The sequence below is a fragment of the Streptococcus sp. E17BB genome (assembly GCF_041807725.1).
Taxonomy (GTDB): domain Bacteria; phylum Bacillota; class Bacilli; order Lactobacillales; family Streptococcaceae; genus Streptococcus; species Streptococcus entericus.
The window spans coordinates 1-45,719 of the sequence record NZ_JBGTZC010000019.1; the positions used below are offsets into that span (position 1 = coordinate 1).

The 45,719-nt window shown below is 46.5% G+C and carries 40 protein-coding genes and 2 pseudogenes; 10 read left to right on the top strand and 32 right to left on the bottom strand.

Features of this window, described 5'->3' with window-relative positions:
- Positions 1–151 precede the first annotated feature (151 nt).
- From ACERC7_RS05950 to ACERC7_RS06025, 16 genes are all read right to left on the bottom strand, one after another.
- Positions 152–700: an Asp23/Gls24 family envelope stress response protein gene (locus ACERC7_RS05950; protein ID WP_373658884.1), complete on the bottom strand. Its 549-nt coding sequence runs from the start codon at positions 698–700 to the stop codon at positions 152–154.
- Positions 701–721: 21 nt separating this feature from the next.
- Complete coding sequence (locus ACERC7_RS05955; protein WP_018367743.1) at positions 722–913, bottom strand: CsbD family protein; 192 nt, start codon at positions 911–913, stop codon at positions 722–724.
- 23 nt (positions 914–936) lie between these two features.
- Positions 937–1,461: an Asp23/Gls24 family envelope stress response protein gene (locus tag ACERC7_RS05960; protein ID WP_373658883.1), complete on the bottom strand. Its 525-nt coding sequence runs from the start codon at positions 1,459–1,461 to the stop codon at positions 937–939.
- A gap of 14 nt (positions 1,462–1,475) precedes the next feature.
- Entirely contained in the window at positions 1,476–1,676 is a 201-nt protein-coding gene (locus tag ACERC7_RS05965; protein ID WP_373658882.1) for a DUF2273 domain-containing protein, read from the bottom strand.
- A 9-nt stretch (positions 1,677–1,685) separates the two neighbouring features.
- Positions 1,686–2,258 (bottom strand): alkaline shock response membrane anchor protein AmaP, encoded by a 573-nt coding sequence (gene amaP, locus ACERC7_RS05970; RefSeq protein WP_373666403.1) that lies wholly within the window; start codon positions 2,256–2,258, stop codon positions 1,686–1,688.
- A 350-nt stretch (positions 2,259–2,608) separates the two neighbouring features.
- Positions 2,609–3,235 carry a GntR family transcriptional regulator gene (locus ACERC7_RS05975; protein ID WP_373660298.1) on the bottom strand — a complete coding sequence of 209 codons (627 nt, stop codon included), beginning with the start codon at positions 3,233–3,235 and terminating at the stop codon, positions 2,609–2,611.
- Positions 3,236–3,402: 167 nt separating this feature from the next.
- Positions 3,403–3,636: a GlsB/YeaQ/YmgE family stress response membrane protein gene (locus tag ACERC7_RS05980; RefSeq protein ID WP_373666404.1), complete on the bottom strand. Its 234-nt coding sequence runs from the start codon at positions 3,634–3,636 to the stop codon at positions 3,403–3,405.
- Positions 3,637–3,648: 12 nt separating this feature from the next.
- The gene (gene aguB / locus ACERC7_RS05985; RefSeq protein WP_373660299.1) at positions 3,649–4,524 is read right to left on the bottom strand and encodes an N-carbamoylputrescine amidase; all 876 of its coding nucleotides are present in this window, start codon (positions 4,522–4,524) and stop codon (positions 3,649–3,651) included.
- 18 nt (positions 4,525–4,542) lie between these two features.
- The gene (locus ACERC7_RS05990; protein ID WP_373666405.1) at positions 4,543–4,908 is read right to left on the bottom strand and encodes a GNAT family N-acetyltransferase; all 366 of its coding nucleotides are present in this window, start codon (positions 4,906–4,908) and stop codon (positions 4,543–4,545) included.
- Positions 4,901–6,001, bottom strand: coding sequence for an agmatine deiminase (aguA, locus tag ACERC7_RS05995; protein ID WP_373666406.1), 1,101 nt, complete (start codon positions 5,999–6,001; stop codon positions 4,901–4,903). The genes ACERC7_RS05990 and aguA overlap by 8 nt, the downstream gene beginning before the upstream one ends.
- Positions 6,002–6,015: 14 nt before the next feature.
- Positions 6,016–6,228: a DUF6572 domain-containing protein gene (locus ACERC7_RS06000; protein WP_373666407.1), complete on the bottom strand. Its 213-nt coding sequence runs from the start codon at positions 6,226–6,228 to the stop codon at positions 6,016–6,018.
- A gap of 40 nt (positions 6,229–6,268) precedes the next feature.
- Complete coding sequence (gene nspC / locus ACERC7_RS06005; protein ID WP_373666408.1) at positions 6,269–7,396, bottom strand: carboxynorspermidine decarboxylase; 1,128 nt, start codon at positions 7,394–7,396, stop codon at positions 6,269–6,271.
- Complete coding sequence (locus ACERC7_RS06010) at positions 7,396–8,655, bottom strand: saccharopine dehydrogenase family protein (protein ID WP_373666409.1); 1,260 nt, start codon at positions 8,653–8,655, stop codon at positions 7,396–7,398. Before ACERC7_RS06010 ends, nspC begins: the two co-directional genes overlap by 1 nt.
- Complete coding sequence (gene speE / locus ACERC7_RS06015) at positions 8,652–9,512, bottom strand: polyamine aminopropyltransferase (RefSeq protein WP_373658871.1); 861 nt, start codon at positions 9,510–9,512, stop codon at positions 8,652–8,654. The genes ACERC7_RS06010 and speE overlap by 4 nt, the downstream gene beginning before the upstream one ends.
- A 213-nt stretch (positions 9,513–9,725) precedes the next feature.
- Complete coding sequence (locus tag ACERC7_RS06020; protein WP_373658870.1) at positions 9,726–10,145, bottom strand: T6SS immunity protein Tdi1 domain-containing protein; 420 nt, start codon at positions 10,143–10,145, stop codon at positions 9,726–9,728.
- Between the two features lie 122 nt (positions 10,146–10,267).
- The gene (locus tag ACERC7_RS06025) at positions 10,268–11,722 is read right to left on the bottom strand and encodes an aminotransferase class I/II-fold pyridoxal phosphate-dependent enzyme (protein WP_373660303.1); all 1,455 of its coding nucleotides are present in this window, start codon (positions 11,720–11,722) and stop codon (positions 10,268–10,270) included.
- A gap of 663 nt (positions 11,723–12,385) precedes the next feature.
- Between ACERC7_RS06025 and rnhC the strand changes: the two genes are divergently transcribed.
- From rnhC to ACERC7_RS06040, 3 genes are all read left to right on the top strand, one after another.
- Entirely contained in the window at positions 12,386–13,333 is a 948-nt protein-coding gene (gene rnhC, locus ACERC7_RS06030; RefSeq protein ID WP_373666410.1) for a ribonuclease HIII, read from the top strand.
- A 7-nt stretch (positions 13,334–13,340) separates the two neighbouring features.
- Positions 13,341–13,934, top strand: coding sequence for a signal peptidase I (gene lepB / locus ACERC7_RS06035; protein ID WP_373658867.1), 594 nt, complete (start codon positions 13,341–13,343; stop codon positions 13,932–13,934).
- 83 nt (positions 13,935–14,017) lie between these two features.
- Positions 14,018–16,495, top strand: a complete 2,478-nt coding sequence (locus ACERC7_RS06040) for an ATP-dependent RecD-like DNA helicase (protein WP_373666411.1) — start codon at positions 14,018–14,020, stop codon at positions 16,493–16,495.
- Positions 16,496–16,832: 337 nt separating this feature from the next.
- Here the strand turns inward: ACERC7_RS06040 and dinB are convergent, their stop codons facing one another.
- Complete coding sequence (gene dinB / locus ACERC7_RS06045) at positions 16,833–17,936, bottom strand: DNA polymerase IV (protein WP_373658865.1); 1,104 nt, start codon at positions 17,934–17,936, stop codon at positions 16,833–16,835.
- Between the two features lie 207 nt (positions 17,937–18,143).
- Between dinB and pflB the strand changes: the two genes are divergently transcribed.
- From pflB to ACERC7_RS06065, 4 genes are all read left to right on the top strand, one after another.
- The gene (gene pflB, locus ACERC7_RS06050) at positions 18,144–20,474 is read left to right on the top strand and encodes a formate C-acetyltransferase (protein WP_373666412.1); all 2,331 of its coding nucleotides are present in this window, start codon (positions 18,144–18,146) and stop codon (positions 20,472–20,474) included.
- Between the two features lie 175 nt (positions 20,475–20,649).
- Positions 20,650–21,015 carry a hypothetical protein gene (locus ACERC7_RS06055; RefSeq protein ID WP_373658863.1) on the top strand — a complete coding sequence of 122 codons (366 nt, stop codon included), beginning with the start codon at positions 20,650–20,652 and terminating at the stop codon, positions 21,013–21,015.
- A 408-nt stretch (positions 21,016–21,423) separates the two neighbouring features.
- Positions 21,424–21,672 carry a CsbD family protein gene (locus ACERC7_RS06060; protein ID WP_373658854.1) on the top strand — a complete coding sequence of 83 codons (249 nt, stop codon included), beginning with the start codon at positions 21,424–21,426 and terminating at the stop codon, positions 21,670–21,672.
- A 45-nt stretch (positions 21,673–21,717) separates the two neighbouring features.
- Positions 21,718–22,482, top strand: coding sequence for an alpha/beta fold hydrolase (locus ACERC7_RS06065; RefSeq protein ID WP_373658853.1), 765 nt, complete (start codon positions 21,718–21,720; stop codon positions 22,480–22,482).
- A 79-nt stretch (positions 22,483–22,561) separates the two neighbouring features.
- Here ACERC7_RS06065 and ACERC7_RS06070 read toward each other — a convergent pair whose 3' ends face one another.
- The 4 genes from ACERC7_RS06070 to ACERC7_RS06085 all read right to left on the bottom strand — a co-directional run bounded on the left by ACERC7_RS06070 (position 22,562) and on the right by ACERC7_RS06085 (position 26,427).
- Positions 22,562–23,185: a DUF6287 domain-containing protein gene (locus ACERC7_RS06070; RefSeq protein WP_373666413.1), complete on the bottom strand. Its 624-nt coding sequence runs from the start codon at positions 23,183–23,185 to the stop codon at positions 22,562–22,564.
- 25 nt (positions 23,186–23,210) lie between these two features.
- Positions 23,211–25,040 carry an SH3 domain-containing protein gene (locus ACERC7_RS06075; protein ID WP_373666414.1) on the bottom strand — a complete coding sequence of 610 codons (1,830 nt, stop codon included), beginning with the start codon at positions 25,038–25,040 and terminating at the stop codon, positions 23,211–23,213.
- A gap of 100 nt (positions 25,041–25,140) precedes the next feature.
- Positions 25,141–25,440 carry a hypothetical protein gene (locus ACERC7_RS06080; protein ID WP_373666415.1) on the bottom strand — a complete coding sequence of 100 codons (300 nt, stop codon included), beginning with the start codon at positions 25,438–25,440 and terminating at the stop codon, positions 25,141–25,143.
- Between the two features lie 96 nt (positions 25,441–25,536).
- Positions 25,537–26,427 (bottom strand): SPFH domain-containing protein, encoded by an 891-nt coding sequence (locus tag ACERC7_RS06085; RefSeq protein ID WP_373658847.1) that lies wholly within the window; start codon positions 26,425–26,427, stop codon positions 25,537–25,539.
- A gap of 144 nt (positions 26,428–26,571) precedes the next feature.
- Here ACERC7_RS06085 and hslO point away from each other — a divergent pair, with 144 nt between their 5' ends.
- Both hslO and dusB read left to right on the top strand, forming a co-directional pair.
- Positions 26,572–27,444: an Hsp33 family molecular chaperone HslO gene (hslO, locus tag ACERC7_RS06090; RefSeq protein WP_373666416.1), complete on the top strand. Its 873-nt coding sequence runs from the start codon at positions 26,572–26,574 to the stop codon at positions 27,442–27,444.
- Complete coding sequence (dusB, locus tag ACERC7_RS06095) at positions 27,431–28,423, top strand: tRNA dihydrouridine synthase DusB (RefSeq protein ID WP_373666417.1); 993 nt, start codon at positions 27,431–27,433, stop codon at positions 28,421–28,423. Before hslO ends, dusB begins: the two co-directional genes overlap by 14 nt.
- Positions 28,424–28,517: 94 nt before the next feature.
- On the opposite strand, the gene ACERC7_RS06100 is transcribed toward dusB, so the two are convergent.
- The 6 genes and pseudogenes from ACERC7_RS06100 to ACERC7_RS06125 form a co-directional block, all read right to left on the bottom strand.
- A complete protein-coding gene (locus tag ACERC7_RS06100; RefSeq protein ID WP_373666418.1) occupies positions 28,518–29,354 on the bottom strand; it encodes a PrsW family glutamic-type intramembrane protease in 837 nt (278 codons plus the stop codon).
- Positions 29,355–29,496: 142 nt separating this feature from the next.
- Positions 29,497–31,941, bottom strand: a complete 2,445-nt coding sequence (locus ACERC7_RS06105) for an ATP-dependent Clp protease ATP-binding subunit (RefSeq protein WP_373666419.1) — start codon at positions 31,939–31,941, stop codon at positions 29,497–29,499.
- 3 nt (positions 31,942–31,944) lie between these two features.
- Positions 31,945–32,400: a CtsR family transcriptional regulator gene (locus ACERC7_RS06110; RefSeq protein WP_373666420.1), complete on the bottom strand. Its 456-nt coding sequence runs from the start codon at positions 32,398–32,400 to the stop codon at positions 31,945–31,947.
- Between the two features lie 443 nt (positions 32,401–32,843).
- Positions 32,844–33,482 (bottom strand): hemolysin III family protein, encoded by a 639-nt coding sequence (locus tag ACERC7_RS06115; RefSeq protein ID WP_373666421.1) that lies wholly within the window; start codon positions 33,480–33,482, stop codon positions 32,844–32,846.
- 128 nt (positions 33,483–33,610) lie between these two features.
- Positions 33,611–35,002: pseudogene (locus ACERC7_RS06120) on the bottom strand (SLC13 family permease).
- Positions 34,995–35,981 (bottom strand): hydroxyacid dehydrogenase, encoded by a 987-nt coding sequence (locus ACERC7_RS06125; protein ID WP_373658839.1) that lies wholly within the window; start codon positions 35,979–35,981, stop codon positions 34,995–34,997. Before ACERC7_RS06125 ends, ACERC7_RS06120 begins: the two are co-directional and overlap by 8 nt.
- 220 nt (positions 35,982–36,201) lie before the next feature.
- Between ACERC7_RS06125 and ACERC7_RS06130 the strand changes: the two genes are divergently transcribed.
- Complete coding sequence (locus tag ACERC7_RS06130; protein WP_373666422.1) at positions 36,202–37,029, top strand: exodeoxyribonuclease III; 828 nt, start codon at positions 36,202–36,204, stop codon at positions 37,027–37,029.
- A 101-nt stretch (positions 37,030–37,130) separates the two neighbouring features.
- On the opposite strand, the gene ACERC7_RS06135 is transcribed toward ACERC7_RS06130, so the two are convergent.
- From ACERC7_RS06135 to ACERC7_RS06155, 5 genes and pseudogenes are all read right to left on the bottom strand, one after another.
- Positions 37,131–42,482: a discoidin domain-containing protein gene (locus tag ACERC7_RS06135; protein ID WP_373666423.1), complete on the bottom strand. Its 5,352-nt coding sequence runs from the start codon at positions 42,480–42,482 to the stop codon at positions 37,131–37,133.
- Between the two features lie 158 nt (positions 42,483–42,640).
- A complete protein-coding gene (locus tag ACERC7_RS06140) occupies positions 42,641–43,186 on the bottom strand; it encodes a class I SAM-dependent methyltransferase (RefSeq protein WP_373658836.1) in 546 nt (181 codons plus the stop codon).
- Between the two features lie 103 nt (positions 43,187–43,289).
- Positions 43,290–44,228: a polysaccharide deacetylase family protein gene (locus tag ACERC7_RS06145; RefSeq protein WP_373666424.1), complete on the bottom strand. Its 939-nt coding sequence runs from the start codon at positions 44,226–44,228 to the stop codon at positions 43,290–43,292.
- Between the two features lie 18 nt (positions 44,229–44,246).
- Positions 44,247–44,684, bottom strand: a complete 438-nt coding sequence (locus ACERC7_RS06150; protein WP_373660314.1) for a hypothetical protein — start codon at positions 44,682–44,684, stop codon at positions 44,247–44,249.
- Positions 44,626–45,529 (bottom strand): annotated as a pseudogene (locus ACERC7_RS06155) (alpha/beta hydrolase). The gene ACERC7_RS06150 and the pseudogene ACERC7_RS06155 overlap by 59 nt, the downstream one beginning before the upstream one ends.
- Between the last annotated feature and the right edge of the window lie 190 nt (positions 45,530–45,719).

The following is a 45,719-nucleotide window of genomic DNA, read 5'->3' on the forward strand; positions in this document are numbered from 1 at the left end:
TCAACAATTTGTTGCTTAAAGTCATCACTAAATTGACGACGGATTTTTCTAGACATAGAGTTCTCCTGTTTTCTTTAGTGTAGAACACTTTATAAATTCTGTCTAGTTTAGTGTAACCGATTCATCTTTTCTCTTTCTTAACTCTTAAACATTAGTTTACACGAGCTTCTGTCGCGTCACTGATTGTTTCTTTGGCGGTATCAATACCATTTGAGAAGGCCACACGAGCTTTCTCTGCTTGTTCAGATGCAAAGTCACTTGCTGACTGTGCCGCATATTCAACCCTGTCTTGTGCGGTGATTGAATCGGCAACATGTTCAGCACGTGTCTTAACATCAACAACGTTAACATTAAGCTCAACCAAGACTAACTTGGTCATCCGTTCCACTTCACGGCTAACAACTTCCTTGATTTGTTCCGCGATGGCAGGAATATCTTTTTGGTATTCAACAATAATGTCAAGGTCAACCGCAACTTCTTTTGTACCAACTTCAACATTGACACCATCAGTGACCTTTTCAGCGTTGAAGGTCTTGTTTTTTAAGTCAGTGAAGAAGCCTCCACTAACAGCCAACAAGCCATCAACGGTTTCTAAAGCATGACCAACAATCTTCTCAATCACCTTGTTTTCATAGGTCAAACTTGTTTTAATTGGTTTTACTACAGTAGTTTCTGCTGGTTTATTTGCTTGATTTGTCATCTATTTCTCCTTTGTTTGCCTTTATTTTAGGAGGCTATCAATAGCCCCTTTAACAGTTGCTTTGGCATCTTCAATGCCTTCCTTGATTTTTCCACCAAGTTTTTCAGCCGTTCCTTCAGCCTCTAACTGTTTGTCTCCTGTGACTTTACCAGCAGCCTCTTTAATACCGCCTGCAACTTGGTCTAGTTTTGCGTCAAATTTTTCTTGTGTCATGATGATAAACCTCTCTATTTTTATTAAACCACACGTGGTTCTGTGTTCTCTTTAATTGTAGTTACTGTGCCAGATACAGCTGACTTGACATAATCAGCTTGCTTGCTCGCAAATTCTCCGGTCGTACTTGCGGCGTTTTCTAGACGATCCTGAACAGTAATGGAATCAGCTTCGTGCTGGGCTCTTGTCTTAATGTCAACAACGGTTACATTGACTTCAACCACTTCAAGGTCTGTCATTTTGCCAACTTCTTCGACAATAACGCGCTTGATGTTTTCAAAAATTGTCCCAACGTGTTTTTGGTATTCAACAATCACCTTCAAATCAACAGCGACTTGCTTGGTACCAACCTCAACATTGATGCCGTCTGTGACATTGTCAGTTGAAACAACCTTGTTTTTCAAATTGGCAAAGAAGCCACCGTCAATGGCTAAGAGACCATCAATATGTTCCAAGGCATAACCAACGATTTTTTCGATAACTTTATTTTCATAAGTTAACTCACCAGCTAAAGCAACTGGGGTTACAGGGGTTACGGTAGTTGTCATCCGTCCATCTCCTTTTATAATTTATTTCTTAATTTGATGAGGTATTTCTCTAAAATACCAGTGTCCTTAAACTGGTGACCGATAATCGCACCTAGTGCTACAATCATCACCAACAAGAGGGTTTTGAAAAATCCGAAGCTGAGGATAATCAGCATCAGCAGGAGCGCGATGATAGCTCCAGTGATAGCATATTTGTACTCACGAATAAAATCCATAAAACCTCCTTAAATCACACGACTCTGCTTGCTTGATCCTGTTTTATCAACTTGTTTGACAACAACAGTTAGGTCAATCGGCTGTTCCACACCGATAAAATCACGCAAGGTTCGTTCAATAGCTGATTTTAAGCGATTAGTGCGGTTGACGACGTCATATTTGGGAACGACATCACCTGTAACCTTAACCTTAAAACGACGTTTGTAAAGCTTGGTCTTAACCACAAAGTCTTTCATCAAGCCATGCTCCTGCACAACAGATTTGACCAGACCGTCGATGGCTGACCTGCTCAGCACTAATTGACCATCTTTTTTAGCGAGTGGTAACTCTGTTTGCAAACGCGGGAAGATAATAATCACTAAAATACCGATTAAAATCACGATAATGAGGGATAAAGCAGCCCAAAACGTATAGGTCGCAATGAGTTGTCTAAAAGGGAATTGAATGCCCGACAAGTCTCTCAAAGCTAGCAGCTGTGGTGGCACATTTGCATCGAGGGCACTCGTTACCAACAGTGGCAACAAGAGCGTCAACAACACAATACCAAGTACAACGCTTATCAGTTTGGTAAGTTTTGACATCTTTCCTCCTATTTTTTGTGTAACGACTGCTATATAAGGGATAGGCAGAACGTTTGATAGATGGCTAGAACGCGAGGTAATGAACACACCCCAAGGAATTCCCCGTTTTCTTAGAAACATCTTAATTAAGGTCTTTTTTGCTTGTCCGTTCATTTTGACAAAGCAAAGTGACCACACAAAGTTGTATACCTCTATACATCTTTATATTGTCAGTTTACCATAAATGAAACTAAATTGCAAGCGTTTTTTATCGCTTTTTCACAAAAAAATTTCCCTTGCTTGAAAACAAGGGAAAATAGACGTGTTATTCACTGTAAATTTTTCAACACTTAACAAGCACTTTCCCCTGTCTAATCTTGGTTGAAAAAGGTATCAACTCTAGCTAAAACCTGGTCATCACCAACCACATAGAGAATATCCTCAGCCTGAATCGTTTCATAAGGCCCAGGCGATAAGATGAGGTTCTCCTCATGCTGAATCGCAATAATGGTCGCTCCTGTCTGATGCCAAAGATTAAGATCTGCCAGACTTTGCCCAAGCTTACTCGTTCCTGTAACTGTTAGTTCATAAGGACGAAACGGGTAGTGTTTTTTTGCCAAAGAAGTCTGATTCATAAAGGCATGAATCATCTGTTTCATACTATCCATGGCCTTTTTCTGGTAATTGATGGTCGCAATAATGTCCTTGGACAGGGTCTTAATATTATTTTCAGAATCAAACTGAGTGATGAACTCTTCTGCCTTTTCCTGAGAAATAACCGTTGACCCACTGCCCTGACGGACCTCCAAAATGCCGAGGTCGACTAAAACATTGATGGCTTTTCTAGCCGTTTCAGGAGAGACGCCAAAGTTGCTCGCAATGGTCGAACGTGACTTGAGTTTATCACCGACTTGATACTTGCCATCGGCGATGCGCCCTGCGATTTCAAGGGCAACCTTTTGGTATTTTGAGGTCACAATGTTTTCAACTTTAGGCATAACTCCACGTCCTCCTCTTTATCTTTATAACCATTATAGCATACTTTCGATAAAAATGGTATCGCTTTACTTTACAAGGTTATTCTTTCTAACATAGCAGAGCTGCCTCTCAGCTATCTGACTAGACCCAAAGTGACCACTTCCTATCCTAATCACTAGGCAAATTTTTAATCGCGACCAAGAAAATGCGCCACAACAATAGTGACTAAAGCCGCTCCGATAATAGAAGGCACCAGTGCCATTCCAGCCAAAGATGGCCCCCAGTCACCCAGCAAAGCATGACCAACATAAGACCCTGCGATACCAGCTAAGATATTAGCAAGACAACCCTGTCCTCCTTTTTTCGTCAAAGCGCCACCAATAAAGCCAATCAAAGCCCCAACAAGCAGTTTCCAAATCATATCTTATTTCTCCTATTCTGCAATGCGTGTGTACATGTGTGGTCTGCGGTCACGGAAAAGCCCCCAGTCCAGACGCTCACGGCGCCCCTTGTCCAAGTCATAGGTCGCTAAGAGAACCATCTCGCTAGTCTTATCGGCTTCTTGGAGCAGGTCGCCTGTCTCATCAGTCAAAAAGGAAGTGCCGTAGAAATTAAGCTGGGAACTCTGTCCGCCGTTGGCCTCCTGAGGGAGGACTTCCTCCAGACCGACGCGGTTGGCAGCGATGACTGGCAGGATATTGGCTGCAGCGTGTCCCTGCATGGCGCGCTTCCAGTGCCCTGTGCTATCTGTTCCTAAAATAGGTTCAGAGCCAATAGCCGTCGGGTAAAAGAGGAGCTCCGCCCCATTCAAGGCCAAGCAACGAGCCGTTTCTGGGAACCACTGATCCCAACAAATGCCGATGCCAATCTTGGCGTATTTGGTCTCCCAGACCTTGAAGCCTGTGTTACCTGGCGTGAAGTAAAATTTCTCCTGGTAGTAGTGGTCATCTGGGATATGGGTCTTGCGGTAAACCCCCAGAACCTCTCCGTCTGCATCAATCACGGCGACAGAGTTGTAAAGGGAATTGCCATCTTTTTCATAGAAACTGATGGGCAAAACCACACCCAACTCACGAGCAATAGGCTTGAAATGCTGAATGGCATCGTTGTCCTCAACGGACTTGGCATAATCATAAAAATCATACTGACGCTCTTGACAGAAATACGGGCGCTCAAAGAGCTCTGGCAAGAGGATAATCTGGGCGCCTTGGCTGGCAGCCTGACGCACCAGACGCTCGGCAGTGGCTAGGTTAGCTGCTACCGCTTCTTGGCACTGCATCTGAATAGCAGCAACGGTTACGTTTCTCATGGGGGTCCTTCTCTCTAATCACGGTCGGCGAAAACCTGTGCCAACCGCTCTAAATCTATTATTGTCATAAAAGCTGTCTGCTTGGGAAATTAGCTCTAATCTTGTTGTTAGATAAGCTGCTTGCAACTCATCAAGTAAAAGACTGCCGTAACCCTTACCCCGATAAGTTTCAGACACGAGGCATTCACAAACAAAGGTTGTGACCAGCTGATCGGTCAAATAACGAACAAAACCAATCACGGTCTCATCGGCAACAAGCACCAGATAGGCGGAATGAGCCATCAGTTGATTGACCTTATCCTTAAAGGTCAACCAACCCTCTTGCTGGTACAACGCTGAAAGAGCTACTGCATCAGCAGGTTCTCCACGTCTCACCCTAATCATCGACACTTCCACCAGCAGGAATCTGCTGGGTCAGGCAGTGGATGTTGCCACCACCGAGGAGCAGGCTTCTGGCAGGGATCGGTCGGATGGTTCGTGTGGGAAATAGCTGAGCCAATAAGTCGATCGCCAACTGGTCATGAGGGTCATCAAAAACGGGCAGAAAAATGGACTGGTTGCTGATATAGAAATTAACATAGCTGGCAGCCAGTCGCTCCCCTGCCAGTCGCTCCTGCTCGCCTTCCTCGTAGACATAGCCTGCTAGGTCATCTTCTTTGACACAGACCGCTTCCTTGGGGATAAGGAGCTTGTGCACGGTGAATGGTCTGCCCTTGGCATCGGTCACGGTTTGAAGGTAGTCCCAGTTGGCTTTGGACAAAGCGTACTGAGGGTCAGTCTCATCATCTGTCCAGGCCAGCACCAGCTCTGCTGATCCGACAAAGGCACAGATGTTGTCAACATGCTCATTGGTCTCGTCTTGGTAAATGCCGTTTGGCAACCAGATGACCTTGTCCGCACCTAGATAAGTCAGAAGCTGTTGTTCGATTTGCTCTTTTGTCAGGTGAGGGTTTCGTCCTGGGCTGAGTAAGCAACTCTCGGTGACGAGAATCGTTCCCTCACCGTCGCTGTGAATCGCACCGCCTTCAAGGACGAAGGGCTTGGCGAAGTAGACAGGCAGACCCAAGGCGTCCGCAAAACGACTGGTCAGCAAGTCATCGTCCGCATAGTCCTGATAAAGCCCGTCAACAGCCCCTCCCCAAGCATTAAAGCTCCAGTCGACAGCCAGCAAATCTGCTCGGCCATTGACCAAAACCGTCGGACCTGTGTCCCGCGCCCAAGCGTCGTTGGTCGGCAGATCCAAATAGGTCACGGCATCGCCCAAGGCAGCTCTGGCCTCAGACAGATGCTGGGCGTCCACAAGTAGGTAGACGGTCTCCTCGGTCGCCAGCTGGCGGATAATCTGGGTAAAGGTCGCCTTGGCAGCCTGACCATTGTAAGGCCAGGAGCCAGGGCGGATGGGCCAAATCATGAGCGTCCCTTGGTGGGTCTCATACTCGGCAGGCATGCGATAGCCTAGGGTTTTAGGTGTGCTCATGGGGTCTCCCTTAGTTAAGAATATAATTGAATACTGAATTGGTAGTCAGGGAAGGCTTGCAGTTGTTGATTAACCCTGCCTAAAAAGTCCAGTCCTTCTTGTGGCACCGTTTCTTTGGCATAAACCAACAAGCTAATCGCCTGAATAGCATGATCAGGGTAAGTTTCTTTGAATTGACCTGATGCGATGAAAGACAGGGTTATCGTCAGCAATGCCCATGCCGTCAATTTTATCGTGTTCGTCGAGTGTCATGGTTGGCTCCTATTTCTACCCCAACCGCATCTTAAAGTCTTCGTAGCCAAAGGCTTTGACCAGCTGGCAGTCACCGTCCTTGTCCATAGTGTAGAGGCTAGGTAGACCGATGCCGTTGAAGGTGTTGTTCTTGACAAAGGAATAGATGGCCATATCCTCAAAGTAGAGGCGGTCGCCGATGGCGACAGGCGCATCAAAGGAGTAATCCCCAATGATGTCCCCTGTCAAGCAGGTGTTGGAAGACAAGCGGTAGGTGTGGGCCTTGACGTTGGGCTGCTCACCGCCACGCAGGGGTGGGCGATAAGGCATTTCCAACACGTCAGGCATATGGCAGGTGGCAGAGGCGTCCAGCACCAAGGTCTCGATGCCGTTTTCCACAATGTCCAACACCTCTGTCGCCAAATAGCCTGCCTGAAGCGCCACCGCTTCACCAGGCTCTAAATACACCTCGACACCATAGGTCTCCTGAATATGGCGAATGCAGGACTTGAGCAGGTCAAGATCGTAGTCTTCACGGGTGATGTGGTGACCACCGCCAAAGTTCACCCATTTGACCTGATGGAGATAAGCACCGAACTTAGCCTCCACCGCCTGCAAGGTCGTTGCCAGATCGTCCGAATTTTGCTCGCAAAGGGTGTGGAAATGTAGCCCATCCACCAACTCAATCAGGTCAGGGCTGAACTTGTCCAGCGTCACCCCAAAGCGAGAGCCAAAGGCACAGGGGTCGTAGAGGGCCTGATCATCTTGGGTCGAACACTCTGGGTTAATCCGAAGCCCGATGGAAACCCCAGCCGCACGCGCCTTAGCGTAGTGCTTACGCAGCTGCCGCTCCGAGTTAAAGACGATATGGTCAGATACCGACAGCAGCTCATCAATCTCGCTGTCCTTAAAGGCAGGGGCAAAAACATGCGCCTCGCCCGCGAACTCCTCGCGCCCCAAGCGTGCCTCATAGAGCCCACTAGCCGTCGTCCCCGCCAGATACTGAGCCAGCAGGGGGTAGGTAGCATAGAGCGAGTAGGCCTTCTGCGCCAGCAGGATTTTACAGCCCGTCTCCTCTTGGATTTGGGACAATAGCAGAGCATTGGCTTTGAGTTTTTTCAGGTCAACAATATAGGCAGGGGTGGGAATTTGCTCAATTTTCATTAGTCAACCACTTTCGGATTTTCAACAACCACCCACGGCAGACCATACTGGTTGAGCAAGTCCATAAACGGATCTGGATCCAACTGTTCTAGGTTGAAGACCCCAGGCTGCTGCCAAGTCCCGTCCATGACCAATTTGGTTCCAATCATGGCAGGCACCCCAGTCGTGTAAGAAATGGCCTGAGAACCAACTTCCTTGTAGCACTCTTGGTGGTCACAGACATTGTAGATGTAGATGGTCTTCTCCACCCCGTCCTTGATGCCTGTAAAGATACAACCGATGTTGGTCTTCCCAACTGTCCGAGGACCAAGGCTGGCTGGGTCAGGCAAGAGAGCCTTGAGGAACTGGATAGGCACAATCTCCTGACCGTTAAAATTGATGGTGTCGGTGCGAAGCAGGCCAACATTTTCCAAACATTTCATGTGGGTCAGGTAAGACTGCCCAAAGGTCATAAAGAAGCGAATGCGTTTGACATTTGGGATAAAGCGCGCCAGTGACTCGATTTCCTCGTGGTGGAGCAGGTACATGTCCTTGAGCCCAACTTCTGGGAAGTCGTATTCGCGTTTGATGGACATGGCTTCCACTTCCACCCACTTGCCGTTTTCCCAGTAGGAGCCTGGAGCTGACACTTCACGCAGGTTGATTTCAGGGTTAAAGTTGGTAGCAAAGGGATAACCATGGTCACCGCCATTGCAGTCCAAGATGTCGATGTAATGAATTTCATCAAAATAGTGCTTGAGGGCGTAAGCGGTGAACACGCTGGTCACCCCAGGATCAAAGCCAGAACCAAGAAGTGCCGTCAAGCCAGCTTCCTTGAATTTGTCCTGATAAGCCCACTGCCACGAGTAGTCAAAGTAGGCCGTGAAGCCCTCTTCCTCGCAACGCTTTTCATAAATCGCCCGCCACTCAGGGTCTTCGGTGTTCTCCGCCTCGTAGTTAGCGGTGTCGATGTAGTGAACCCCCGTCGCCAAGCAGGCATCCATAATGGTCAAATCCTGATAAGGCAGGGCAACGTTGAGGACAGCCTTAGGCTGGTAACTCTCAATCAGGGCAATCACTTCGTCCACCTTGTCCGCATCCAGACTGGCGGTTTCAATTTTAACGTTGGTCTTACCTGCCAGTTTCTCCTTGAGGTCATCACACTTGGATTTGGTGCGACTGGCAATCGTAATCTCGGTAAAGGTGTCCTCAGCTTGACAGATTTTATTGATGGCCACTTGGGCAACACCCCCACAACCAATAACTAACAAACGACTCATTTTTTATTCTCCTCTTCTTCTAAAATATCTTCCACATAGCGGGGCAACATAAAGGCACCCACGTGCAGATTAGCCGCATAATATTCGGTAAAAAGCTGGCGCGATTTCCAGCGCTCCTTGTCAAAATCATGGACAGGGTGATAGACCTTGGACGCAAAGCCAAAGAGCCAGTAACCCGCTGGACTGGTCGGGATATGGGCTTGATAAACCCGACTGATGGGGAAGGACTGAGTCGCCTTACGGTGCATGCTGCGGCAGGCCGATTCATCCTCGTCAAAAAATGGGCTCCCATGCTGGTAAATCATAATCCCGTCATCCTTGAGGGCGCGGAAGCTATTGCCATAAAACTCCTTGGTAAAGAGCCCTTCCGTGTGCCCAAAGGGATCGGTCGCGTCGTTGATGATGATGTCGTACTCATTCTCGCAGTTGCGTAAGAACCGTAGTCCATCCTGCAAGTAGACCGACACCCGTGGGTCATCCAGCCCCTTGGCATAGTCAGGAAAATACTCCCGACACACCTCAACCAACATCTCGTCAGGTTCAACCACATCAATGGCTTCAATATCAGGATAGAGGCTAAGTACCTGAGCCACACCACCATCACCCCCACCCAAAATCAAGATTTTCTTAGGATTGGGATGGACAGCCATGGGCACATGGGCCACCATTTCATTGTAAACAAAATCATCTGCATCCGAAAACAAAATCTTACCATTCAAGGTCAAAATCCGCCCGAAAGCAGGAGAATCCAACACCGCAATGTCCTGAAACTCGCTCTGACCAGCATAAAGCTGCTGACTCGTACGAATGGATAACTTCGCATCCGGCGTATGGATTTCAGAAAACCACATTTCCATATAAGATACAAAGGGACGGTTCGGCTCGCCGAAACTTTTCGTAGAAAAATAGGAAATCTGACGCTGATGCTTGGCATCAAGGAAAGATTTATCATTTTTCCTAGAAAAGTAGTCCCGTGTTCAGTTCCTTTCTAAAACTTTTTCTATTTGTAACAGCAAGTATCTTCGCTTGATATTTTTCAAGCTCAGACCTTAGCATCTGCCTACTCAGAGTTAGAACACGCCCCCCACAAGTTCAACAATGAGATGCAGGTGTTCTCTAATTTTCACCTTATCCAGATTATCGACATGTTTTTTGCCACCCAATCCTAATAAGGGGACAAAACCAAAACACTGGTCATAGCTCAGAGAACCAAATCGAGTAATCGCTTCTTCATACAGAGGAATTTCGAAATAATCTTCTAAAAGTTCTTCATCCTCTAAATCCTCTAAAAAGTAATACATATTTTCCGGAATAGATACAAAATCACCCTCTTTATATCGAATTAGTCTCAAATATTTATTTTCTTCTAGAATAATGATGTCTCCAAACGCAGTTATAAAAATTGGGAGTGACGACTCACCTCGACAATACGTTTCCTTGACAAATTCTTTATAGTCATCTGGGTTGATAATTTTGAGGTAATCATTCAAAAAAGTTCCTAATCTATGCCCTCTCCACATTTAAACGAGTTCTTCGGGTACTTGAGGACCATATTTTTCAATCACCTCTGTGGGCATATCTGATATTTTTCTAAAATCTTTGAGCATTTATTTCACCCTTCCCCAATCACATTAATCATCTCCACATCAGGGTCTTCGGTTCCCTGGAGCGAGCAACCGCGCTCCTTGGCAAACTGGATGTAGTCCACGATGTCCTGGGTCACCCGCTCACCTGGGGCAAGGAGGGGAATGCCTGGCGGGTAGCACATGACAAACTCACCACAGACCTGGCCGACAGCAGCCGCTAGTGGAAGACGCTTGCGCTTGGCGTAGAAGGCTTCTTGGGGAGATAGCACGAGCTGGGGCTGGATGTATTCCCCAGCGATCAGGTCGCTCCCATCCCGCGCATACAGCCGCTTGATGTCGGCTAACGCCCCTACCAGACGCTCGATGTCTTGCAGGCGATCACCAATGGAAATGTAAGCCAGAATATTGCCAATATCCCCAAACTCAATCTGAATGTCATACTCATCTCGGAGCAGGTCATAAACCTCAATCCCTGTCAGACCGATACCTTGTGTATAAACGGACAGCTTGGTCACGTCAAAATCATGAACAGTCACCCCATCAATCAACTCCTTGCCATAGGCATAGTAGCCACCGATAGCGTTAATCTCCCGTCTGGCATACTCCGCCATCTCAATCACACGCTCAAAGGAAGCCTGCCCACGCAAGGCGAGATTACGACGGGAAATATCCAAACTGGACAGGAGCAAGTAGGAAGCTGAGGTCGACTGGGTTAGGTTGATGATTTGGCGGACGTATTCCGCATTAACACCCTCACCGACCAAAAGGAGCGACGATTGGGTCAGGCTGCCGCCAGATTTGTGCATGGACACAGCCGCCATATCAGCCCCTGCTTCCATAGCAGACAAGGGCAGGTGATCTGTAAAGCCCAGATGAGCACCGTGAGCTTCATCAACCAAGACGGTCATGCCATGCGCATGCGCCAGCTCCGTCAAAGCTCTCAAATCTGAACAAATGCCGTAGTAGGTCGGGTTGTTGACGAGCACGGCAACCGCATCAGGATGCTCTGCTATGGCCGCCGCCAAGCGGTCGGTCTCCAAAGCTAAGGCAATGCCAATCTGAGGTTGGACGCTCATCTCTACATAGATGGGAATGGCGCCACAGAGCACCAGAGCGTTGATGGCAGACTTATGGACGTTGCGCGGCAAGATAATCTTGTCGCCAGCCTTGCAGGTGGCAAGAATCATGCTCTGCACCGATGAGGTCGTGCCGCCAATCATGAGAAAGGCATGCGCCGCACCAAAGGCCTCGGCAGCCAACTCCTCAGCCTCACGGATGATGGAAACAGGGTGACCCAGATTATCCAAGGGCTTCATGGAGTTGACATCAATGCCAACACACTTCTCCCCCAAGAGCTCCACCAGTTCTGGGTTACCGCGACCACGCTTGTGTCCTGGCACGTCAAAAGGAACGATACGCTTCTTGCGCAAATTAACCAGCCCCTGATAAATGGGGGCTTGGTTCTGATTTAATGGGGTCATGACAACTCCTTTCCAAGGTTAAGCGAATAGCGTGAAACAAAAAAAGAACAGGATACACTCATCCTGTCCATTGGGTTTATGACGTTGGTTTTTATCTTGAGTTTATGTGCCTAGTGTTTCCTACTCTCAATGCAAATATCACGTACTTTATTGACCGTTTCACAAGATGATTGTGGGCTTACCCCCACAGCTGCTTATAGTGACTGAAGCAAGGTCAGTCATCAACTTATAAAATCGAGCTTTAGAACGGATGGTCACATCGGCGAGTTTGTCAGATGAGCTGCTCATGTGATATCAATCTAGGTAAACTTTTTTGCCATACTGAGCGTATGGCAAAAAAGTTTAACGACGAGTGACACTCAAATGAGGAGCTCAAGCACTAGCTCGACAGTGAACAGACGTTCGACCTCAATCAATAATGTGGTCACATCGACCACGCTTCGGCTACTGCCCCGCCTGTCCGTCGGCTTATAAAGGGCATTATTTGCTAGAAAACATTTCTGCTAAACTTCTAGTCTTGATTAGTGTAACATGTTTCGAGTGAAAAAACAAGAATCTGTCACTAAAAAAATTATAAATCAGCAATTCCCGAACGCTAAAAAAAGTTTTAAAATCATCATTTTCAAGCCAGCAAGCTAGGCAACTTTATGATACAATAGAAACATGACACATCTGGTTTTTGAGCTTGCACCGACGGCTCTAATAACAGCACAGCACATCCTTACCCCCTACGCGGTGGCTCATCAAAACGCCCACGCCCTGACAGTTGCTAAACTCAAGGGCTGCACTCTAACCCTCTACGCCTCAGGAAAACTCCTTATTCAAGGTAGTCAGGCACAGGCAGTGGCAGCGGATTTGGGCTTTGTGGAAATGGCTGAGCAGGCCTCAAGCAAACACTCAGCCAGTAGCAGCTCAACCAGACCGACCGCTACTGGTCAACCCAGCAATCAGCTCAGTTTGATTGGGTCTGACGAGGTGGGGAACGGGTCTTACTTTGGCGGTCTAGCAGTTGTGGCTAGCTACGTCACTCCTAGTAATCATGCTTGGCTAAAGCAACTGGGTGTTGGGGACTCAAAGACCCTGACCGACCAAAAAATCAGGCAAATCGCTCCCTTGTTGGAAGAAAAAATCCCCCACAAAGCTCTGCTATTGACCCCGAAAAAATACAACCAAGTGGTCGGTGAAGGGCTCAGGCATAACGCCGTCTCCGTCAAGGTCGCCCTCCACAATCAGGCAATTTTCCTGCTCTTGCAGGAAGTGAGTGAGCCAGAAGCTATCGTCATTGATGCTTTTACCAGCGAGAACAACTACCGCAAGTACCTGCAGCAGGAGGTTAACCAGTTCCACCAGCCCATCAGCCTCATTCAAAAAGCAGAAAGTCAATATCTGGCTGTGGCAGTGAGTTCAATCATCGCCCGCAAACTGTTTCTGGATAATCTGGACAGCTTGAGTCAACAAATTGGCTTAACGTTGCCCAGTGGCGCAGGCACAGCTTCCGACAAGATTGCCAGCCAGATTTTAGCTCGGTTTGGTCAGGAAGGCTTGACACAAGTAGCCAAATGGCATTTCAAAAATACACAAAAAGCATACGATTTGTTAAAGAAAAGGTGAACTATCAATGAAAAACTTTATAAAAGAATGGGGAAGCTTTATCCTCACCATGACCCTGATGCTCTTGGCTTGGCTCTTTATTTTTGTCAACGTCCAAGTTGATGGGCATTCCATGGATCCAACCCTTGCCCACGGTGATCGCCTTTTCGTCCTAAAGGTCACACCGATTGATCGCTTTGATATTGTTGTTGCTCAAGAAGAAGCAAATGGCGAAACCAAGCGAATCGTCAAACGCGTTGTTGGCATGCCTGGAGACACTATTAGCTACCATAACGACGTCTTAACCATCAACGGGATTGAGACGAACGAGCCCTATCTGGCTGAATTCATGGCAAAATTCCAAGGAGACAAGCTACAGAGTACCTATGCCTACAGCAAACTCTTTCAAGAGTTAGCCCTCGCATCACCGAGTTTCACTGCTGATGCTACAGGCAATGCCGATTTTACGGTAACTGTACCTGAAGGCGAGTATTTCCTTATCGGTGACGATCGGATCGTTTCAAAAGACAGTCGCCATGTCGGCACTTTTAAGCGGGAGAATATCATCGGTGAAGTGATGTTCCGATTCTGGCCATTTAACAGTTTAGGGACAATTGATTAGAGTAAGTAGAATGTCAGATGATGAGCCCCATCATCTGATTTTCTTTTGTGCTATAATAGAAAAAAAGCAAAACAAGGACAAGTATGGAAACTTATTTTTCAGGTACTATTGAACGGGTGATTTTTGAAAATGCCAGTAATTTTTTCAAGATTATTCTACTGACTATTGAGGAGACCGATAGCTATTTTGATGATGTCGAGATTATCGTGACCGGCACTATCGCTGAAGTTGTAGAGGGAGAGCAGTATACTTTCTGGGGTAATCTCACCCAGCACCCCCGTTACGGAGAACAGTTGGCGGTGACCCGCTACGAGCGCGCCAAACCATCGGCATCTGGACTAGTCAAGTACTTCTCCTCTGACCAATTCAAGGGTATCGGTAAGAAAATTGCCGAAAAAATCGTAGCCACTTACGGTGATGAAGACACCATCGACCGGATTTTAGAGGCCCCCGAGCACCTAACGACCATCACAGGTCTGTCCAAGGTCAAACGCGAAGGATTTCTAGCCACCCTGAAAGTCAATTATGGAACGGAGCAGATCCTTTCCAAACTGGCTGAATATGGTCTCTCCATCCGCTTTGCCCTTCAAATTATCGACAAATACAAGGACAAGAGCCTGAGCCTCGTTCAGGAAAATCCCTATCAACTGGTCGAGGACATTCAGGGCATCGGTTTTAAGACAGCTGACCAGCTGGCAGAACAGCTGGGGATTGATAGCCAGTCGCCGCAACGGTTTCGGGCGGCACTCTTTCACAGCCTCTTGGAGGGCTGTCTGGAGACAGGAGACACCTACATGGAGGACAAGCAGTTACTGGAGCGCGCCCTCTACCTACTCGAAGACGCGCGTCAGGTGGAAATTGACCCTGCTCAAGTCGCCCAAGAGTTATCGAACCTCATCATTGAGGACAAGGTTCAGCAAATTGAGACTAAGATTTTTGACAACAGCCTCTACTTTGCGGAACAGGGCATCCACCGCCATCTGACACGACTCTTGGACAATCATCTCGGTGAGCCGATTGCCGATGAGGAGCTAGATGATACTATCGTTAGGGTTCAAGACGAGCTAGGTATCAGCTACGATCAGACGCAAAAAGACGCCATCGCCCAAGCCCTCAACAGCAAGGTCTTTATCCTAACCGGTGGCCCTGGAACAGGTAAGACGACCGTCATCAACGGCATCTTATCCGCCTATGGCAAACTTCACGGGCTAAATATGGAGACCCGAGATCTGCCGATTGTGCTGGCAGCACCGACTGGCCGAGCCGCTAGACGGATGACCGAGTTAACAGGGTTGCCAGCTGCGACCATTCATCGGCATCTGGGTTTGACCACTGAAGGGGACTACCAGACCTTAGATGATTATTTGGACGCTGACTTGGTCATCGTGGATGAGTTTTCGATGGTGGATACTTGGTTAGCCAACCAACTCTTTGCAGCCATCTCTTCCAATACCCAGCTGATTATCGTGGGCGACAGTGACCAGCTGCCATCGGTCGGTCCTGGTCAGGTACTGGCTGACCTCCTCAAGGTCGATAACCTCTCCCAAGTCGCTCTGACCAAAATCTTCCGCCAGTCTGATGACTCAACCATCGTCACCCTAGCCAGTCAGATGAAGGCTGGCAGCTTGCCTGCAGACTTTACACAGAAAAAGGCTGACCGTTCCTACTTTGAAGCCCAAGCCCAGTTTATCCCAGATATGGTGACCAAGATTGTCAGCTCTGCCATGAGGAGCGGCCTCGCTCCCCAAGACATCCAAGTACTAGCTCCCATGTATCGAGGACCAGCTGGTATCACCGTGCTCAATCAACTACTTCAGAACCTGATCAATCCTAAAGATGACCAGCTGGAGTTTGCCTTTAACGAGACCCTCTTTCGGGAGGGCGACAAGGTCTTGCACCTGGTCAATGACCCTGAAAGCAATGTGTTCAATGGCGACATCGGTGTTATCTCTCAGCTGGAGTTGGACAAATACACCGATAGCAAGCAGGACGAGCTGACCATCGCCTTTGAGGGCAACGAGGTCACCTACCCCCGCAAGGACTGGGGCAAAATCACCCTGGCCTACGCCATGAGCATCCACAGGTCTCAGGGCAGTGAATTTCCTGTTGTGATCCTGCCGATTACCCGAGGAGCCAGCCGCATGCTCCAGCGCAACCTGCTCTACACGGCCATCACACGCGCCAAGAGCAAGCTGGTCATGTTGGGTGAGGTGGCAGCCTTCAATCAGGCTGTGCGCACTCAAGGGAGCCTGCGAGCCACCTACTTGGTTGAGCGCTTTTTAGGGGAAAATAGCCGAGCAGAACAAGCAGAGACAGACAAGACCACCGACAAGCTGACCGACACCCTAAACCAGACAACTGCTGGTACTGAAACGCTGCAATCAGTACCAAGCCCTGTGACAGACCCTCAGACCACTCATCCAGCGAAAAAAAGCACTACACTTGAAACAAGCCCACCCAGCACACTAGAAACCTATACCCTGAATCGGCAAAACCTCCTGACCATAGACCCTATGATTGGGGTGACGGAAGCAGATATTGAGCATTTCTTTGGAAAGTAACTAAAGAGGCGTTACCAACTATGAGCCATCAAAAGAGACCTGAACCAGTATGAAAAAAAGTGATTAAATCACCTCTGTCACAAGTCTTCACAGGCTGTCCTATCCAGAAAAGAACAAGGTGACCAAGCCTATGTCATCTCAGAAACCCGAGCAACATATCTCGCTCTGCGATTGCCCACGAAATCTACAACACTTATCTCTACAACCAACACGTTCCTTCATTCTATTATCATCGGTTAGCAGATTTCTGTTCTGTCGCATGCCCTTAAGAGCTTCACATTTCTAACCATACTAATCTTGTTCTATCACACCAAATCCCACGGCAAGCGCTGTGGGATTAGTCTTTATCGTCTAATAGTTCCAAAGCTTGGGTTCCTATTTCCAAGCCTGTTACAGTCACTCCCAGGAGCCTTATCCCTGAGGTATTTTCCGCCAATTCATCAAAAATGTCATAAGCGATTTTTTCAATCACCTCAAAATGAGCCGTCGCCTCATCTAGGGTGCGGCGTTTGGTTAACGTGGAAAAGTCTGCGTAACGCACCTTGAGGACGATGGTTCTGCCTTGTTTGCCATGTTTGGCTAGAGTAGCCGCCACACGCTTAGCATTTTTGCTGATTTCAACTTTGATATCCTCGTCAGCGTAAAGGAGCTTGGCATAGGTCCGCTCACTGCCGATGGACTTGCGAACACGGTCGGTTCTGACCGGACTGTTGGAAATGCCTCTGGCCTTGCGATAGAGGTCATAGCCAAACCGCCCAAACTGATCAATGAGAACCATCTCTGACAACCCTTGTAAATCCTTGCCTGTAAAGACTCCCATCTCATGCAGACGTTCAACCGTTTTCTTGCCAACCCCATGAAATTTTTCAATGGGCAAATCAGCTAGAAACCCTTCTGCCTCCTCAGGCAAAATCAAGGTCAAGCCAGCTGGCTTTTGAAAATCACTGGCTAATTTGGCCAGAAATTTATTGTAAGACACGCCAGCCGAGCAGGTGAGCTGCAACTCCTGCCAAACGTCGTACTGAATCATCTTGGCAATCTTAACAGCCGATGCGATGCCCAGCTTATTAGCCGTCACATCCAGATAAGCCTCATCGATGCTCATGGGCTCAATCTTGTCCGTGTAACGGGCAAAAATCTCCCGCACCTGACGCCCAACCTCCTGATACTTGCTGTAATTACCAGAGATGAAGACCGCTTGAGGGCAACGGTCATAGGCTTCTTTACTGGACATAGCAGAGCGGACACCAAAGGTCCTAGCCTCGTAGGAGCAGGTCGAGACCACCCCACGTCCACCTGTTTCTCGAGGGTCAGCACCGATGATCACAGGCTTGCCACGCAGGCTAGGGTTGTCCCGCACTTCCACCGCCGCAAAAAAAGCATCCATATCAATGTGGATAATCTTGCGTGAGGTGTCATTGATGAGTGGAAAAATCAACATGGCTGCTCCTTTCTAGGCACGTTCGTTCTCTTTACTATTATACGATTTCTAGGATTTTCTGCAAATAAAACAATTTTATAGTACAGTTAGACTTCTGATTGGAACTGTATTATTAAAGAACTTCTTCACAATCCTTGTTTTCTCTTGCTGATAACGCTTGCGTTGTGATATAATAAACTTGTCAATATAACACAAAAGGAGACCGACATGGCAAAAGTAACAACAAACACTGATGTTTTTGAAAAAGCCTGGGAAGGCTTTAAGGGAACTGACTGGCGTGACAAAGCAAGCGTTACTCGTTTTGTTCAAGCTAACTACAACCCTTACGATGGTGACGAGAGCTTCCTTGCTCCTGTGACTGAGCGTTCTTTGAAAATCAAAAAAATCATCGAAGAAACCAAAGCACACTACGAAGATACTCGTTTCCCAATGGATATCGACCGTGCTACTTCCATCGCAGGTATTCCTGCAGGTTTCATCGATAAAGATAACGAGTTGATTTTCGGTATCCAAAACGATGAACTCTTCAAACTTAACTTCATGCCACGCGGTGGTATCCGCATGGCTGAAACCACTCTGATTGAGAATGGTTACACGCCTGACCCACTTCTTCATGAGATTTACACCAAGCATGCGACAACAGTAAACGACGGTATCTTCCGCGCTTACACTGCTGACATTCGTCGTGCCCGTCACAGCCACCACGTATCAGGTCTGCCAGATGCTTACTCTCGTGGTCGTATCATCGGTATGTATGCTCGTCTTGCCCTCTACGGTGCAGACTACCTCATGCAAGAAAAAGTTAACGACTGGAACGCCATCACAGAAATCTATGAAGAATCAACTCGTCTTCGTGAAGAAATTAACCTCCAGTACCAAGCCTTGCAAGACGTGGTGAAACTCGGTGACCTTTACGGTCTTGACGTGCGTCGCCCTGCTTTTGACACCAAAGAAGCTATCCAATGGGTCAACATCGCCTTCATGGCTGTCTGCCGTGTCATTAACGGTGCAGCAACTTCTCTCGGTCGTGTGCCAATCGTTCTTGACATTTATTCTGAGCGTGACTTGGCTCGCGGTACTTACACCGAAAGCGAAATTCAAGAATTCGTTGACGATTTCGTTCTTAAACTTCGTACGGTAAAATTTGCTCGTACCAAAGCCTTCGACGAAATCTACTCAGGTGACCCAACCTTCTTGACCACTTCTATGGCTGGTATGGGTAACGACGGTCGTCACCGTGTCACTAAGATGGATTACCGCTTCTTGCACACTCTCGACAACATCGGTAACTCACCAGAGCCAAACTTGACCGTTCTCTGGTCAGACCAGTTGCCATACGCCTTCCGTCGCTACTGTATGGCCATGAGCCACAAACACTCTTCTATCCAGTATGAGGGTGTGACCACCATGGCTAAAGACGGTTACGGTGAAATGAGCTGTATCTCTTGCTGTGTGTCACCACTTGACCCAGAAAGTGAAGAAAAACGCCACAACATCCAGTACTTCGGTGCCCGTGTAAACGTGTTGAAAGCTCTGCTCTCATCTTGGAACAACGGTTACGACGATGTGCATAAAGACTACAAGGTCTTTGATGTGGTTGAGCCAAACAACTCAGAAATCTTTGAGTACGATGAAGTTATCGCTAACTTTGAAAAAGCTCTTGACTGGTTGACAGACACTTACGTGGATGCCATGAACATCATCCACTACATGACTGACAAGTACAACTACGAAGCCGTGCAAATGGCCTTCTTGCCAACTCACCTGCGCGCTAACATGGGCTTCGGTATCTGTGGCTTTGCCAACACTGTTGATTCCCTGTCTGCTATCAAATATGCTGAAGTAAAACCAATCCGTGATGAAACTGGCTTCATCTATGACTACGAAGTGAACGGCGACTTCCCACGCTACGGTGAGGACGATGACCGTGTAGATGACATCGCAAAATGGTTGATGGAAGCCTTCTACACTCGCTTGGCTCGTCACAAACTCTACAAAAATGCTGAGGCAGCTGTGTCAATCTTGACCATCACCTCAAACGTGGCTTACTCTAAACAAACTGGTAACTCACCAGTTCACCGTGGTGTATTCCTCAACGAAGATGGCTCAGTGAACACATCTAAAGTAGAATTCTTCCCACCAGGTGCTAACCCAACATCTAAATCTCGTGGTGGCTGGTTGCAAAACCTCAACTCCCTCAAGAAACTTGACTTCTCACACGCTAACGATGGTATCTCACTAACTACTCAGGTATCTCCAAAAGCGCTTGGTAAGACCTTTGATGAGCAAGTTGGTAACCTGGTGACTATCCTTGACGCCTACTTTGAAGAGGGTGGTCAGCACGTTAACTTGAACGTTATGGACTTACAAGATGTCTACGACAGCATCATGCGTGGTGAAGACGTTATCGTTCGTATCTCAGGCTACTGTGTTAACACCAAGTACCTGACCAAAGAGCAAAAAACTGAGCTCACCCAACGTGTCTTCCACGAAGTCTTGTCAATGGATGACCATGCTAAAGAACTCTTAGGGTTGTAATCAACTAAAAAATCTCAGCTCAAGCTGGGATTTTTTGATGTTTTAGGAAAATGGCAGAGCAAAGACAAAATTTCCTCCTCCATTTACGAATATTCTATTAGGAGGACAAACAAATGAAAAAATACTACTACTCTTTATTAGTTTACTTGGGTTAGCTGGCTGGTTCAGCTCAGCTATGGCTCAAACCATTGACACCTCACCAAGCCATCAGCCCATCCAAGAGGTCAACCTAGACACTGTGAAGGCTAAGATACGAGCTAGAGAAACCTTTTACCTTTTTATCGGTCGTGATGATAATGTTGATGCTCAGTTGGCAATGGCTCAACTTCATGAAGCAGAGACTGCTTCTGCTCCCATCTTGTACCTTAACGTCAAAGGTGTCAATGCGCGATCCTACAAGGCTTTTTCCAAAAAGTACGCTATCCGATCTCATGCCTACATCGCTAAATTCAGCAATCGGAAACAAATTGCTGTCTATCATAATGACTGGCGAGCTGACATCACCCAATTACTAGAATTTCTGACCGCCAATTTAAACTAATGGCTGTACACCTCAATGAGGCTGGGATAAAAGTCCTAGCCTCTTGCTTTTTTGATTGTTACCAAATAAAATATCGTTTTTGAAAGGCATAGAATTGCCCTACATGTTCAGTAACGCCTTAATGCCAATCAAAACTCATAGGTCTCGCCTTAAGTCATGACTTGCACAGCAGGTTGACCAACAAATAGCTCAGTGGAGCGACACACATAACGATGACGAGCTTTCTTCTCGCAACCTGCCATATCAACCGACCTACAGCTATCTATCTGAGCTGTCTGGAAGTCAGACAATAACCAGAGGTTAATCACCTGTTAAATTAGGCGAGCATTAGTTTGTTATTAAACAAAACGTTTTCATAATTTACGAAGCTGTGGTATAATAGACCTATCAACTAAAGGAGGTTATCAAATGTTTGATAAATTAGATGCAAAATTAGACCAAGTGACTGGCTCAGCCAAAGAATTAGCTGGTAAGGTTCTTGGCGATAAAAAATTAGAAACAGAAGGCATTGTTGACAACCTTGTCGGCAAGGCTAAAGAAGTTGCAGCAGATGCTAAAAAAGGCTTAGAAGATGCTGTTGAGAAGTCTAAAGACTTGGCCAACGATGCCAAAGAGGCTGTCGAAGGTGCTGTTGAAAGCTTGAAAAACAAGCTTTAATCATAAAAAGAGCCGATAAAGGCTCTTTTTAATGGGGAATAGGATATGCAAGACATTGTTTTAATTCATGGCACATGGTGCTCTGGGAAGGTCTGGGGACGTTTTGCCACTCAACTAGAGCGGTTTGGATGTCGCGTCCACACGCCAAGCCTACGTTATCACGACCTACCTTATGACGAGGTTGCTGAAAAAGTTGGTGCTCTCAGTCTCCAAGATTATACAGATGATTTGGTTGACCTTGTCAACAGTTTAGAACAGCCACCCCTTTTACTGGGGCACTCCTTAGGTTGCTTACTCGCTCAGATGGTTGCCGAACGCACGCCTGTCGCTGGGATGATCCTGATGGGACCTGCTCCAACTGCAGATATTTTTTCGCTTTACCCGACGATGATTCGCTGTTTTATCAAGCATTTTCTGCGTTGGGGCTTTTGGAAAAAGGCCATGCCACCTTATAAGGATGAGTTCTTCCGCTACTGCCTCAATGCCCAAGACGACGCCATCAAGGAGGACTTGTTCAAGGATTTGGTACCGGAATCTGGTAAGGTCTATACTCAAATAGCCTTTCCTTTTCTGGATAATAGCCGAGCTGGTCGGGTAGACTTTCATAAAATCTCTTGTCCTGTACTTGTCATCACAGGTAGTGAGGACAAGATGACCGTCTCTGCTATTGCCCGAAAAACTGCTAAAAATCATAAAGACTCTGTACTCGTCTCCATCACGGGAGCTGACCACATGTACGAGTCCGGGAAATTCCAAAATCAGACACTTCGGGTAATCAAGCATTGGCTAACAGATAAAAACTTTATCTAAAATATCTAAAAAGCAGTTGGATACGATGTCCCACTGCTTTTATGTCGATGTCGTGATGATAGCATCTCAGGTCAAATCTTTATTGACGGAAAAAATGTTCCCCAGAATCAGCAGTCGTCGGCATGTGTCCCATTTCAAGATGGTCTTGGTCACTTACTTCACCAAGAATATTAGGAACACCTGCTGGAACGATTGATAAAACAATCCCTCCTTGACGCTCGCCGTTGTTATAGAAGCCAATGGAAGCACCTACACGCCCCGACTCATTAAGATTTTGTGATTCAATCAGATTATACTGATTAGGATCTGACTCTCCTTCTGTCTCAAAAATCAGTTTATCTCCTTCAATCACAACTGTTTTACCGTTGACATTTGCCCAAGTTCCTGCAATTGAGCTAAAGTCTCCAGCCACGATAGCATCCAGATTAAAGGTACTGGTTGTTGCAGTTGAAGACGCCGTTTCAGAAGTTTTTGAAGAACCCGTTTCAGCAGTGGTTGAACCAGTGTCAGTAGCTTTAGAGGTGACCTCAGTCGCTTGTGAGGTGGTCGATTTTTCTTTTGAAGATAACTGACTCGTTTTTGTGACACTTGATGAGGCTGTGGTGGTGGTTGCTTCTTTTTTACCGCAGGCTGTCAAGGTTGCAACGCTGGTTAGAAGACCTAATAGTAGGACGGTTTTTGAAATTTTTGCTATTTTAGACATGAGTGTCATCCTTTCCATAAATAATTTAGTTAATTGGGATATAGCGTCGAACCCCGCTTCGACTGATATAGCTCAGCCATTGGCGCCCTTCCGCCGTCAACGTACGGTCATAGTTAACCGTTTCTCCTGCATAGTAGTGATCAATAGTTGCCGAAGCTAGGCTTGGCTGGTTTTTAATCGGCTGAGTTGTGGTAAAGCGATAGGTGCCACTGGATGGCAAGCTTGGAGCTGGTGCAACTTTTTCAACAACTGTTGTTGTGCCACCCACACCTTTTAATTGCCCATCTGCTTGCTGGTAATAGAGATGAATATGATAAGTGCCTGTGTCAGACTTGTGCTGGCTATTTTTCACAGAAACCTTATAGGTGTTATTCCCTTGAGCTTGTGCGACATACCAGATGATATCGTCCTGTCCGTTCTTATCTGACCAGATCGGCACTTTGACTTCTTTGATGCCTTGAGAATGATTGACATTGGTAATCAGAACATCAAAATCACCGGTTTGATTGTTTTTATTTTGAACGTTAATAGTCCCTGTCGTGATAACAGGTGCCAAATCACGAATGGCAACGTAACTACGGCTACCTTTATAGTTGAGGTAACTAATCCACAGTTTCTGGTCGCTCTCAACCAATTTATCATAGTTGGCTTTTTCACCAACCTCGTAGAAATCCAAATCCGCCGCTGCCTGTTTTGGTTCACTCTTGACACCTGAACGCTGGGTAAAGGTGTAGGTGCCCTGAGCTGGCAAGTTATGTGAGGCCTGAGGTGCTGCTGGTGCTGGGGTTGATGGTGTATTGGTTTTTGAGGTTAAATCCTTAAAATGGATATAGCCTGTAAAACTGCTTTTGTGAACAGTACGGCTATTGTAGGCATAACGTTTACCGTAGTTATATTCTTCTACAGTGACCATGTCACCATTGACCGCAGCAACCCAGGCAACATGCCCGTAGCCCCAGTTATCAGGTGCAGCAGCTGACCAGGCAACCGCGCCTAAAACAGGAGACTCGTCAACACGATAACCTTCTGATCTTGCCCGATTTCCCCAGGCCTCAGCATTGCCATAAGCGCGTGGTAGTTCAAATTTATTGACCGCACTGAGGCGATGAGCAACAAAGGAAGTGCAATTGCGCATATACATGCCCCAATCATCAATGTTGCTATCTGGATCTAAGTTCTTCCATTTTGCTGGGTAGGTATCACCTAGGGCGCCAGCTGCTCTGGTTGATGTTCGAAAAGCGGTGCGACTAGACGGCGTCAGACTCGGCTGAACGGTTTGTCTTGCTGGAGCTGGTTTAGGCTGTTGGTCTGGAGTTTGCTGTTGCTCAGTCACTGGAACTGTTGGTGCTACCGTTTCGGTTGGTTTCGACAATTCCTTCTTGTGGTCTATCGTCTCAACCGTTTTGTCAATAGCAGAGCTCAGCTCTTTTGGATTGGCCACTGTTCCACTCGTTTTTAACGTAGCAACTTCTGCTACGCTAGCTGCTGCGTCAGTTTCTAGTGACTGGGTTGATGAGGTAACTACTGGGGTCTGATATTCAGACCTTTCTTTGGTATCCTGCTGATTCGTCACAACTAGCCCATCTTTTTTGACCTCTTCAAGAGTTGTTTGTGGTGAGTCATTCGTCGCAGACCCAGCTGACGCAATATCTAAACCAGCTACAGGCTCCGACTGGTCAGTGGTAGCCTCTCCGATTTGAACAAGGCTTATTGTTGCCGAATTGGCTGATGAGGAAAGCTCATCAGCTGAAACATGAGCTGCTCCTAAAAAGGTTAAGCTAGCAACCAAAACCGAGCAAGCACCTACAGCATACTTGCGGATAGCAAAGCGATTAAGTTGAGAATGTGTGAACATGTCATCTCCTTTTATTGATTTTTTCTGTTGACACCTAACTATTCGTAAAAGGCCGTTAAAAAAATCAATGTTAAGGAAATTTTTTAGTTCTAGTTTTAACTTAACTTAATAGACTCACCACCCCTCTGTAGAGCCAAAGACCGCCATAGACGAGTACCCCAGAGAGGATATTGGTCAAAATGATCAAGCCTAACAGGCTTAACAAACGTTGCCAGAGAGGCTGAGTTTTCCCTGCTTGGCGTTTACGATAACTGGCATAGAGGCCTGCAAAGATGATGAGGTGCAATAGCAACATACCCAGCAATCCCCACCAGCCCAAAACAAAGGCAGGACCAAAAATGAACATCACATACCAGTACCACAAGGGGCTATTAGGTTGTGAGAGAATTGGATCAAGCATAGAAACCTCCTGTTTTCTTAGTTACTGACGATTTTAGCGCTCTGCTATTTCCCAAAACATCAAGATAAAAAATATGGACTACTGTTCAGACAAACATTATTTCGCTTTCAGTGCTGATAAAATCTGTGTCCGAATGTCATCAATCCCTTGAGGTGTGCTCGGTAGAAAAATGGTCTGGCTACCAGAACTAGCAAAAGTATTGAGCGTGTCCAGATATTGGTTGGTCAAGAGAATAGACATAATCTGCTCCTCAGTCAAACTGATGTTAGCATCTTTGAGTTCTTGAATAGAATCTGCCAAACCGTCCACGATAGCCTTACGTTGCTCAGCAATACCGACCCCGTGTAGGCGATCTTTTTCAGCCTCTGCCTCAGCAGCAGTTACGATTTTAATCTTGTCTGCATTGGCAAGCTCCTGAGCGGCCACACGTTTACGTTGGGCAGCATTGATTTCGTTCATGGACTGCTTAACTTCGGCATCTGGCTCAACCTTGGTAATTAGGGTTTTGACGATGATGTAGCCGTAGCTGGACATTTCCTCAGCCACCTGATGTTGCACTTCAAGGGCGATTTCGTCTTTTTTCTCAAAGAGTTCGTCCAAGGTTAATTTCGGTACAGAAGAACGCAGGGCATCCTCGATATAGGACTTGATTTGTTCCTCTGGTCGCATGAGTTTATAGTAGGCGTCCATCACGTTTTGTTCATCAACGCGGTACTGGGTCGCGACATTCATGGTCACAAACACGTTGTCGTTGGTCTTGGTTTCCACCACCATATCGTTTTGCAAGACACGCAACTGGATGCGGGCAGCGATATTGTCAATACCAAAGGGTAAACGCAGGTGAATACCTGACGTTGCTGTTTTTTGGTATTTACCAAAGCGCTCGATGATAACCACCGTCTGCTGGCGCACCACATAAAGGGTGCTAGCGATAATCCCTATCACAAAAAATAGGAATAAGATGAGAAAAATGAGTTGAAATGGCATCAAACTGTCCTCCTTTTCATTAGTTATGATGATAGATTTAGTATACGCTTTTTAACAAAAATTTGCAAGTAAAAACCGGTTGCCAGTGTTTAGATGAAGTGTCTCTATGTGGCAAAATAACCAAGGTATGCTATAATAGTCCTTATGGATAAATTGATAAAAACAATCGCAGAAAACGGGGCTTTCCGAGCTTATGTCTTGGACGCCACCGAAACCGTTAGAGCTGCTCAAACCGCTCACCAAACCATGTCATCGTCCACTGTTGCCTTAGGGCGTGCCTTGATTGCTAACCTCATTCTAGCAGCCAACCAAAAAGGAGACAGCAAGGTGACCCTTAAAGTCATCGGTGATAGTTCTTTTGGTCACATCATCTCCGTTGCGGACACCAAGGGGACAGGCAAGGGCTACATTCAAAATCGCGGAGTGGATATTAAAAAGACCTCTACTGGCGAGGTCTTGGTCGGACCTTTCATGGGACAGGGGCATTTCATCGTCATCACTGATTATGGGACAGGCAACCCTTATACCTCAACAACACCACTCATCACAGGTGAAATTGGTGAAGATTTTGCCTACTACCTGACAGAAAGTGAGCAGACCCCATCTGCTGTCGGTCTCAACGTCCTCTTGGACGATAAGGACCAGGTGAAGGTCGCAGGAGGGTTCATGCTCCAAGTCCTGCCTGGTGCCAAGGAAGTTGACATCGCCCGCTTTGAAAAACGCCTGCAAGAGATGCCAGCCATCTCCACCCTCCTCAGTAGTAGCCAACCACTCGATGCTCTGCTATCCGCCATTTATGGCGACGACCCCTATAAACGCCTAAGCGAGGAGCCGATTGCCTTTGCTTGCGATTGCTCTCGCGAGCGCTTCGAGGGGGTGTTGATGACTCTTTCGACCAGAGATTTAAGGGACATGGCAGAGCAGGACCACGGTGCAGAGATTGTCTGTCAGTTCTGCCAGACCACCTACTCCTTTACTGAAAATGACCTAGAAAGATTGATTGATGAGCAAACTTAATTCCTCTTTTATGATTGGGAACGTTGAGATTCCCCACCGTACTGTTTTAGCCCCCATGGCAGGGGTAACCAACTCCGCTTTCCGCACCATCGCTAAGGAGTTTGGTGCAGGGCTAGTGGTCATGGAGATGGTCTCTGATAAAGGGATTCTCTACAACAATGCCAAAACCCTGCACATGCTCCACATCGATGAGAATGAGCACCCCATGTCTATCCAAGTCTTCGGTAGTGATGGGGATAGTCTCGCTCGAGCAGCTGAGTTTTTACAAAAACACACCAAAGCAGATATGTTAGACATCAACATGGGCTGCCCTGTCAACAAAATCGTGAAAAATGAAGCAGGAGCCATCTGGCTCAAAGACCCCGAGAAGATTTACTCTGTCATCAGTACGGTTAAAAAAGCAATTGACATCCCACTGACGGTCAAAATGCGGACAGGCTGGGCAGATAGTTCTCTAGCGGTTGAAAATGCCCTTGCAGCTGAGTCTGCTGGTGTGTCAGCCCTCGCCATGCACGGTCGAACCCGTAAGCAGATGTACACCGGAACCTGCGACCATGAGACCCTGGATCGGGTAGCCAAGGCCATCACCAAAGTTCCCTTTATCGGTAATGGTGATATTCGCTCCGTTGATGAAGCTAAGTTTATGATTGACGAGGTCGGTGCAGATGCAGTGATGATTGGTCGTGGCGCGCTAAATAACCCTTACCTCTTCACCCAGATTAACCATTATTTCGAGACTGGTGAGGTCTTGCCTGATTTACCTTTTGCGAAAAAACTGGGCATTGCCTATGAGCACCTCAAGCGTTTGGTGGCGCTCAAGGGAGAAAAGGTGGCGGTTCGCGAATTTCGAGGTCTCGCCCCTTACTACCTCCGTGGCACATCTGGCGCCGCCAAAATCCGAGGTAGCGTCGCTAAGGCAGAAACCTTAGAACAAGTTGAAACACTGTTTGCAACTATTGATGGGTTTGCTACGGAGTGATGTCACTGGCTTAACCAACAAGATTTGAACAGTAAAAGAGGCTGACATTGACGTCAGCCTTTTTGATTATTCACAAATTATTGTTCCTATGGCCTTAGAAGAGACCAAAAAGTGATGGGCTTTGCTTTTTCGGAGAAAGACTACTTTTCCACCCCTCAGCTTGTTTTCGCGTTGTCCACAACAATGCCCAACCTAGAAGAACAAAGATGACTAGTAACCATTTATGCTCGTCTGTAAATGGATTATTTCCAAAAGCATGGAGCAAGCTTGGACCGATGACCCACAGATAAGGCAGAACCGAACGCCGAGAAGCTTTGTCAAAAATCAATGTAGCCACACCCAAAGTCATCACAGCAGTTAACAACCAGTGAGAAGCGTAAGCCATATCCAGACGGGAGATTGCCTGACTGATTGGTGAACCTGATTTTTCCACAAAAGTTCCTATAAAATAAGTATGGTCCTCTAACAGTTGGAAACCGAGTCCAACGCCCAACCCTGTTACCAACCACGACACCCGATGGCGCAACGAAAACAGGACAATAACAAGCAGGGCTACGCCCATTTTCAGCGTTTCTTCAACAATTGGCGGAGCAATACTTGCTGCCCAAGCATCTAATACGGCATTGTTGCCTAAAAGCTGCTTAAGCACCGCAATCAATTGAAAATTGAGTAATCCTGACAGGGGACCAATTGCTCCTGCACCTACCAAGATAGCAATCGGCAAAATCCAAGCGGGCTGATGATGTTTTTTCAAATAATGCCTTGCCAAAACTATCAAAGGCAGGGCATAGGCAATGAATAGAATCCCCCATGCGCTAAGGAGTTGAACAATCTGCGACCCGTTTAACCCAATACTGATAACAATAAATGCTTCATAGACCAGCCCAAGACCAACAATCAGCAGCAAAAAAATGCTCAATAGTTTTTTCATGATGTTCCTCCGTTTTATGTTTTTGTATTGTCATTGTAAGGCAATCGTCTTAAAGAAACCTTAATGGCCTTCATGACACCAACAACTCATCACGACAATCAAAAAAGAACAGCTACCTGTATAATAAGTAGCTGTTCTCTTTTTATGCCGTCACTATAAATTTTAGTTTCTCGTTTGTGTAGCTAATTTTGAGCGTATTGCCTGCAACTAGGTCACCTGACAAGAGGAGTTCTGCCAACTTGTCCTCCACCTTGGTTTGCAAGGTTCGGCGCAAGGGACGAGCACCCAATGTGGCATCATAACCCGCAGTCGCCAAGTGCGACAGGGCTGATTTCTGGATTTTGAGTGTTATCCCCTGTTCTGCCAGATGGTTAACGAGTGGTTTTACCATAATCTTGACGATGGCTTGCATATCATCTTCGGTTAAGCTGTGGAAGACCAGTTGCTCATCAATCCGATTGAGAAATTCTGGGCGATAAGCTTTTTTCACTTCTTCAGCAATCCGCTGTGCCATGGCGTGATGGTTATGTGCCATTGATTTTGCCCCAAAACCAACTGTCTTATCGTCACGCAAAGCTGTCGCTCCGAGGTTTGAGGTCATAATGATTAAGGTATTTGAAAAATCAACTTTTCGTCCCTTAGTATCGGTTAGCTGACCATCATCCAAAATCTGTAGGAACATGTTGAACACATCTGGGTGTGCTTTTTCAATTTCGTCAAAGAGAAGGACAGCATAGGGCTTGTTGCGTACCTTTTCAGTCAATTCACCGCCTTCATCATAACCGACGTAGCCAGGAGGCGCACCGTTTAGGCGACTAGCTGCAAATTTCTCCATGTACTCGCTCATGTCAAAACGAATCAGAGCCTGCTCATCATCAAACAGAACTTCAGCCAAGGCCTTGGCAAGCTCAGTCTTGCCGACACCAGTTGGACCGAGGAACATAAAGGAGCCAATCGGGCGTTTACCAAGCCTAATCCCTGACTGATTGCGACGGATAGCACGGCTGATCGCTGATACGGCTTCATCTTGACCGATTACGCGCTTATGCAACTCTTGCTCTAACTGCAAGTATTTCTGGCTATCCGCCTGTGTCATCTTGCTAACAGGGATCCCAGATAGTTTGCTGAGGGTCAGCAGAATATCTTCTGTCGTGACCTGAGTAGGGCGTACTGGCTCTTTGACCTCAGCTAAGGCTGCCTTCAACTGCTTAAAGTCACCTGCTATAAGGGCTTCATCAGCCACAGACAAAAGGGGCTGTTCCTCTTGCTTGACCATCTGCTGCACCATAGCACTCGCTTCATCTAACAAATCAATGGCTGAATCAGGGAGCTGCTTGCTGGTTAAATACCGCTTCGCATATTTCACAGCAGTCTCCAGAGCTTCATCACTGATTGTTACACGGTGATAGCGCTCATAACTCTCACGGATTCCTTTGAGAATAGCCAAGCTATCAGCCAAACTAGGCTCATCAACAATAATTTTCGCAAAACGGCGTGCAATAGCGGCATCCTTTTCAATGTGTTTTTGGTACTCATTGAGTGTCGTTGCCCCAACCAAATGCAGAGTGCCACGAGATAGAGCAGGTTTCAAAATGTTAGCGGTATCAAGTGTGCTGTCAATGCCTGAACCTGACCCCATAATGGTATGCAGCTCATCAATGAAGAGAATAATATCGCCTGCTGTCTCAATTTCCTCAATGATTTTTTCCATTCGCTCCTCAAAATCACCACGAAAACGAGTGCCAGCAATAACACTCATCATATCAAGCTCCAGCACACGTTTACCCAGTAGCTCATAAGGTACTTCTCCGTGGACAATCCGCTGCGCTAAACCGTAAGCAAGAGCTGTCTTTCCGACACCTGCTTCTCCCACCAAAACAGGATTATTTTTGGTCTTTCTGCTCAGCACCTTAATCATTCGAGTGATTTCCTCATCACGACAGATGATTGGGTCAAGGTTCCCACGTCTAACCTCCTCAGTCAAATCTCGGGTGTAATCTTCCAAATCCCCGACAGGAGTTGTCATGGCTCCGCCCATCATATGAAACTGGCTCATCTTAGCTTTACGCCCATGCTTGAGGTCGTAAATCTCCTTCACTTGGTCCTTGGTCAGTCCAGAATGACCTGCTAAAACATTTCTAAGGGCTGATAGGCGTAAACCAGATGTCTTGCTATTTCCAGAAACAAAGCCAACAGCCTCTAAAATTTGGTAGGGCAAGAGGTCTTTGTTAAGCAACATGGCAAATAGCAGGTGCTGACTACCGATTTCCTTATCATTAACCAAGGTAGCAATTTGTTCCGCATCTTGAAAAAGAAGGCGACTGCCTTTGGATAAGGGCAATAGGTGTTTGGCACTTTTGGGGCGTCTCAATTCAGGTTGTTTCTCTAAAACATGTAGGGCCACGGCTTCAAATTCCTTATAGGAAACAACGTCGTCAAATTCTGCGAACGCTAAACTTGCTACAGAATCAGGAATCACCACCATGGCTAACAATAAATGCCAACTTTCAATAGACTGGCTCTTATACCGTGTTGCCTGATATTGGGCAAAATCAAGAATTTCCTTTAATTTTAATGAGTAATCCATAACCTATCCTTTTCTATCTAAGCGTTGGAGCAGACGGCGCAACATTTCTGCGCGTAGACGTGATCCTTCAGTGCCTAACAGGTCGTCTGTTGCTAAACTGAGAACAAGCTGGCCTTCTCGTCGTGTGATGAGGTTTTCATCACTTAAATAGTCCAACAACTCAGCAAAAATCTGCTCACTGAGCTGGTCTCCAATGCTTTCCATTAAATTGCAGAGCAAATGGTGCTGGTCTGAGAAGGTCAGCCGCGCAATCCGAATATAACCTCCGCCGCCTCGCTTACTTTCGACCAAGTACCCTCGACTCTCCGTAAAGCGTGTTTTAAGAACATAGTTGATCTGACTAGGCACCACGCGGAAGGTATCCGCTATATGGGAACGCTTGATTTCAGCCATTCCTGTTCTCTCTAAAATTTCTTTTATGTATTCTTCAATATGATCCGATGTGTTTTTTAGTGGCATGCCAACACCCTTTCTTTGGAAATCAGGTGCTTCATGTAAGACCTGATTTCATCTGACTATCTTTGACCATTATACCATAGAATGACCGATTTACGCCACCACAAGCTACAAACTGCATCAGATAAGGCTTTTCAACTGCTATCGAAACCACTTTAGTCTATTTTAGCACACGAATGGAGTAATAAATTTTTCGATAGACAAGATGAGTTTACGACCTTTGGACAAGGGCTTCCTAAAAAATACCAACTGCGTTTAGAACACGCAAAAAGCCCTCTGGATTGCTCCCGAAGGGCTATAGACCACCAAGTCGTCAGTACCAACCCAAAAAGTCGTGTAAAGCTTCTTCTAGTGATGGAAAAAGGCGCAAGCTGAGGTAGCAAAAAAGGCAAAGTAACGTTAGCAATAGAACTCGTTTTTTCACATTATCATCCTTTCACATGAGTTTATAGGTAGCCCACAATAGCAATGATATGGCAGATAGAGGCGGCGTTAATAAAGAGGTGCCAAATCAGATGATGGTAGGGCATATTTTTCTTACTGTAAAAATACGCCCCTATCGTGTACATCAGGCCACCTGCGACGATCAAGCTGAGAAAGACCGCGTTAGTTGCACGGATAATCTGAGGTAGAAAGAAGACTGCTTGCCAGCCCATTACCAAATAAATGATAAGGCTGAGTTTTGGAATGCGATTTTTGCCTAACACCTTATACAAAATCCCACCGATGACCAAAAACCACTGTAACCCCACCATGAGCCAGCTCTGCCATTTCTCCAAAGCCATCAAAAGGACTGGGGTGTAGGAGCCTGCAATGGCGATAAAAATGCTGGAATGATCGAGGATGCGGAAAACTCGTTTGTGTGGCGAGTCGTAGGCCATGCTGTGGTAGAGGGTCGAGGAGAGAAACATGAGGCTGAGAGCAACGATAAAAACACTGGCACCAAAAGCTAAGGTGACGCCTCCTTTGAGGTAGGTATGAACGGCCACCCAAGGCGATAAGCCCAAAAGCAGTAAAAACATGACACCATGGCTAATAGCATTAGCCAGCTCCTCACCGAACGTCAGGCGTTTCGATAAATTCATACGACCTCCTCTTTATTGTGTTCATTTTATTTTACCATAATAGCTGAGCAAAGAGAGAATTTTACTATCAGCTGGGACATTTATGGTAACTATGTTAAAAAGTTAGACCGGAGCCTAACTTTTATGTCTTATATCAAGCCGATCATCTGCCAGTAGGGAAGGCTGATGAGCAGACCTAAGATATTTAAAATCATATAAACAACAGAGGTTACCATGGCGTGTTTGTTGAGAGCCATCTTATTATTAACAGCGGCTGACGTTGTCAAGTAAGGTGGGTTCATGTAAGGCAAGAACCAGATGTTGATACTTGTCGCTACGATAAAGACCAGAATAACTGGATTGTAAGACAAACCCTCAAAGAATGGAATGAGGATTAAGAGGAAAATGGTACTTGAAGTAATCAAAGACACCAAGATAAACTTAGCCGCATAGATAATCAAGGCTAAGACAACGACTGTTAGGAAGGGATTGTCCAAGAGCGGTGTAATCACACCACTCAAGTTAACCTTGAGCCATTCGCTGACACCGACCAAGCCAAGTACCGTTCCTAAACTCATCGCTGTTCCGATAAAAATTGCCACATCCCAGCCAATTGAATTTTTAAATTCGGCAGGTTTCATGACGCCAAACCCAACGAGAACGCTCAAGCTGATAATAGCTGAAATAGAAGCTGAAATCCCAAGTTGACGTTCCAACACCCAGAAAATCAAGGTGATAGCTAGCACAATTGCAGTGATTTTCTCCTCACGGCTCATCGGTCCCAAATCAGCAATTTACTTAAGGATTGTCTCCTTGGACATGGTTTGCTCATTTTTGGGTTTATAAAGGAATTGTAGGGCAAAATAACCGCCAACCATGCTCACAAAAGCCCATGGAATAGCCACCTTGAACCAGTCAGCCCAAGCCAACTGAGCTTGAACATTTTCTGGCAATAAGCCTTTGATGGCGTAGTTAATCGACGTTGCACTAAGGAAAACCGCTCCTGATACCAAGAAGCCCCAGACCATGGACATGAAAATCCCTGCACTCTGATCACTGCCTTCTTCATAGCCGAGAGATTCACTGATACTGCGAGAGATTGGGGCTGCAATGGCTCCCTTGGCATTGGTTGATGGAATAGCTGGTGCTACTGCAGTTCCAGCCACAAAGAGTGCCAAACTTTGACCGCCATAGTTTAGCGGGAAAAACCGCATGATGTTCAAGGCCACCCGCTTAACCAGACCTGTTTTCGTTGCCACAGAGCCAATGCCTAGACCTCCGATAACAATCCACCAGGCTGAACTTGAAAAAACACCAAAAGCTTCATTGAACTGAACAATACCAAGACCTGCCCAGAGGGAAATCATGATGAGACCTGTTGCAAAGTTTGGAATCAAGTCTGCAATCCAAAAGACATTGGCCGTCACAACCGTTCCTAAAACCAACATAGCTTCCCTGCTCAACCCTTCTGGAGCTGGTAAAAAGACGACCAGAATTCCTGCTAAAATTCCTAAGATACCTGTTATTAATTTCTTATTCATACGTTCCTCCTATTACTTCTGGGTTAACAGCTGACGCTGGAATAGTCCCGTTAAAGAAGTCGATGACATTTTGTACAGCTCCAAAGGAAAGAGCTTCCGTCGCTTCTACTGTTGTCCCTGCAATGTGGGAAGTGAGAAGTACGTTCGGTGCTGTTAAAATAGGGTTATCTGGCAGTGGCGGTTCAACTTCAAACACGTCCAAAGCAGCACCGGCGATTTCGCCATCTTCTAAAGCCTTAGCAAGGGCAATTTCGTTGACAATGCCGCCACGTCCAGCGTTGATGAGGTAAGCAGTCTCTTTCATCCAACCCAGCTCTTTGGTACTGATAAAGTCGTGCGTTTCAGGTGTCAGAGGCATGCAGATGGAGATAAAATCAGCTTCTTTATAAAGGGTTTTTAAATCCGTTGAAATCTCAATATCGGCTTCCTTGACAAATGGGTCGTAAGCCACAATTGACATCCCTAGAGCCTGTGCAATCTTGCTCAACTCACGTCCGATAGCTCCGTAACCTAAAATCACCAAGCGTTTACCACGGATTTCAGAACCATTGAGACCGTAGGTATTAGCCAGACCAATCAGCGATACGCCATCGCCAGTCATCTTACCTGCACGGAAATGCTGATCAGACTTATAAATCCGACGAGACAATGCCAAAATCATGGTCAGGTGGTATTCTGCCACTGAGTAGGCATTGGCACCATTAACCTTGGCAACCAAAACACCCTGCTGATTAGCACTGGCCAGGTCAATATTGTTGATTCCCGTCGCATGACGAGAAATGAGCTTGAGTTGCTTACTAGCTTCAATAACGCTTGCAGGCATGGGACTAGATCGCAGAATAACTGCATCGGCATCGACAATCTGTTCAGCCATTGTCACAATATCTGTTGCTGGTGAGGTTACCACTTCGAATCCCTTATCAACAAGCAACTGCTCAGCTTTAGAACTAATTGGTTCACTTAACAAAATTTTCGTCATTTGAAACTCCTTTTCATCTTTTTTACAAAATAATTATATCACAAACACAACTGTTAAGCGACCGCTTTCTCAATCATGGAAAAATTATGACATCAGGTTAACAACTACTAGAATTTCTTGTTTTTATGATAAACACAACAACTGTAAGCAGGCGTTATGCTCATTTTTTTATTTTTTTGATATAATGGAAAGGAACTTCTAATTTAGAAAAGGACATTTCATGAAACTGATTTCTTGGAACATTGATTCCTTAAACGCTGCTCTGACATCTGACAGCCCACGGGCTCTGCTGTCTCGGGCGGTGATAGACACGCTCGTCGCTGAAAATGCTGATATCATCGCTATTCAGGAGACCAAATTATCCGACAAGGGACCGACCAAAAAACACTTGGAAGTTTTGGAAAGCTACTTCCCAGACCACGCTATCGTCTGGCGGTCTTCTTGTGAACCAGCTCGTAAGGGGTACGCAGGGACCATGTTTCTCTACCGCAAGTCGCTGAGCCCAATCGTCACTTTCCCTGAAATCGGCTCACCAACCACCATGGACAGCGAAGGGCGCATCATTACCCTTGAGTTTGATGACTGTTTTGTCACGCAAGTCTACACCCCAAATGCTGGCGATGGTCTCCGTCGCCTGGCTGACCGCCAAATCTGGGACGAAAGATACGCTGACTACCTCGCTAAGCTGGATGCTATCAAACCCGTCCTTGCCACAGGAGATTACAATGTTGCCCACAAGGAAATCGACCTTGCCAACCCCGCCAGCAACCGCCAGTCCCCCGGCTTTACTGATGAAGAGCGTGCTGGCTTTACCAATCTGCTGGCAACAGGTTTCACAGATACCTTCCGCCACCTCCACGGTGATGTGACAGGCGCCTACACCTGGTGGGCACAGCGTAGCCGCACTAGCAAAATCAACAACACAGGCTGGAGAATCGACTACTGGCTTGTCAGCGACCGCATTGCTGGCAAGGTCACTAAGTCTGATATGATTGACTCTGGTACTCGCCAAGACCATACCCCGATTGTCATGGAGATTAAGTGGTAAAGTAGCAACACCATCAACACCCCTCAGCAATAAGGCTGAAGGGTGTTTTGTTCTTTAGTCTGCACTAGGCAACGGTGCAAGTCATCCTTGATATTTCTTACCTACTTTGTACCGCGACGTCTGACGCTCAGTAGTCCGAGTGCCGCAAGCATACCGCCAGCACCTAAAACGAGTAAAGCGGGAAAATCACTGGTTTCTGCTTGAGTTGCTGACGCTTTAGGAGAGGAATTTGCGCTCTTCATTTTCTTAGGTTCTGTAGTTATTGGATTTTTGGCACGTTCACTCGCTTGGTGATTTTGAGTAATTGCTTGCGCTGTTTCTGCATTCCTTGACTGTGGGAAAGCAGCTGATATTTGACTATTTTCATCACTTCTTGTAGCAAATTCTCCAGACAGAGAGAGACTACTTGTCAGATTATGTTCTGATGGCCTTGTTCTATCAGCATTCATCAAGCGCTGAGCTATGCCAACATTAAGTAAAGCAGCACCATCTGACGAATCTGGAGTAGGAGTTTCAGCATGTTCACTTGAACCGTCTAAATCAGAGCCATCGTCTACCGAGTCAGCTGGCGCATTAGTTGATTCGCCTGCGCTATCTAAACCAGCACCGCTGGCCTCTGAATCTTCTGGTGAGATCGGGGCAGATATATCAGGCGTATCTAGAGCTGGAGTTTCAGCTTGTTCGCCTGCACCCTCTAAATCAGAACCATTGTCAACCGAGTCAGCTGGCGCATTAGTTGATTCACCTGCGCTACCTGAATCAGTTCCGCTTTCCGATGAATCTTCTGGTGAGGTCGGGGCAGACATATCAGGCGTATCAGCACCATCTGACGAATCTGGAGCTGAAGCTTCATCTTGTTCGCCTGCACTACCTGAATCAGTTCCACTTTCTGATGAATCTTCTGGTGAAGTCGGGGCAGACATATCAGGAGAATCTGGTGCTGGAGTTTCAGTTTGTTTGCCTGCATCCTCTGAACCAGAACCGTTGTCCACCGAGTTAGCTGGCGTATCAGCTGATTCACTTGCGCTATCTGAACCAGCACCACTGTCCGATGAATCTTCTGGTGAGGTCGGAGCGGACACGTCAGGTGTATCAGCACCATCTGACGAATCTGGTGCTGGAGTTTCATCTTGTTTGCCTGCATCCTCTGGGGTCTCAGGGGCTACTGTTGAATCGTCATCTTCTGCTGTACGGTCTTTCAACTTCTCCACCAAGGCCAAGGCGTCGCTAACGTCCTGAACAGTCGCAAACTTATTGGCGAGCACATTTGTTGCATACAACCAAGTATCGTTTTCAATCGTAATTTCTTTAGTGGCTAATAGCTGAGCTAAGGCTGATTTATCAACTGTTCGTGGTTGATAAACTCTGAATTCCTTGATGCCTACTTCATTAGTGCCAGGTTTTCTGGTGACAGATGCAAACTTCACATAACGAGCTTTCTGAGGTCCAAGGTCAAGCGTGACCATTGTCGTCGTGTTTTGGGTGACTTGCTTAACGTCCCTAAAATTAGTCATGTCATCTGACACGGCGATGTTAAAGGCAGTTGCCGCTCTAGAAGCATCAAATACTACCTGTACAGTATCAAAATCAGTTTGTTCACCTAAATCAACGATAAAGTAATCATGGTCATGATTCGATGACTGCCAGCGCCCTTCTGGACCGTCTGTGTCACCATCGGTCAAGCGACCACGATGGTAAGGTTTGATGTGCTGGTTCCAAAAAGCTGACTGATGACGGTAATCATAGACAGGCTTGTGCAAGGCAACATTGACCCGTTCCAGATGTTCATTGCCAACTTCAGTTGCTTCCTGAGTTCGATTATAAACCGTGATAGTTTTGATGTAACCCTCAAATCCCTTGCCGATTTCCTTGATTGGGAGGTTAAATGAGGTTCTAAAGTTCCCACGCGTGCCTAGAGGCAACCCTTCTGTATGACTAAAAGAGGCAATCTGCTCATCGTTCAAGTAAACATTGAGCACTTCTCTGGTCCCTGTTAAGGTCAGTTTGTAGACCTTACCGCTCTCCAGTTTTGGTGCGATGTGTTGTGAATAAAAATAGCGATTAAGATTGAAACCTTCAGCAACTTCACCTGCTTGTGTTCGACCTTTGGCGTTGAGGAACAAGGCTCCATCTTCTGATAAAAGCAAACTCCCCTTGTCAACATTAGTCGGTTTAAAGGTCATCTCAAGGGTGTAAGGCAAGCCCAAGGTCTGCACATCAGTCACCAGATGATTGTCTCCGTCAAATTTTAGCCATTTTTCGCCATCAAGTTCAACGATAGCCGTCCGACCTTCAGAGCGAATCCCCAAGCCGTTGGTTGACAAATCACTGACCTGGTTATCCTGAGCATAGGTCGCACCAATATTTAACAGAACTTCTGTCTTTGTCTGGTAAGGCAGGTAATTGTTGCGGAGGCGTGTGGCTTCAAGGGCTTTCTGATACTCCAAAAAACTCCGAGGTGATTTCCCATTCCAAGTCTTAAAACCAATCATAGCGAGAGATTTTTCCAAACGGTAGTATAAATCGCTCTCCTCAATCCCTTCAGCATGTTCATCGCCCCACATCGCTCCCTTGGCTCCTAAAAGTAAGGGCTCGCCCTCCAATGCCTGGCGCTGGTGACTGGCAACATCCAAATTAAACACGTAAGGCTTCCAGTGGTCGAACACATACTGCTCGTTGATGATGTCTTTATGATTACGCCCGGGTGTGACATAGGTGAAGGGCTGTGGCACATTGACCACTCTAAAACCTTCATTGATACGGTCAACACTCACTGATTCGTACTGAGCCCACTCATCAAAGATAATGTCTTTGGAGACTGGGGTATTTCCTTGGAAAATGCTCAACGCTCCCCAAGTTCTGAGTGTTTTACCATGCTCTCTTGCTAATTCATTCAGCTCATTTAGATAGGTTCTAAAGGCTTCTTTATTACCGTTTTTTTGCCAATATTCATCAACACCGAGATGAATATGGTCATAGGTAAAAATACCTGCATCCAAATAACTGTTCAATAATTCTCGCACAAAACGCTTAGCGCGAGCCGTTTCTTCCGGATACACTTGTTCGTTAATGGCTAGCGCTTCTAAATCATTCGGGTGGTGAATGGGTTGACCAAGATAATCAATCTGGTCAGGATTGTTCAAGGCATAGAGTGAATACACCGCCGAATGCCCTGGTGTGTCGAACTCCACCAGTGTGTTGATCCCAGCTACGCCATTTTGAGCTTGGAATTTCTTGAATTCCTCCAAAGAATAGGCAGGATTGCCATAGGTATCACGGTAAAAATCGTACTCTCCCTCATAACGGTCATGCTTAAACGCTGACTTGTTAAGGCTTGGAAATGCGGTAGATTCCAAGCGATGGGCAGCTTCCGTCTTAGCCCATGCTTCAGCACTTGAGCGCGACCCATCCGGCCACTGGTTATCATTGATATGCAGGTGCAATTCATTGAGTTTATACCAGCGAAAGAGGTGGGAAACTTCCTCTAAAAAGTCCTGTCGCATGGGAATCCGAGCCACATCAAGCAACATGCCACGGATGGCATAATTAGGATAATCGCGATAAACACCCTTGGTCAAGTGCCCTTGCGCCTGTAACATCTGAGCAAGGGTCACGGCGGCATAGTTGAAAGCCTTGGCGTCTTTGGCAAAAACGTCAACCTTGTCCCCAATCCGCATCAAGTAGCCCTCGTCTTTTAGGTCATACTCATCCGTAAGTGTGAAACTAATTGTCGCCTGGTCTGCTGGTGCTGAAGACAATTGGTAGCCCAGAATCGTTTGCAGGTCCTTATTAAACAAGGCTGCCTGCTTAGCCAAGCCATCAGCGACATATAAGGTTGATTGTTCGTCTAGGGTCAGAATCCCTTCGCCAGGTAAAAACTCCTGAATGTCCAAAGCTAGCAAAGGCTTAGCATTTGTTCCTGTCACTGTTTCTTGATGGCTAGCAGGGATATGAATGGTCTTATTCATTTTAGATGGGATGACCAACTCACCCGTCGTTTGATGCCTAGCAGCGACAACCATGACCACGTCCATATCATTGAGGCGGTAGGTAGCCAAACGTCCTTGGTTATCCACGACATATTGATTAGCAGAGCCGATAACCTCATAGATATACTCGTCATCGGTATCTGCCCCAACCAGCACCACACGCCCATCACGAACAATCAGATGAGCTGCTTCTAGCTTGGTGACAGGATCAACAGGTTCTTTAGCGTCTTCTGCCAACCAACCATTGACGCGGATATCCTTGACCGACACCGAATTGCCACCAGCATGGTGATTGATCCGATTGAACTGGAAACGAAGATAGCGATTGACCGCTAAAGGTTGCTCAAATACTAGGCGGTCTGTCAAATCGGCAGCCGTAGCACTGGCAGCTAGATTGGTCGACCGATGAAGCTCTCTAAAGCTCCCCTCTTGACCTGTGGCAGAGGTGAGGAGACTATAGTCTGTCGCATAAACCTTACGAAAAAAATCAATTTCTATAGCAGCTAGCTTGCCATCTGATCCTAAATCAAGCTGTAGCCATTGAGGTGTCTGCATATCGTCTGGACGGTTAGATTTCTTCATCGGCAAGCCTGCCCAACGTGTACTAGCATCCCCATCAAACGCCTGCTCAGGTGACGTGTCCGTCCCTGCCTCCACTCCCGATGCGGTTACTGGACGGTTTAGGGCAATAGCTGTCGCTGGTTTTTCTGGTTCAGTGGTGCTATTAGCAAGCAAGTAACCGTTAAGACGAATATCTTTGACCGAAACAGCATAGCCACTGGCTCCTGCATTCACACGATTGAAACGGATACGGACATGGCGATCGAGGTCTTGTGGTGTTTCTAGAGTAAAGTAATCACTCTGATCTGCAGGACCGTAGTCAGCCAGAGCAGTCCGATGCACGACCTGCCGCCAATCAGCCTCCTGCGCATCCGACTGGCTTGCTGTTAAAACCTCATAATCAGTTGAATAAACGAGACGATAGAAATCAACACGCCCTGAGATCAACTTAGCTTTCTGCCCCAAATCAATCTGCACCCACTGCGGAGTCTGTGGGTCAGTTGCTGAACTCCCCTGTTCTTTCATCTTAGGTGCAGCATAACGTGTCTCAGGATTGTGGTCAAAAGCATAATCGTGGGAAAAACGCTCCAGATCATTCAAATCAACACCTGAACTCATGACCTGCCCTTGTTTATGGTGAATTAAATCTTCAACAAGAGGTTCTCCCTCCTCCAAATTAGCTAGTCGCGTCGATGTTGACAGAGAGGGTTCAGCTAGTTGATTATACTCATCAACTGCTACGGCTCCTAAATTAGTTGTGGTTTCACTGGTCGCTTGCTCTTGAGCAAAGGCAGTGTTGACCCCCAGCAAGAAAGAGCCGATCAGTATAGAACCTGTCCCGACAGCTAATTTTCTGATACCATAACGCTGCCGTTCATCAAATAACCGATGTTTAGCTTTCATCTCACACTTGCTCCTTTTGATGATAATATAGATATTGTAAACGTATACACCATTATTATAAAGCTTACCAAGCAAAAAGTCAACTGATTATATATTGAATTTCCCAACAAAAAACATGCCTACTCTATCAAGTGGCATGTCCTCTATCGTTGATAGCCTCACTTCAGGCGGTCAATCATGACTAAAAAGGGCGGATGATTTTTTTGATTCAGCGGTTGGTAAAGCATAGCGGTAAACACCGTCTGATCTAACTGCTTAACAAAGGCAAGAACACTGTCTTTTTCCATCTCCCCACCCTCGTGACCGTAGTAAATCATTATCGATACTCTACCTCCAACCTCTAGGCGGTCAAGAATTTTTCCCAAAGCACTAATCGTTGTTTCAGGTTGTGTAATAACTGACTTGTCCGCACTAGGTAGATAGCCTAGATTGAAAATAGCTGCCCTCAAGCTGGTTACGTATTGGTCAACTTGCTCATGGCCTGCATGGATAAGGCGTACATTGGTCAAGCCAAGACTAGCCAAGCGCTCTTGAGTCTTGACTAAGGCTAACTCCTGCACATCAAAGGCATAGACCTGACCAGCCAAACCAGCCAGAAAAGCAGTATCATTACCATTACCCATAGTAGCGTCAACTGCTACCGCATCCTTATCTAAAACCTCTGCTAAAAATTCGTGCGACAGATGAATTGGTCGTTGGATCATTTTTTCCTCCAAATACATTGAACTATCGATTCATTTTACCTTATTTTTAGCTAATCTTCTAGTGGTTTAACAAAAAATCCAAAAACTCCTCAAAACTGTGGCTCTACAAAAGACTTATCCGTGGTAATTGATAGGGATCAGACAGTTTTGATGAGGGAATGCCTGTTTGACCAGTGAAGACCAAATCTGTTTGTAAGGACTTAGCAACAGTCAGGGTATCTGCATTGTGATTGCCATAAGGAGTGGCGATGGTGGTGATGTCCTGTTTCAGGAAATCTTTAAGCCTGTTTTTAGCTGTTATAAGTTCCTGCTCTTGGTCTAATAGGCTTAACTGGCTGAGGCGTGGGTGACTTTTGGTATGGTTTTGGATAGCAAAGCCTGCTTGTTCAATATCTAGCAGTTGCTCTTTGGTTAGGTAGTTTGGTTTATCCACCCAATCACTGACGGCAAAGAGGGTCGCTGTTTGTTCATTTGCAGTGAGGATAGGCAAGACATTGTCATAAAAGTCTGCGGTGATGTCATCAAAGGTTAGTAAAATGGGTTTATCTGGTGCGGGTTGATTGCCTAACAAGATGTTCTTGTAGTCTGCTAGACTCAGCGTCGTGTAGCCTTCTTTTTTGAGGTGGGTCATTTGTGCCTCAAAGAGCGATAGAGGATACTCAAAAGGATCATCTGCAGCTGGTTGTTCAACAACCTTGTGGTAGACCAAGACAGGGATTTTTGTCTGACCGATAGGGCTGGTCATTTGGGTCTTAACAGCTAGTCCATCAAGAACAACCTCGGTGACGTCATTCATCGGGCTCTGGTCTTTATAAGGTCTGCCGAGGGCAAATAGTCCAAGAGCTAAAATGGTCAGCGACAAAAGAGTCAGGCTTTTCGTCCAAAATGGGTGATAGACCTGATAGAGAGAAACGACACCGAGTAGGCTCAAACCTGTCAAGCTCCACCAAGGGTGCTCGGTCAACAGAGCAGCAGTTAGTAGCAGGAGGAAGACGATAAGGATTGCTAAGGTTTGTAAAGCTGGTGAGAGATATTTTTTCATGTGAGTTGTCCTTTCAGATTAGTTGCTTAAGACCTTGTCCAAAAAGGCTAAATGCTTGGCATAGACCTCTTGAGCGTAAGGGTTTTTAATGTCCAGCTCAAAGATGTGGTGGAGTTCGATGTCTTTTTTGTCGTAAAACTGGCTCTCAACCCTCACTCCAAGTGCCTTCAAGCGGTCAACCAGCGCCAAATTGGCAGTGGTGAAACTGCCTGTGTTACCATCGCTGATAAAGCTGGCTGGAAAGTTGGCATCCACATGCTTAACGATTGAGGCTTCTTCGGCAATAGCTGCCTGCTCCACATCCAGCACTTGGAAGTGGGAACGGGCAAGTGGTTGAATGAACCAATCAAAGATTGCCCAACCAGTCTCTAAGCCCACTTGAATATCTGACCAAGAGCTAGCACCAATATAGGCTTTGGGAATGAGTTTTGGGCGTAAAGCCAATGGCTTTGGCATAGTCTTTATTCGTCAAGACAAGTGCTAACTGTCCTGCCAGTTGCCCACCAGCCGAATCGCCTGACAAGATGATGCTATCGGGATCAATACTATAGGTGGCCGCCTGTGCGACGACATCAGCCAGTGCTTGGTCGACTTGTGTGAGACCGTCAGGGTAGTGAGAGCTGGTAGTTGATATTGACCACGTTGTAGCCATCCTTGACATAGCGAAAGAGGTAATTCTCACGGTTCCACTTGTCGCCAGCAGCGTAGCCGCCGCCGTGGATGTAGACCAGCGTTACCTTAGCTTGTGGTGTGGTGTAAATGTCCATGGTGTTGTTGGGCAGATGAGATGGATAGGTTAGGTTGGAGTAGTTGATTCTGCCCTTTGATAGCTTTTCGGTGCGCTGGAGGTCGGCTTCTTTTGGGGGTGTTTTTTCGCTGAACAATAGCGGAGCTTGGCGGGTCATGACGTCTGGGTTGATGACATTGTAGGTTAAAAAGAGGTGACCAACTACAAGACCTAGTAGAGCAAGGCTAGCTAAACCACGTCTGACCTTGCCCCAAACGGTTTGAGGAGCTCTGCCATTTTTCAAAAGATGAGAGAGGACAAGGCTCAGGCCTGTCACGCCTGTCAAGGTCGCTGCCAGCATGGCGAGAGGGTAGCGGTCGCTCCACCAATCGATGACTAGAGCAAGGGAACTTGCCAGGCTGAATCCTTTTTGCCAGAGGGCTTGGCTACGCAGGAAGCGGTAGGTGAGGAGGGCTAGCAGGAATGGAACGATAGTCGCAGGCTGGTGGAAAAGGACATACAGCCCGAGGCTGAGGGTGAGGATGAGGCTGTCGATGAGGTAAAGATAGTTCATAAGAGCGTCCTTTCTAGTTTTGACTGTACAAATGTACCACCGATATGGTAGAATAACAAGAAAAAGCCTGAAAAGGCACCCCTTTTCTGTACAATTTTTATAAAGTGTTTTTGTTAAGCGATAACTCGCTTAACCATAGGTGTTTGGTAATCGAGACTACCGTGAATGCGATGATGGTTCCACCAGTGGA

Bases quoted from the DNA above. Each gene is read 5' to 3' on its own strand.
- ACERC7_RS05950 (WP_373658884.1), bottom strand. From the start codon at position 700: ATGACAAATCAAGCAAATAAACCAGCAGAAACTACTGTAGTAAAACCA.
- ACERC7_RS05955 (WP_018367743.1), bottom strand. From the start codon at position 913: ATGACACAAGAAAAATTTGACGCAAAACTAGACCAAGTTGCAGGCGGT.
- ACERC7_RS05960 (WP_373658883.1), bottom strand. From the start codon at position 1,461: ATGACAACTACCGTAACCCCTGTAACCCCAGTTGCTTTAGCTGGTGAG.
- ACERC7_RS05965 (WP_373658882.1), bottom strand. From the start codon at position 1,676: ATGGATTTTATTCGTGAGTACAAATATGCTATCACTGGAGCTATCATC.
- amaP (WP_373666403.1), bottom strand. From the start codon at position 2,258: ATGTCAAAACTTACCAAACTGATAAGCGTTGTACTTGGTATTGTGTTG.
- ACERC7_RS05975 (WP_373660298.1), bottom strand. From the start codon at position 3,235: ATGCCTAAAGTTGAAAACATTGTGACCTCAAAATACCAAAAGGTTGCC.
- ACERC7_RS05980 (WP_373666404.1), bottom strand. From the start codon at position 3,636: ATGATTTGGAAACTGCTTGTTGGGGCTTTGATTGGCTTTATTGGTGGC.
- aguB (WP_373660299.1), bottom strand. From the start codon at position 4,524: ATGAGAAACGTAACCGTTGCTGCTATTCAGATGCAGTGCCAAGAAGCG.
- ACERC7_RS05990 (WP_373666405.1), bottom strand. From the start codon at position 4,908: ATGATTAGGGTGAGACGTGGAGAACCTGCTGATGCAGTAGCTCTTTCA.
- aguA (WP_373666406.1), bottom strand. From the start codon at position 6,001: ATGAGCACACCTAAAACCCTAGGCTATCGCATGCCTGCCGAGTATGAG.
- nspC (WP_373666408.1), bottom strand. From the start codon at position 7,396: ATGAAAATTGAGCAAATTCCCACCCCTGCCTATATTGTTGACCTGAAA.
- ACERC7_RS06010 (WP_373666409.1), bottom strand. From the start codon at position 8,655: ATGAGTCGTTTGTTAGTTATTGGTTGTGGGGGTGTTGCCCAAGTGGCC.
- speE (WP_373658871.1), bottom strand. From the start codon at position 9,512: ATGGAAATGTGGTTTTCTGAAATCCATACGCCGGATGCGAAGTTATCC.
- ACERC7_RS06025 (WP_373660303.1), bottom strand. From the start codon at position 11,722: ATGACCCCATTAAATCAGAACCAAGCCCCCATTTATCAGGGGCTGGTT.
- rnhC (WP_373666410.1), top strand. From the start codon at position 12,386: ATGACACATCTGGTTTTTGAGCTTGCACCGACGGCTCTAATAACAGCA.
- lepB (WP_373658867.1), top strand. From the start codon at position 13,341: ATGAAAAACTTTATAAAAGAATGGGGAAGCTTTATCCTCACCATGACC.
- ACERC7_RS06040 (WP_373666411.1), top strand. From the start codon at position 14,018: ATGGAAACTTATTTTTCAGGTACTATTGAACGGGTGATTTTTGAAAAT.
- dinB (WP_373658865.1), bottom strand. From the start codon at position 17,936: ATGTTGATTTTTCCACTCATCAATGACACCTCACGCAAGATTATCCAC.
- pflB (WP_373666412.1), top strand. From the start codon at position 18,144: ATGGCAAAAGTAACAACAAACACTGATGTTTTTGAAAAAGCCTGGGAA.
- ACERC7_RS06055 (WP_373658863.1), top strand. From the start codon at position 20,650: ATGGCTCAAACCATTGACACCTCACCAAGCCATCAGCCCATCCAAGAG.
- ACERC7_RS06060 (WP_373658854.1), top strand. From the start codon at position 21,424: ATGTTTGATAAATTAGATGCAAAATTAGACCAAGTGACTGGCTCAGCC.
- ACERC7_RS06065 (WP_373658853.1), top strand. From the start codon at position 21,718: ATGCAAGACATTGTTTTAATTCATGGCACATGGTGCTCTGGGAAGGTC.
- ACERC7_RS06070 (WP_373666413.1), bottom strand. From the start codon at position 23,185: ATGTCTAAAATAGCAAAAATTTCAAAAACCGTCCTACTATTAGGTCTT.
- ACERC7_RS06075 (WP_373666414.1), bottom strand. From the start codon at position 25,040: ATGTTCACACATTCTCAACTTAATCGCTTTGCTATCCGCAAGTATGCT.
- ACERC7_RS06080 (WP_373666415.1), bottom strand. From the start codon at position 25,440: ATGCTTGATCCAATTCTCTCACAACCTAATAGCCCCTTGTGGTACTGG.
- ACERC7_RS06085 (WP_373658847.1), bottom strand. From the start codon at position 26,427: ATGCCATTTCAACTCATTTTTCTCATCTTATTCCTATTTTTTGTGATA.
- hslO (WP_373666416.1), top strand. From the start codon at position 26,572: ATGGATAAATTGATAAAAACAATCGCAGAAAACGGGGCTTTCCGAGCT.
- dusB (WP_373666417.1), top strand. From the start codon at position 27,431: ATGAGCAAACTTAATTCCTCTTTTATGATTGGGAACGTTGAGATTCCC.
- ACERC7_RS06100 (WP_373666418.1), bottom strand. From the start codon at position 29,354: ATGAAAAAACTATTGAGCATTTTTTTGCTGCTGATTGTTGGTCTTGGG.
- ACERC7_RS06105 (WP_373666419.1), bottom strand. From the start codon at position 31,941: ATGGATTACTCATTAAAATTAAAGGAAATTCTTGATTTTGCCCAATAT.
- ACERC7_RS06110 (WP_373666420.1), bottom strand. From the start codon at position 32,400: ATGCCACTAAAAAACACATCGGATCATATTGAAGAATACATAAAAGAA.
- ACERC7_RS06115 (WP_373666421.1), bottom strand. From the start codon at position 33,482: ATGAATTTATCGAAACGCCTGACGTTCGGTGAGGAGCTGGCTAATGCT.
- ACERC7_RS06125 (WP_373658839.1), bottom strand. From the start codon at position 35,981: ATGACGAAAATTTTGTTAAGTGAACCAATTAGTTCTAAAGCTGAGCAG.
- ACERC7_RS06130 (WP_373666422.1), top strand. From the start codon at position 36,202: ATGAAACTGATTTCTTGGAACATTGATTCCTTAAACGCTGCTCTGACA.
- ACERC7_RS06135 (WP_373666423.1), bottom strand. From the start codon at position 42,482: ATGAAAGCTAAACATCGGTTATTTGATGAACGGCAGCGTTATGGTATC.
- ACERC7_RS06140 (WP_373658836.1), bottom strand. From the start codon at position 43,186: ATGATCCAACGACCAATTCATCTGTCGCACGAATTTTTAGCAGAGGTT.
- ACERC7_RS06145 (WP_373666424.1), bottom strand. From the start codon at position 44,228: ATGAAAAAATATCTCTCACCAGCTTTACAAACCTTAGCAATCCTTATC.
- ACERC7_RS06150 (WP_373660314.1), bottom strand. From the start codon at position 44,684: ATGCCAAAGCCATTGGCTTTACGCCCAAAACTCATTCCCAAAGCCTAT.